We start from the raw sequence: 57,197 nt of genomic DNA on the forward strand, positions 1-57,197 counted from the left end.
GTTTCTCGCATAGCCGAAGGCCAGGGCATAGAAACGCGACAGGGCGTCGTGCTCACCGTTGAGCAGGGGATAGAGCGCCCCCTGGCGGTTACCGGAGGCTCCAGTGGCGGGTTCAGCGTCTGCGCACAGCAGGGTGACGGCCCGGCCCCGCTCCGTGAGGGAGAGGGCCGTCATGGCCGAGGCGATGCCGCCGCCGATGATGAGGGTTTCCCCCTCCCGGCCTGCCGGGCGTGCGTACCAGGGCGCTATGGTGCTGTCCGGGGCCTTCTCTTCCCGCATCCCCGCCAGCATCTCCCGCTTGCTGCCGTGGCCCTTCACCTTCTTCATGGCGAAGCCGGCGTCGATCAGCCCCCGGCGCACGAAGCCGGCGCAGGTAAAGGTGGAGATGGTGGCGGCGGGGCGGGCGAGGCGAGCGAGGCCGTCAAACAGCTGTTGCGTCCACATCTCGGGATTCTTGGCCGGGGAGAAACCGTCCAGATACCAGGCATCCACCAGCCCTTTTGCCGGGTGGGGCACCTGCGGCAGCGTCTCCTTGATGTCACCGAGCCAGAGATCGAGGCGGATCCGGCCGCCGGCAAACGACAGACGGTGACAGCCTTCGACCGGCAAGGGCCATTGGGCGATAAGCTCACTGCTCAAAGGCGCGAGTTCGGGCCAGGCCGCCAGCGCCTTGCAGAGATCGTCCCGGGTGAGGGGGTATTTTTCGAAGCTGATGAAGTGCAGACGCGGGCAGCGGGCGGGATCGACGGCCTGTTCCAGAAACGCAGCCATTGTCGCCAGAAAGTTAAGACCGGTGCCGAAACCTGTTTCACCAATCACGAAACTGTCACTATCGTGGTGCGAAAATCGCTCTGGCAGGCGATTTTGCTGCAAAAAGACGTAGCGGGTTTCACTTAGACCGTTATCATTGGAAAAGTACACATCCCCGAACTCACTGGAGACTGGAGTTCCCGCTTCATTCCAGTCCAATCGGGCATGATGTAAGGATGTTTGACTCACGTTTTCCTCTGCTCGCGTCATAAAATCGCGGGCATTCTACGTGAAAGCAGACCAGTTTGGCAGCCGAAAGCGGGTAGACTCGGTGCCAGTTTTTCCAGACGAGATGAATTAATGAGAAGAGCAGTGATCACCGGTATCGGCGTCATCTCCAGTATCGGCAACAACAAGGAAGAAGTGCTGGCCTCCCTGCAAGCAGGCAAATCCGGCATCACCTATTCCGAGCAGTTTGAACAGTACAACCTGCGTAGCCGTGTCTGGGGTAACATCAAACTCGATCCGTCTGAACTGATCGACCGTAAAGTCATGCGTTTCATGGGTGACGCCGCGGCCTACGCCTATCTCTCCATGCAGCAGGCCATCGAAGATGCGGGTCTGGCAGAGGATCAGGTTTCCAACGAGCGTACCGGTATCGTCACCGGTTCCGGCGGCGCCTCCGGCAAGAATACCTCGGAGTCAGCGGACATCGCCCGTGAGAAGGGCGTCAAGCGTGTGGGCCCCTACATGGTGCCGCGCACCATGTCCTCCACCACCTCCGCCTGTCTCGCGACTCCGTTCAAGATCAAGGGTGTGAACTACACCATCAGCTCTGCCTGCGCGACCTCTGCCCACTGCATCGGCCACGCCTTGGAACTGATCCAGCTCGGCAAGCAGGACATCGTCTTCGCCGGCGGCGGCGAGGAGCTGGACTGGTCTTCCACCATCCAGTTCGACGCCATGGGTGCCCTGTCCACCAAGTACAACGACAACCCGGAAAAAGCCTCCCGTACCTATGATGCGGATCGCGACGGCTTCGTCATCTCCGGCGGCGGCGGCATCCTGGTGGTCGAGGAGCTGGAACACGCCCTGGCCCGTGGCGCTCACATCTACGCCGAGATCACCGGTTACGGTGCCACCTCCGACGGCTACGACATGGTAGCCCCGAGCGGTGAAGGCGCGGTGCGTTGCATGAAGATGGCGATGCAGGGTGTGGGCAAGGTGGATTACATCAACACCCACGGCACCTCCACCCCGGTCGGCGATACCAAGGAGCTGGAAGCGATCCAGACCCTGTTCGGCAGCGACGCTCCCAAGCTCTCCGCCACCAAGGCCATGACAGGGCACGCCCTGGGCGCCGCCGGTGTGCACGAGGCCGTCTACTCCCTGCTGATGCTGAAGCACGGCTTCATCGCCCCCAGCATCAACATCGAGAACCTGGACGAGAAGGCCGTGGGTCTGCCCATAGTACGTGAGTACGAAACCGCCGACCTCAATACCGTCATGTCCAACAGCTTCGGCTTCGGCGGTACCAATGCCTCCCTGGTGTTCAGCAAGTTCAAGGCTTGATGCTCGCATCGGGATAGAAAGTTGAGATAGAAAAAGGCGCCGAAAGGCGCCTTTTTTATGGCTCAGATCATCGTTCAAGGCGCCCCATCAAACGGGCTCGGTCAGCGGCAGCCTCATATAGACGGCCCCTTCACCGTACTCCGCCAGGGACTTGTCCGTGGTGGCGGGCACGAATCCCTGCTTGCGCCAGAAGGCCGGTGCATCCTGCACCGCCACCAGACCCGCGTGTTCAAATCCCTCTTCACTGGCGAAGGCGAGGGCGGTGGCGAGCAGCCGCAGCCCCACCCCTATGCCTCGGGCCTCGCCGGCCACGGCAAGATCGTGCAGATAGAACTCCTCGCTGCCCGCAAGCCCCGGCATGGTGACCGAGAGGGGTGGGGGGCGACGGGCTCGCCAGGGGTGGCAGAGCAGATAGCCGAGCACCTTGCCCTGGTGCTCCGCGACCCAGCAGCACTCCGGGGCCAGTTCGGCCTTGTTGCTCATCACCTCGAGGGGCTCGGGATCGAACTGGTGATAGCACTCGTGCTGGATCTTCATGATGGCGGGCCAGTCGAGAGCCCGGATGGCGCGGATGTTAATCATAACCTTTGAAGCTATCGTAGTGAGTCAATCCATGACGGGAAGCCAGCTTAGCATAAGGTGCTGATTAATTGAACTGATATGGTCTATATGACACCCACTCGACTCAGCGAACGGGGTCCTTGCTCACCACCTTGATCAGCTGGTAACGCACCGAGGAGGCGTCGGCCGGCACATCGGTCAACTGCTCCTTGGTGACTTCCAGCTGATAGTTGTAGCCTGGCTCGAAGGTGAAGCCCTCGATCTGCTGGTAGAAGAAGCTCCAGCTCTCGCCGGGCTGGCTGCGTACCTGCATGCACTTCATGGGGGCGACCCCGATGCAGTCGGCCAGCTGATCCTTGACGTAGAGGGTCTCGGTGGCCGGGGTGTTCTGGCAGGCGCTGAGCAAGAGGGTGGAACAGAGTAGCAGGGGGGCTTTCATCAGGGTCTCTCCTTTGTGCGAAAGGGCGCGATTAAAGCGGCAAATGAAAAGGCGGTCAATGACCGCCTTTGTAACAATTTATATCCGCGATGAATTAACGCTGATCGAGGGGCGTGAATTCACGCTGTGCCAGGCCGGTGTAGAGCTGACGGGGACGGCCGATCTTCTGATCAGGGTCCGAGTGCATCTCGTTCCAGTGGGCGATCCAGCCGATGGTGCGGGAGATGGCGAAGATCACGGTGAACATGGACATGGGGATGCCGATGGCCTTCATGATGATGCCGGAGTAGAAGTCCACGTTCGGGTAGAGCTTCTTCTCGATGAAGTAGGGGTCGGAGAGCGCGATGCGTTCCAGCTCCATGGCCACTTCCAGCAGCGGATCCTTGATCTGCAGCTCTTGCAGCACCTCGTGGCAGGTCTGACGCATGACCTGGGCACGGGGATCGTGGTTCTTGTAGACACGGTGACCGAAGCCCATCAGGCGGAAGGGATCGTTCTTGTCCTTGGCCTTGGCGATGAACTCGGGGATGCGTTCCACAGAGCCGATCTCTTCGAGCATCTTGAGGCAGGCTTCGTTGGCGCCACCGTGGGCCGGACCCCACAGGGAGGCGATCCCCGCGGCGATACAGGCGAACGGGTTGGCACCGGAGGAGCCGGCCAGACGCACGGTAGAGGTGGAGGCGTTCTGCTCATGATCCGCATGCAGGGTGAAGATGCGATCCATGGCCCGCTCGACGATGGGGTTGACCTTGTACTCTTCGGTCGGCACACCAAACATCATGTGCAGGAAGTTGCCTGCATAGGAGAGGGCGTTGCGCGGCTGCATGAAGGGCTGACCGATGGAGTACTTGTAACACATGGCGGCCAGGGTCGGCATCTTGGAGAGCAGACGGAAGGCGCAGATCTCGCGGTGTTCCTCGTTGTTGATGTCGAGGGCATCGTGATAGAAGGCGGACAGGGCGCTGACCACGCCGCACATGACGGCCATGGGGTGCGCATCGCGACGGAAGCCGCGGAAGAAGAAGGCGATCTGCTCGTGCACCATGGTGTGGCGGGTGACCAGGCGTTCAAAGTCCGCATATTGGGTCTTGGTGGGCGCCTCGCCGTAGAGCAGGATGTAACAGACTTCGAGGTAGCTGGCCTGGGTGGCCAACTGGGCGATGGGATAACCACGGTGCAGCAAGACACCCTGATCTCCGTCGATGTAGGTGATGGACGACTTGCAGGATCCGGTGGCCATGAAGCCGGGGTCAAAGGTGAAGTACCCTTGAGCACCCAATTTTCTGACGTCGATGACATCGGGTCCGACAGTACCGGACAGGATCGGCAGTTCTACCGGCTCTTTTCCGGGCAAGTGTAGGGTGGCTATTTTATCAGCCATAGCACGTCTCCTTTGCTCTTTTATAATTTGGTTCCAGTCCTACTCTATTACGACTTTCATAACGCTGGCAAAGGTTCTTACCCGTACCACGGCGGCTGGAGCGCCTTATTTGAACCAGAGATCGATGGCTTTGTCAATTTTACTGGATGATCATTAATGACTTGTTAAAGTCGTTGTGAGATCTGGTTTACGGTTTTGGGTTTTCTATGTAGCTAATTGATTGTCATTGGTTAAGGCCGCCGATATACTGCGCCACGTGGGTGATGGTCGTCGGTGTTTGAAACGCTTTCGCAAAGCCAGATGTGATATTGAAAATGTTATTTTTGGCTTTCCTGAGTTGTTTTGGTAACAAAAACCTAACAAATGCCACTCCTAGCCCTCAAAGCGTGTAAAAACAATAACTAACGTGCTCAATGGAGCTGAGTGGGCAAAGCCGTGAAAAACAAACAGAGACCTGTAAACCTCGACCTACAGACGATCAGCTTTCCTGTCACCGCCATCGCTTCCATCTTGCATCGTGTCTCAGGGGTCATCACCTTTGTGGCGCTTGCCATCTTGCTGTGGATGCTTGGTACTTCACTCGCCTCTCCCGAAGGATTTGAATCGGTCGTTGCCATCATGGACAACTTCCTGGTCAAGTTCGTGTTGTGGGGGATCCTGACTGCGCTGGCTTACCACATAGTGGGCGGTCTGCGTCACCTGGTCATGGACATGGGGCATTGGGAAGAGCTGGAATCCGGTAATCAGAGTGCCCGGGTGGGCTTCGTGATCACAGCGGTTCTGGCGGTATTGGCGGGGGTTCTGGTATGGTAACCAATTCTGCAACTTTCGGGCGCAGCGGTGTTCATGACTACATCCTGATCCGCGCCACCGCCCTCATCATGACGGCCTACGTCCTCTATCTGGTGGGTTTCGTCGCCATCAATGACATCACCTACGAGGTGTGGACCGGCTTCTTCGCCAAAACCTTCACCAAGGTCTTCACCCTGCTGACGCTGGTCTGCGTCCTGATCCACGCCTGGATCGGTCTGTGGCAGGTGCTGACCGACTATATCAAACCGGTGGGACTGCGCGGTGCACTGCAATTTGCACTGGTGGTGGTGCTGTTTGTCTATCTGATGACTGGTTTCGTCGTGCTGTGGGGTGTGTAAGGTGACTATTCCAACTCGTGAATTTGATGCGGTCGTGATCGGTGCCGGTGGCGCCGGCATGCGCGCCGCGCTGCAGATTGCCCAGTCCGGTAAGAGCTGCGCACTGCTTTCCAAGGTTTTCCCGACTCGTTCCCACACCGTATCCGCCCAGGGCGGTATCACGGTCGCCCTGGGCAATGCCCACGACGACAACTGGCAGTGGCACATGTATGACACCGTCAAGGGCTCCGACTACATCGGTGACCAGGAAGCGATCGAATACATGTGCAAGACGGGCCCGGAAGCCGTCTATGAGCTGGAGAACATGGGTCTGCCCTTCTCCCGCTTCGACAACGGCGCCGTCTATCAGCGCCCGTTCGGCGGTCAGTCCAAGAACTTCGGCGGTGAGCAGGCGGCCCGTACCGCGGCCGCGGCCGACCGGACCGGCCATGCCTTGCTGCATACCCTGTATCAGCAGAACGTCAAGAACAAGACCACCGTATTCTCCGAGTGGTACGCGCTGGATCTGGTGAAGAACCAGGACGGCCACGTCGTCGGCTGTACCGCCATCGACATGGAGAGTGGCGAGGTCGTCTACTTCAAGGCCAAGGCCACCGTGCTGGCCACCGGCGGCGCCGGTCGCATCTACCAGTCCACCACCAACGCCCACATCAACACCGGTGACGGCGTCGGCATGGCGCTGCGCGCCGGTGTGGGCGTGCAGGACATGGAGTTCTGGCAGTTCCATCCCACCGGCATCGCCGGGGCAGGGGTGTTGGTGACCGAGGGTTGCCGCGGTGAAGGCGGCTACCTGCTGAACAAAGACGGCGAGCGCTTCATGGAGCGTTATGCGCCGAACGCGAAAGACCTGGCCGGTCGCGACGTGGTGGCCCGCTCCATCATGATCGAGATCCGCGAAGGCCGTGGCTGCGATGGTCCCTGGGGCCCGCACATCAAACTCAAGCTGGATCACCTCGGCAAAGAGGTGCTGGAATCCCGTCTGCCGGGGATCTGCGAGCTGTCTCGCACCTTCGCCCACGTGGATCCGGTCAAGGAACCCATCCCCATTATCCCGACCTGCCACTACATGATGGGCGGCGTGCCGACCAGCGTGAACGGTCAGTGCCTAACCCAGGACAAGGACGGCAAGGACGTGCCCGTGGTCGGTCTGTTCGCGGTGGGCGAGATCGCCTGCGTCTCCGTACACGGCGCCAACCGTCTGGGTGGCAACTCCCTGCTGGATCTGGTGGTGTTCGGTCGTGCCGCCGGCATGCACCTGGTGGAGACCCTGGGTTCTATGGAACACGGCCGCGAGGCCACCGAGGCCGAGGTCGCCAAGGCCCTCGAGCGTTTCAACCGCTGGGAATCCAACCGTGATGGGGAAGATCCGGCCCAGATCCGCAAGGATCTGCAGCGCTGCATGCAGAACAACTTCTCCGTATTTCGGGAAGGGGACGCCATGGCAGAGGGGCTGGCCGAGCTCAAACTCATCCGCGAGCGCCTGAAGAATGCCCGCCTGGACGACACCTCCAGGGAGTTCAACACCCAGCGCATCGAGTGCCTGGAACTGGACAACCTGATGGAGACGGCCTATGCCACCGCGGTGGCGGCGAACTTCCGTACCGAGAGTCGCGGTGCTCACAGCCGTTTCGACTTCCCGGATCGCGACGACGAGCAGTGGCTGTGCCACAGCCTCTACCACCCGGACACCGAGTCCATGACCCGTCGCGCTGTCAACATGTCTCCGAAAACCCGTGAGGCATTCCCACCCAAGGTGCGGACTTACTGATTGCGGAGCCAAATACAATGAACGTCACATTCTCTGTTTACAGATACAACCCGGATGTTGATAACGTCCCGTACATGAAGGATTATCACCTTGATATTCCTGAGGGTTCCGACATGATGGTGCTCGATGCACTGATCCAGCTGAAAGAGCTGGATCCCACCCTCGCCTTCCGCCGCTCCTGCCGCGAAGGGGTCTGTGGATCCGACGGCGTCAACATGAATGGCAAGAACGGTCTTGCCTGCATCACCCCGCTCTCCGATCTCTTGAAGAAGGGCAACAAGGTCGTCATTCGCCCCTTGCCCGGCCTGCCGGTGATCCGAGATCTCGTGATCGACATGACCCAGTTCTACACCCAGTGGGAGAAGGTCAAACCCTTCCTCATCAACGATGAGAAACTGCCGCCCGTGCGTGAGCACCTGCAATCCCCCGAAGAGCGCGCCAAGCTGGATGGTCTGTACGAGTGCATTCTGTGCGCCTGCTGCTCCACATCTTGCCCCTCCTTCTGGTGGAACCCGGACAAGTTCATCGGCCCAGCCGGTCTGCTCGCCGCCTATCGCTGGCTGGCGGACAGCCGCGACACCGCGGCTGCCGAACGTCTGGGTAACCTGGACGACGCGTTCAGCGTGTTCCGCTGCCACGGCATCATGAACTGCGTGAACGTCTGTCCCAAGGGCTTGAACCCGACCAAGGCCATCGGTCAGATCAAGTCGATGCTGCTCAATCGGGCCGTGTAGTACCAGGGCCGGGCGTCACACGCCGGGCCTGACCTCTGGATAGCCATCCAGCCACATGCAGGATGGCTATTTGAACCCTACAAGCTGCGCTGCAGCGAACAAGATGTACAAGGGATAGAAATGCATAACGGCGTGATGAAGGCCTGGTTGGAGTCATCTCACCTGGCTGGTGCGAATGCAAGCTACATTGAGGATTTGTACGAATCCTTCCTGGAAAACCCCGACTCCGTCGCCGACGAGTGGCGCAGCCTGTTTGAACAGCTGCCCCAGGTCAATGGTCATGCGGTCGACCAACCCCATTCCCAGGTTCGCGACTATTTCCGCCGCCTGGCCAAGGACACCTCCCGTTACAGTGCCCCCGTCAGCGATCCCCAGGTGGATGCCAAGCAGGTGCGGGTACTGCAGCTGATCAACGCCTTCCGTTTCCGTGGCCATCAAAACGCCAATCTGGATCCGCTCGGCCTCTGGGATCGTGAAACCGTTGCCGAACTGGATCCCGCCTTCCACGGTCTGCAAGGGGCCGACATGGAAGCCACCTTCAACGTGGGTTCTTACGCCATCGGGCGCGAGACCATGGTGCTCTCGGATCTCTACGCCTCGCTCAAGAAGACCTACTGCAGCAGCATAGGTGCCGACTACATGCACCTCACCTCCACCGAGGAGAAGCGCTGGCTGCAAGACAGGCTCGAATCCATCGAAGCCCACGGCAACTACAACCTGGAGGAGAAGACCCGTTTCCTCGAGAGTCTGACTGCCGCCGAAGGGCTGGAAAAATACCTGGGGGCCAAGTTCCCCGGCGCCAAGCGCTTCTCCCTGGAAGGGGGGGATGCCATGGTGCCCATGCTGAAAGAGTTGATCCGCCGCGCCGGTGAGCAGGGCTGCAAAGAAGCCGTCATCGGCATGGCCCACCGGGGCCGCCTGAACGTGCTGATCAACGTGCTCGGCAAACGCGCCCAGGACCTGTTCGACGAGTTCGCCGGCAAGCACGGCGAGTCCTGGGGCACCGGGGACGTGAAGTACCACATGGGCTTCTCCTCCGACTTCGCCACCCCGGGTGGCAACGTCCACCTGGCGCTCGCCTTCAACCCGTCGCACCTCGAGATCGTCAACCCCGTGGTCATCGGCTCCGTGCGTGCCCGTATGGACCGCCGCGGCGACAAGGATGGCTCCAGCGTCCTGCCCATCACCATCCACGGTGACTCCGCCATGGCGGGGCAGGGTGTGGTGGCCGAGACCTTCAACATGTCCCAGACTCGCGCCTATGGCGTCGGCGGGACTGTGCGCATCGTCATCAACAACCAGGTCGGTTTCACCACCTCCTACATCCGTGACCTGCGCTCCACCGAGTATTGCACCGACATCGCCAAGTCCGTGCAGGCCCCCGTGCTGCACGTCAACGGGGATGACCCGGAAGCCGTGGTACTGGTGACCCAGATCGCCCTGGATTATCGCAACACCTTCAAGCGCGACGTGGTCATCGAGCTGGTCTGCTACCGTCGTCACGGTCACAACGAGGCGGACGAGCCGAGCGCGACCCAGCCCTTGATGTACCAGAAGATCAAGCAGCACCCGACCCCGCGCAAGATCTACGCCGATCAGCTGATCGCCGAGGGCAGCATAGCCCCCGAGCTCGCGACTACCCTGGTCAACGAGTACCGCGACACCCTGGATCGGGGGGAGCGGGTGAGCAAGGAGTGGCGCCCCATGGAGCTGCACTCCGTGGACTGGACGCCCTATCTGGGTCACGACTGGGCCATGCCCTATGACAGCACTGTGCCCATGGATCACCTGAAGTCACTGGGTGAGCGCATCAGCCAGTACCCGGCGACCCATGTGCTGCAGCGCCAGGTCGAGAAGATCTACGAAGACCGCCGCCTGATGGCCGCCGGCGACAAGCTGGTGGACTGGGGCTTTGCCGAGACCCTGGCCTACGCCACCCTGGTGGACAAGGGCTCCCGCATCCGCTTCACCGGGGAAGACTCCGGCCGTGGCACCTTCTTCCACCGCCACGCCGTGCTGCACAGCCAGACCGATGCGAGCACCTATACCCCGCTGTGCAACCTGCACGACGAGCAGGGGCCGTTCGAGGTGTACGACTCCGTACTGACCGAGAACGCGGTACTGGCGTTCGAGTACGGCTACGCCAGCGCCGAGCCGGCCGGCCTCACCATCTGGGAAGCACAGTTCGGCGACTTCGCGAACTGTGCCCAGGTGGTGGTGGATCAGTTCCTCTCCTCCGGCGAGCAGAAGTGGGGCCGGATGTGTGGCCTGACCATGCTGCTGCCGCACGGTTACGAAGGGCAGGGCCCGGAGCACTCCTCCGCCCGCCTCGAGCGCTATCTGCAGATGTGCGCCCAGCACAACATGCAGGTGTGCGTGCCGTCCACCCCGGCCCAGGTGTTCCACATGCTGCGCCGCCAGGTGGTGCGCCCCATGCGCCGTCCGCTCATCGTGATGACGCCCAAATCCCTGCTGCGCCACCCGCTGGCGGTGAGCAAGCTCGACGAGCTGGCCGAAGGGACCTTCCAGAACGCCATCGGCGAGATCGATGCGCTGGATCCCAAGGCGGTCAAGCGCGTGGTCTTCTGCTCCGGCAAGGTCTACTACGACCTGCTCGATGCCCGTCGCAAGGCCGAGCAGCAGGACGTGGCCCTGGTGCGGATCGAGCAGCTCTACCCCTTCCCGGAGGAAGAGGTGCGCGCCATCCTGGCCGACTACGCCCATGTCACCGACTTCGTCTGGTGTCAGGAAGAGCCGCAGAACCAGGGCGCCTGGTACAGCACCCGTCATCACTATGACAGCGTGCTGCCAAGCCATGCCCGCCTGCGCTATGCCGGTCGCCCGGCCTCGGCTTCACCGGCCGTCGGCTACATGTCCGTCCACACCAAGCAGCAGAAAGCCCTGGTGGAAGACGCCCTCACGCTGGAATAAACGAGTCATGGATGAGAGGGGTGCCAAACCCCTCTCTGAGCTGGAACAAGCCTGCTGGCCAAGAAGTAAACAAGGAACTGAATAGATGACTATCGAGATCAAGGTACCGGACCTGCCCGAATCAGTGGCAGATGCCACCATCGCGACCTGGCACAAGAAACCGGGTGATCTGGTTGCCCGTGACGAAGTACTGGTCGACATCGAAACCGACAAGGTCGTGCTGGAAGTCCCGGCGCCGGAAGCCGGCGTCCTGGGGGACATCCTGCAGGCGGAAGGGGCGACCGTGCTCTCCCGTCAGCTGATCGCCATGCTCAAGGCCGCCCCCGTGGCCGGTGAAGAGACCAAGGAGAAGCCGGTGGAAGCCGTGGCCGACGACAGCACCGACGGCATGAGCCCGTCCGTGCGCCGCCTGGTGGCCGAGCACTCCATCGACGTCGCCAAGCTGACCGGCACCGGCAAGGGTGGTCGCGTCACCAAGGAAGACGTGGAAGCCTTCATCAAGAATCTGGGCAAGGCCCCCGTGGCTGCGCCGGTCGCCGCCGCTCCCGTGGTTGCCGCTCCGGTGGCTCCGCTGGCCGGTCGCACCGAGAAGCGTGTGCCCATGACCCGTCTGCGCAAACGCATCGCCGAGCGTCTGCTGGAGGCCAAGAACACCACCGCCATGCTGACCACCTTCAACGAGATCAACATGGCGCCCATCATGAAGCTGCGCAAGCAGTACGGCGAGATCTTCGAGAAGAAGCACGGCATCAAGCTCGGCTTTATGTCCTTCTACGTGAAGGCGGTCGTCGAGTCCCTGAAGCGCTACCCGGAAGTGAACGCCGCGCTGGATGGGGATGACATCGTCTACCACAACTACTTCGACGTCAGCATCGCCGTCTCCACTCCCCGTGGTCTGGTGACCCCTGTGCTGCGCGATTGCGACAACATGAGCCTGGCGGACATCGAGAAGGCCATCAAAGACCTGGCCGGCAAGGGCCGTGACGGCAAGCTGACCGTGGACGAACTGACCGGCGGCAACTTCACCATCACCAACGGCGGCGTGTTCGGCTCCCTGATGTCCACCCCCATCATCAACCCGCCGCAGAGCGCCATCCTGGGGATGCACAAGATCCAGGACAGACCCATGGCGGTGGACGGCAAGGTCGAGATCCTGCCGATGATGTACCTGGCCCTCTCCTACGACCACCGCATCATCGACGGTCGCGAGTCCGTGGGCTTCCTGGTCTCCATCAAGGAGCTGCTGGAAGATCCGACCCGTCTGTTGCTGGATGTCTAAGGGCAGTGGCCGGATGGGCAAGCCCCGGGCTTGGCTAATCCGGCCATGCAACAGGATGTCCGAGGGGCGGGGGAGGTCGGCCCTTGCTGGCAGACGCCCCTGCCTTCGAGTACCCGAGCGAAATCAGAAAGATAACCGGGGCCCCCGAGGCCCTTTCACAGGGGATTGAGAAACACGAGCCCCGGACGGAAATACCTACAACACGGATAGAGCATCTATGAATCTGCATGAATATCAGGCAAAACAGCTGTTTGCCGAGTATGGCCTGCCGGTCTCCGAAGGTTATGCCTGTGCTACCCCGCAGGAAGCGGCCGAAGCGGCCGACAAGATTGGCGGCAACACCTGGGTCGTCAAATGCCAGGTCCACGCCGGTGGCCGCGGCAAGGCGGGCGGCGTCAAGCTGGCCAAGAGCAAGGACGAGATCCGTGCCTTCGCCCAGAACTGGCTCGGCAAGAACCTGGTGACCTATCAGACTGACGCCAACGGTCAGCCGGTCACCAAGATCCTGGTGGAATCTTGCACCGACATCGCCAAGGAACTGTACCTCGGCGCCGTGGTTGACCGTGGCTCCCGCCGCGTGGTCTTCATGGCCTCTACCGAAGGTGGCGTGGACATCGAGAAGATTGCCCACGAGACCCCGGAACTCATTCACAAGGCAGCCATCGATCCGCTGGTAGGCCCGCAGGCTTACCAGGCGCGCGAGCTGGCCTTCAAGCTGGGTCTGGTCGGCGATCAGATCAAGCAGTTCACCAAGATCTTCATGGGCCTGGGCCAGATGTTCCTGGATTGCGACTTCGCACTGCTGGAGATCAACCCCCTGGTCATCACCGACAAGGGCAACCTGCACTGCCTGGACGGCAAGATCAACATCGATGCCAACGCCCTGTACCGTCAGCCCAAGCTGCGTCAGATGCACGATCCCTCCCAGGATGACCCCCGCGAAGCGCACGCCGCCCAGTGGGAGCTGAACTATGTGGCGCTGGATGGCAACATCGGCTGCATGGTCAACGGCGCGGGTCTGGCCATGGGTACCATGGACATCGTCAACCTGCATGGCGGCTCACCGGCCAACTTCTTGGACGTCGGCGGCGGTGCCACCAAGGAGCGCGTGACCGAGGCCTTCAAGATCATCCTGTCTGACAGCAAGGTTCAAGCCGTGCTGGTCAACATCTTCGGCGGTATCGTGCGCTGCGACATGATCGCGGAAGGCATCATAGGTGCCGTCAAAGAAGTCGGGGTGAAAGTGCCCGTGGTGGTGCGTCTGGAAGGCAACAACGCCGAACTGGGTGCCCGTAAACTGGCCGACAGCGGCCTCAACATCATCGCCGCAACGAGTCTGACTGACGCCGCGCAGCAAGTGGTCAAAGCCGCGGAGGCCAAATAATGAGCGTTCTGATCAACAAAGACACCAAGGTGATCTGCCAGGGCTTCACCGGCGGTCAGGGTACCTTCCACTCTGAACAGGCGATTGCCTACGGTACCCAGATGGTCGGCGGCGTGTCCCCGGGCAAGGGTGGCACCACCCACCTGGGCCTGCCGGTGTTCAACACCGTCCGTGACGCCGTGGAAGCCACCGACGCCACCGCCTCCGTCATCTATGTGCCGGCCCCGTTCTGCAAGGACGCCATCCTGGAAGCCATCGATGCCGGCATCAAGCTCATCGTGACCATCACCGAAGGCATCCCGACCCTGGACATGCTGCAGGTCAAGGTGAAGCTGCAGGAAACCGGCGTGCGCATGATTGGTCCGAACTGCCCGGGCGTCATCACCCCGGGTGAGTGCAAGATTGGCATCATGCCAGGTCACATCCACAAGCCGGGCAAGGTAGGCATCGTCTCCCGCTCCGGCACCCTGACCTACGAAGCGGTCAAGCAGACCACGGACGAGGGCTTCGGCCAGTCCACCTGCGTCGGCATCGGTGGCGACCCCATCCCGGGTTCCAACTTCATCGACATCCTGGAGATGTTCCAGAAGGATCCTGCGACCGAAGCCATCGTGATGATCGGCGAGATCGGCGGCAGCGCCGAGGAAGAGGCGGCGGCCTATATCAAGGCTCACGTCACCAAGCCGGTGGTCTCCTACATCGCGGGTGTCACCGCCCCGGCTGGCAAGCGCATGGGTCATGCTGGCGCCATCATCGCCGGTGGTAAAGGCACGGCCGCAGAGAAATTTGCCGCCCTGGAAGATGCCGGCGTGAAAACCGTGCGCTCCCTGGCTGATATCGGCAAGGCCCTGCGGGAAGTAACCGGCTGGTAAGTCAGCCTGTTATCTCTGATAGAAAATGCCGCCTTTTAGGCGGCATTTTTTATGGTGAAGTAGTTTAGTTAGTGATACCCATGTGTAAAAACTATTAAAATAGCTTAACTATTTACAACTACGAACTTGGTTCAATTAACTTTAGGTGCGAATATGATTCAAGGGAAAGTAATGTTAAATACGATGCCAAGTAAACATCGTAAAAACATTCAAGACATTTGTAATGGTTGGATCGAAGCTTTGCAGAGATATGAAAATAGTTATCCTGGATGTGATTCAATACATTGGTATAACGAACGAGCCTGTATCGGTGCGCTCTCGGCAGGGATTTGGATTAAAGGTGGTATAACTCTGGAGGAGTATCAGTCGACAAAGCTCATAGGCAGCAAAAAGGATAGCCTTCCAAAATATGGGCGAGTAGATTTGTATTTTCAAATTAATAGTAAGAGAAACAAAAAACCTTCAACATTAGTAGCAATATGTGAAGCTAAGCTACGTTGGCTATGTACATCCAAAAGAGCAAAAAAACAAGTCATTGTAGATCGAATTAAAAACACTCTTAACAATGCAGCAAAGGATAGTGAAAACTCGTTTAATGGTGGTAATGAACACATAACACTTGCTGTAAGTTTCTTTCCTACATACAGGAAAGGTGATGCTAGTGAGGATATTTTTGTCTTTATTGAGGAAACTCTTGAAAGTCTGGACTCAAAATGGAGTGAGGGTCGAGCTATCGCTAAGTTCACAACTAGTATGGATTTAAAGTCTTCGAACGAAAATATATGCAATGAAATATATATGGTGGTCGACTATAAAAACATGCGAAGATAAATTTATCCTCCATGAAAAATATGTTTTTTGTTATCCGTATAGACTGATAAATGGGTTGTTAAAAGTTGGATGCAAGAGGTAGTTCAAGGTAGGGTAGTTAATCGTAAACATTGTGTTTTATTAGACTGTGAATAATTGTTCTCTCTCTTCTATATGTTAAGAGTAACAGATTGGCGGTCTTGTTTTATTGATGCCTTTGATAAAGGTATCACTATCTGGTGTTGTTTTTCTATTTATAGATTTTTGTGCTTTTGTTTGAAAATATTTTTGTCCGCATCACCATTCTAATTTAGGCTTTACCATGAAAATATGCCTGCTTCCAGGTAGATAATATCCCGTGAATCTGCATTGCCACGTTCGATTATCTCAATCAATCCGCTTACGGATTGCATCGGTGGGGGGGCATTTTGGTGAAGAGTGCCCGGGGGGAACCGAGATCACTTTTATACCCATGTCCTCCAAGTCATCTGTCATGCAGAACTATAGGTTCGATTAGCGAAGCGTAATCGGACGTTCGCGTGACTGGACCTCATAACGAACAAGAAATCCATCTCGCATGTTGGACTGTACAGGCTCAGTCACAACCTACATGAAGTGGTCGGTTGTGACTCTGTAGCGCGAAGTCCAGGTTTGCCACAGACAGCCGCCAACCTTGAAAAATCGGGCCAAAAAGCGTATAACCACGCGCTTGTCAGTGTATTGAGTGAGCCAATTTTTATGCAGCAGAGTGAACCCGTGCAGACAGCCCCCTTTTGGCAGGTAAAGAGCCTGCAGCAGATGACCATGAGTGAGTGGGAGTCCCTGTGCGATGGCTGCGGCAAGTGCTGCCTGAACAAGCTCATCGACGAGGACACCGAGGAGTTGGTGTTCACCAACGTCGCCTGCAACCTGCTCAATACCAAGACCTGTCAATGCTCCGACTATGGCAACCGCTTTAAAAAAGAGCCGGACTGCCTGCAGATCACGGTCGACAAGATAGCCGAGTACGACTGGCTGCCGTCGAGCTGTGCCTATCGCCTGCTGGCGGAAGGGGATACCCTGCCAGCTTGGCATCCGCTGATCACCGGCAGCCGCAGCGCCATGCACCAGGCCGGTCAGTCGGTGCGCGGTAAGGTAGTCCACGAGGCGCAGGCTGGCGATTGGGCCGACCATATCATTACTTGGGCGAGCTAGGCCTCAAACCGCCATTTGTCGCTGACTGAAGGATCAGGGGAGTGAGACTTCGCTGTCCCTGTTGTTTTTGGCATATAAATGATCAGTTTTCTGCGATATAGGCAGTGTAACGTCTTGTTGCGAGACAGACGCAGCGCCGGGTTCTGAGAGGTCGCCTCTAACGCCGCCAGTCCCCGTTCAATTGCATCCGGACACAAGGGGGCAGCAGAGTCATACTCTGCTGCCCTTGTTGCTTTCTGGCCCCTTCTCGCGATGTCTGTGACATCCCTTCACCCTGACCCTCTCCCAAGGGGAGAGGGAAGGGATTCAGGTTCTGATGCAAAGTCCGTGGCGGCCAAGCACGGTTCTGCTCTGCTTGTCTGAGCACCTGAGCACCTGAGCACCTGAGCACCTGAGCACCTGAGCACCTGAGCACCTGAGCACCTGAGCACCTGAGCACCTGAGTGCTTGTGAGCGCATCAGTGCATAACGTGCAGGAGGGGAGTAGAGAGGGGTGTGATGGAGGCCAATGTCTGGCAGAGCCTGCGGGTCAAAGCCAGTGAGCCAGCGGGCCTGGAAGGTGGGAAGCGGCTTGCACAGCGGCAAACAGCCATAAAAAAACCGGCGCCTGGGCGCCGGTTTCTGTTCACCGAGACTCGATTACAGAGAGGCGGTGAAGGTACGGGTGATGACGTCTTGCTGTTGCTCCTTGGTCAAGGAGTTGAAGCGAACGGCATAACCGGATACGCGGATGGTCAACTGCGGATATTTTTCCGGGTTTTCCATGGCGTCCAGCAGCATTTCACGGTTCATCACGTTGACGTTCAGGTGCTGACCACCTTCCAGGTTGGCTTCGTGGTGGAAGTAACCATCCATCAGGCCAGCCAGGTTGGCTTTCTGGGCTTCCATGTCTTTACCCAGGGCGTTCGGTACGATGGAGAAGGTATAGGAGATACCATCTTTGGCGTAGGCGAACGGCAGCTTGGCGACGGAAGTCAGTGAAGCAACGGCACCCTTCTGGTCACGACCGTGCATCGGGTTGGCACCCGGGCCGAACGGTGCACCGGCACGACGGCCATCCGGGGTGTTACCTGTCTTCTTGCCATACACCACGTTGGAGGTGATGGTCAGCACGGACTGGGTCGCCACGGCGCCACGGTAGGTGTTGAGCTTCTGGATCTTCTTCATGAAGCGCTCGACCAGGTCACAGGCGATGTCATCGACGCGAGCGTCGTTGTTACCGAACTGCGGGTACTCGCCGTCGATCTCGAAGTCGATGGAGACGCCATCGGCATCACGTACCGGCTTGACCTTGGCGTACTTGATGGCAGACAGGGAGTCGGCCGCAACAGACAGACCGGCGATGCCGCAAGCCATGGTGCGATAGACGTCACGGTCGTGCAGCGCCATCAGGGAGGCTTCGTAGCTGTACTTGTCGTGCATGTAGTGGATGATGTTCAGGGCGGCGACGTACTGCTTGGCCAGCCAGTCCATGAAGTGATCCAGACGGTCCATCACGTCGTTGTACTCGAGGTACTCGGACTTGACCATTTCGGTCTTAGGACCGACCTGGATCTTCAGCTTCTCGTCCATACCGCCGTTGATTGCATACAGCATGGTCTTGGCCAGGTTGGCACGGGCACCGAAGAACTGCATCTGTTTGCCGACGATCATCGGGGACACACAGCAAGCGATGGCGTAGTCATCGTTGTTGAAGTCCGGACGCATCAGGTCGTCGTTCTCGTACTGAACGGAAGAGGTCTCGATGGATACCTTGGCGCAGTACTTCTTGAAACCGACCGGCAGCTTCTCGGACCACAGGATGGTCAGGTTCGGCTCAGGGGACGGGCCCATGGTGTACAGGGTGTTCAGCATACGGAAGCTGTTCTTGGTGACCAGGGTGCGGCCATCAACGCCCATACCGGCCAGGGTCTCGGTGGCCCACATCGGGTCGCCGGAGAACAGTGAATCGTATTCCGGGGTACGCAGGAAGCGAACCATACGCAGCTTCATGACCATGTGGTCCATCAGCTCCTGGGCTTCTTGCTCGGTGATCAGGCCCTTCTTCAGGTCACGCTCGATGTACACGTCCAGGAAGCTGGAGGTACGACCGAAGGACATGGCGGCACCGTTCTGGGACTTGACCGCCGCCAGGTAGGCGAAGTAGGTCCACTGTACGGCTTCTTTGGCGGTCTTGGCCGGTACTGAGATGTCACAGCCATATTTGGCAGCCATCACCTTCATCTGGGCCAGGGCACGGTGCTGCTCGGAGATCTCTTCGCGCAGACGGATGGTGGCTTCCAGGTTGACACCGTTTTCCAGATCGGCCTGCAGGGACTTGAACTGGGCCAGTTTGTCGGCCATCAGGAAGTCGATACCGTACAGGGCAACACGGCGGTAGTCACCGATGATACGGCCACGGCCGTAGGCATCCGGCAGACCGGTGATGACGCCAGACTTACGGCAGTTCAGGATGTCCTTGGTGTAGACATCGAACACGCCCTGGTTGTGGGTCTTGCGGTATTCGGTGAAGATCTTCTCGACCATGGGGTCAAGTTGACGGCCGTAGACTTCGCAGGAAGTCTTGACCATCTTGATACCGCCGTTGGCGATGATGGCGCGCTTGAGCGGCTTGTCAGTCTGCAGACCGACGATCTGCTCCAGGCTCTGGTCGATATAGCCGGCATCGTGAGCGGTAATGGTGGAGGGCAGGTCGGTATCAAAATCGACCGGCGCGTGAGTGCGGTTCTCGATCTTGATGCCTTCCATGACCTTGTCCCACAGCTTGGTGGTGGCTTCGGTCGCGCCAGCCAGGAAGGACTCGTCACCTTCATAGGGGGTGTAGTTCTTCTGGATGAAATCACGGGTGTTGACAGAGGTCTGCCATTCACCGGCTGCGAAGCCTTCCCATGCTTGTTGGAACTGTTCGTTAAGTTCTGCCATTTTCATTACCTCTCAAGGTATTTATGTGTCTGTCGCCGTCCTTAATGATGGCGACGGAAGATAAACCAGTAAGTCAAACCAACCATAACGCCACCACCGATGATATTGCCAATGGTGACCGGAATGAGGTTGTGTAGAACGAAGTTGGATACGGTCAGGTCGGCGAAGGTTGCCGGATCCTGGCCGATGGCCTGCCAGAATTCCGGACCGGCCACGCTGTGAATCGCGATGCCAACCGGGATCATAAACATGTTTGCGATGCTGTGCTCAAAACCGGAGGCCACGAACATGGCGACGGGGAGCAGCATGACCATCACCTTGTCGGTGGCACTGCGGGCGCCGAACGCCATCCACACGGCGAGACACACCATGAGGTTGCAGAGAATGCCGAGGGCGACGGCTTCGAAGAAGCTGTGGTGGATCTTGTGCTGGGCGACGTTGAGGGCATTGAGGCCCCACTGGCCGTTGTCGGCGGTGTACTCGGCGGACATGATGATGAGTGCCACCATGATGAGGCCGCCGATCAGGTTACCGAAGTAGACCAGGCCCCAGTTCTTGAACAGCTGAGCCCAGCTGATGCGATTGGCCGCCTTGGCCACCAGGGTCAGGGTGGTGGAGGTGAACAGCTCGGCACCGAGCAGCACGCAGAGGATGAGGCCCAGGGAGAAGCAGAGGCCGCCCACCAGCTTGGACATGCCCCAGGACATGCCGCTGCTGCCCGTGGTGACAGTGATGTAGAAGATGAACGCGATGGCGATGAAGGCGCCGGCGGTGATGGCCAGGGGGATGACCTTGTATGCAGGCTTGGTGGCCTTGGCATAAGTAATGTCTTCGGCCAGTGCGGCGATGGCTTCGGGCTTGAGACAATCAAAGGGAGATTCTGCTTTCAATTCTCATGTACCTGCATATTTTGCCTGTGGAAATCATAACAAAGGGCCATTTCGTCAAAATTGACTCGGATCAAGAATTACAGATTGTGAATGTAATTTTACTACAGAAATTTGACCCCGCTGACAGCTTGACTTTACACCCGATTTCATGTGAAACAGAAATGCAATTTACATTAAGTTGATGATTTTATGCGTTTTAATTTTATTTTTTGCAAAAATATATCGCCAATCTATCTTTGCAGCAGCCCCGCACAGAAGCCGCTTGGTTGACAACCCCCTTAGGGGTATTTTTTGTTATTTATTTCATCCCTGAATGACAAACCGCCCAAAGCGTAGACCATAAAACAGAAGGGGCCATCAGGCCCCTTCGTCACACTTCCACATCAGGCCCAGGAATGGGCGCGTTTGGCCTTCTGTAGCTTCTCATAGGCGGCCAGCAGCTTCTGGTGCAGCGGGAACTGGGTGAGAGACAGATCCGCGGCTTCCAGGCCGTGGAAGCGCGCCTCGCCACGGGCGTGGGCCCAAGCCTCGGCCAGGGTCGCTTCCCCGAACATGCGGGCGAACACCGGGCGGTACTGCTCGGGATCGCGCTCCTCGTCCAGGAACAGCTCGACGCAGGCGCGCAGGGCGCGGTAATAGTTGGCGCGATCGCTCGGGAACACCGACTGGTTGAACTCCATGGTCCAGTCGATGAGATCCAGCGCGCTCTCCAGCTCACCCGCGGCCAGCGCCAGCATGGCTTTCAGTTCACCGACCCGCAGGGTGTGCAGGGCCGTGCCCTTGGCGGCGGCGATGCCGAGCAGCTCGCGCACTCGGGTGCGCTCGTCGTGACCCTCTTCATCCAGCTGATCGAACAGCGCCATGTACTGCTCTGCGCCCCACTCCAGGGACGGCAGCGCCAGGATCACCTCCCGCAGGTGCGCGCCCATGGTGTTGTTGGCCAGCAGCAGATCCTCGACCGGGTAGATGTCGGACATGCCGGGCACCAGGATGCGACAGGCATAGACGCCGAGGTGCTCGTAGTCGGCGATGTAGACCGGCTGCTCCAGCTCGTGGAAGATGCCGATCAGGTGATCGAACTCTTCCTGGGAGGTGCCACGGAAGTCCCAGTCGGCGAATTCGAAGTCGCTCTCCTGCTTGAACAGATCCCAGCTGATGAGGCCGGAGGAGTCGATGAAGTGGGTCTCCAGGTTGTGGTGATCCGCCACCTGCTCGTTGTCAAACGAGGGGGGCACGAACACGTCCAGATCCTTGAGGCCACGGCCCTGCAGCAGCTCGGTGACGGTGCGCTCGAACGCCACTTCGAAGCGCGGGTGGGCACCGAAGGAGGCGAAGCAGGTGCCGTTGTTCGGGTTGAGCAGCACCACGCAGATGACGGGGTAACGACCGCCCAGGGAGGCATCAAAGCTGTAGATGGGGAAGCCTTCGGCCTCCAGCGCATCGATGGAGGCCTTGATACCGGGATAGCGGGCGATCACCTCGGCCGGAATTTCCGGCAGGCTGATGGCCTCGGCGATGATCTTGTTCTTCACGTGGCGCTCGAACACCTCGGACAGACCCTGAGTGCGGGCCTCGGTCTTGGTGTTGCCGGCGCTCATGCCGTTGGAAACATAGAGGTTGCCGATGATGTTCATCGGGATGTAGACGGTGTGGTGATCGGACTGACGCTCGAACGGCAGCGCGACGATGCCGCGGCCCTCGTTGCCCGATTGCAGATCCACCAGCATGTCGGCGGTCACTTCCCCGTCCGGGTTGTAGAACTTGCGGGTGAAGCTGTCGAGCAGGCCGGCGGGCAGCTGATCCCCCTCGATGGGGAACCACTTCTCGTTCGGATAGTGAACGAAGTCACCGTTCGCTACCTGCTCGCCCAGATAGAAGTCGGCGAAGAAGTAGTTGGTGGAGAGACGCTCGAAGTACTCGCCGAGGGCGGAGGCGAGCGCCGCCTTCTTGCTGGCACCCTTGCCGTTGGTGAAGCAGAGGGCGCACTCCTTGTCGCGGATATGCACGGACCAGACGTTGGGCACGGGGTTGAGCCAGGAGGCCTCCTCGATATCAAACCCCAGGGCTTGCAGCTTGGTCTGGAAGCGTTCGATGGAGTCTTCCAGCGCCGCGTCCTTGCCGGGAATAAAGGTGTGGTCGGTCATCACAATATCCTGATTTTATTGACTCATGTTAGGCCGCAGATAATAGCATGAGTCGGTGGGGAAGCGGCGAGGACTATCCCATGCCAGGGGTTGAGCAGAGTGCTATATGCGACCGGTATGCCGGCGCTTCATTAGTTTCTCTAAACAACATTAAGAAAAAGTAGTTTTTTTTATGATTCGGCCCCCGTCATGATGGGGCCCTCTTGCTTCGGGAGGCGAGACGCGGCGCGAATTGGTGTGGGTCGCCCTGCATAATTGCCTGCCCAGAGCCCATTTATCGGGAGTTGCTATGCCATTGATGACACCACAGATCGCACCCGGCGTGACCGCCCTGGCTCCAGGGTTTCGGGCCCTGAGCATTCTGGTCGAGGGGGCCCCCATCGTCGATGCCGAGGTCGGCAGCCGGGCGCTGGCGCGGGCCTGCCAGTCGATCGCCGCGGGGGAGGCCCCCTGGGCGCAAGATCACCTCAATGCCTGGGACCAGGTGTTCAAGCGCTTCGGTGCCAAGCCCCAGCGTTTCCCTTGTTCGGCCCAGGCCTTGCGCAAGCGGGTGTTGCGGGACGGCTCGCTGCCCTGTATCGATCCCGTGGTGGATCTCTACAACGCCATCAGCATCGAATACGCCATCCCGGTGGGCGGCGAAGATTTCACCGCCTATGAGGGGGCGCCGCGCCTCATAGTCGCCGACGGCAGCGAGCTGTTCGACACCATGAAGGAGGGCGCACCTGCCCATGAGAGCCCGGAGCCGGGGGAGGTGGTGTGGCGCGATGACAAGGGGGTGACCTGCCGGCGCTGGAACTGGCGCCAGGGGATCAGAACCCGGCTCAGTGCCAAGTCCGGCCAGATGTGGTTCATCCTGGAGAGCCTGCCGCCGATGCCGCTCTCGGCGCTGCAGGAGGCCGGCGATCGGTTGATCGAGGGATTGAAGCAGATGATGCCGGAGGCCCGCATCGAGCATGAGCTGATCGGCTGCCTGACGGAGGCATAAGGCTGCCCCAGGCATAGTGAGCCTAAAGGTGAGAAGAGCAGGGCCACCCAGGGTGGTCCTTTCTATTCGTGCGGATCGCGAATGACGGCTCTGGGTTTGCCGAGCACCGACCCAGGGATAAACGCAGGAACAGGGCAACGAAAGATGCTGCTTTATGCCAACCCTACAGATAAGTCAGGGTGAGACATCGCTACAGGCAGTGATTTATCGGCATGGGGGTCAGTACACAGGTCACGGCGATGAGGCAGGGGATCGGTCAGTCCGATCCCCTTTTTATTGCCTAGCCAATAAGTTTCAACCCAAGGATGCCGCCGATGATCAGCATCAGGCAGAGCACCCGCGCCAGGGTGGCGGGCTCGTTGAACAGCCAGATCCCCATCAGCACGGTGCCGACCGCGCCTATGCCGGTCCAGACCGCGTAGGCGGTGCCAAGGGGCAGCTGTTTGACCGCCATGGCGAGCAAGAACACGCTCACCCCCATGGCAGAGAGGGTCAGCAGGGTGGGGAGGGGGCGGCTGAAGCCGTCTGTGTATTTGAGGCCTATGGCCCAGGCGACCTCGAACAGGCCGGCCAGTAGCAGGAGTAACCAGGGCATGGTGAATTCCAGCGGGGCAGGGTCGTCCCTGCAAGAGGAGGAGCCCCGGGGTCGTCCCCGAGGGGCGGCAGGGCCGCCAAGTCGCGTTTATCATGCCCCAAAGGGGGCCTGGCTGCCAAGGGATGTCAGCGGTGGAGGCGTGGCGGTGGATATTGCGGCAATCGACACAGAATATTGCGCAATTCGACTTGCGCCCGCCGTGACAATCCGTAATGTGGACAGACGCATGCGTGCAACACTCTTCTTGTGATCCATTTGTAAACGGACCCCACGTCCGGCAAGGGGTTGCGACGTTTAATACACAGTTTCTATAGCAGCTATCCAGGGTAGGACATTATGAAAAAAGTAGGTTTGGTCGGTTGGCGTGGCATGGTGGGTTCGGTGCTGATGAGCCGGATGCAGGAAGAGAAGGACTTTGCCCGCATTCAGCCCACCTTCTTCACCACCTCCCAGGCCGGTGAGGCCGCCCCCAACTTCGGCGTCGATGCCGGCACCCTGCAGGATGCCTTCGACATCGACGCGCTGGCGGCCCAGGAGATCATCATCACCGCTCAGGGCGGCGACTACACCAAGGATGTCTATCCACGTCTGCTGGCCGCCGGCTGGAAGGGCTACTGGATCGATGCCGCCTCCTCCCTGCGCATGGACAAGGACGCCGTCATCATCCTGGATCCGGTCAACGGCGACGTCATCGAAGAGGCCCTGGCCAAGGGCATCAAGACCTTCGTCGGCGGCAACTGTACCGTCAGCCTGATGCTGCTGGCCCTGGGCGGCCTGTTCAAGGCCGATCTGGTGGAGTGGGTGAGCGTGGCCACCTATCAGGCCGCCTCCGGTGGCGGTGCCCGCCATATGCGCGAGCTGGTCACCCAGATGGGGCTGCTGCGCGACGAAGTGGCGGTGGAGCTGGCGGATCCCGCCTCCGCCATCCTCGACATCGAGCGCAAGATCACCGAGAAGACCCGCTCTGGTACCCTGCCGGTGGACAACTTCGGGGTGCCGCTGGCCGGTGGCCTCATCCCCTGGATCGACACCAAGCTCGACAACGGCCAGAGCCGTGAGGAGTGGAAGGGCCAGGCGGAAACCAACAAGATCCTCGGCATCGAAGACGCCGCCATCCCGGTGGACGGCCTCTGCGTGCGCATCGGCGCCCTGCGTTGCCACAGCCAGGCCTTCACCATCAAGCTGAAGAAGGATGTACCGCTGGCCGAAATCGAAGCCTTGTTGGCCGCCCACAATGATTGGGTCAAGGTCATTCCGAACGATCGCGACATCACCGCCCGCGAACTGACCCCGGCCGCCGTCACCGGCACCCTCAGCATCCCGGTGGGGCGTCTGCGCAAGCTCAACATGGGGCCGGAGTACCTGGCCGCCTTCACCGTGGGTGATCAGCTGCTGTGGGGGGCCGCCGAGCCCCTGCGCCGCATGCTGAATATCCTGCTGGCGCGCTGATAGGCAACGATGCCGCACATGCAAGAAGGAAGGCCTGGCCTTCCTTTTTCTCAGGGATCCTCCCAATAAAAAACGGCAGCCGCATGGTCTGCCGTTTTTTAATTTATCCAGTTTGACTCTTACATGTTCTGTGCTTCGTTTGGCACGATGACAGAGGCGTGATTTCCTTTCGGCCCCTGCTGCAGTTCAAAGTTGACTGCCTGACCTGCTTTCAAGGTCTTGTAACCTTCCATTTGAATCGTGGAGTAGTGAGCGAAGATATCTTCACCACCGCCTTCCGGACAGATAAACCCAAATCCTTTTGCGTTGTTGAACCACTTGACTGTTCCGGTTGCCATACATCTACATCCTTTTATTGATTACCCTGAAGTCGTTGAGTAACCTGCGCCAGCCTTATATAACTAGAGCATCAGCCCATAGCAGACGGGCGCCGATTAGCAAGTAACCAATCTAGTCCAACTTTTGAGCGAGTCAAGAAGTTGTTAACAACCGATGTGATCTGGTTAACAAGTCTATTGACAATCTTCGACGAGACGGTAGTAATCTAGAGGTACCAAAGCGCAATTATGAGCAAGCAGAAAGAACTCTTTGCTAATGAAGAGATTGCAGAAGCAGAGAAAACGAAGCTGCAACCGCCATCCATGTACAAGGTCGTGTTGAACAACGATGACTACACGCCCATGGAGTTCGTGGTGGAGGTGCTGCAAAGGTTCTTTGGTATGGATCTGGACAAGGCGACTCAGGTCATGCTGAGTGTGCATTATAGTGGTAAGGGAGTCTGCGGCACCTTCACTGCCGAGATTGCCGAGACCAAGGTAGTCCAGGTCAACACCTACGCACGTAACAACGAACATCCACTGCTATGTACCATGGAAAAGGCTTGAATCTGATGACTTGATGGCGATAACGACACCGCATTGTGGCTGTACTGAGGGGAGGTGCCTATGTTGAACAAAGATCTAGAAAAGACGCTGAACGAGGCTTTCAAGCTGGCCCGTGACGAGCGCCACGAATTCATGACCGTCGAGCACCTGTTGTTAGCCCTGCTGGATAACAGCTCAGCCCATGAGGCGCTGAGTTCATGTGGTGCGGACGTGGAGCAGCTGCGCAAGGAAATCCGCGCATTCATCAATCAGACTACCCCGCTCATCCCTCGCGATGACGAAGACCGTGAAACCCAACCCACCCTAGGCTTCCAGCGCGTGCTGCAACGGGCCGTGTTCCATGTCCAGTCCTCCGGCAACACCGAGGTGAGCGGCGCCAACGTGCTGGTCGCCATCTTCAGCGAGCAGGAGTCCCAGGCCGCCTACTTCCTGAAAAAGGCCGAGATAAGCCGGCTGGATGTGGTGAACTTCCTCTCCCATGGGGTGCGCAAGGACAGCAAGCCCGAGAGTGGCGGCAACAGTCCTGAGTCTGACGACGAGGTCTCTTCCGCCCAGATAGAGAGCTTCGCCACCAACCTGAACCAGCTGGTGCTGGAGGGGCGCATCGACCCCCTCATCGGGCGGGATCAGGAGCTCAACCGTACCATTCAGGTGCTCTGCCGCCGCCGCAAGAACAACCCCCTGCTGGTGGGGGAGGCCGGGGTGGGCAAGACCGCCATCGCCGAGGGGCTGGCCTATCGCATCGTCAAGGGTGATGTGCCCGAGGTGATTGCGGGCAGCACAATCTACTCCCTGGACATGGGTTCCCTGCTGGCGGGTACCAAGTATCGCGGTGACTTCGAGAAGCGCCTCAAGGTGCTGCTCAAGCAGATCGAGCGCCAGGAAGGTGCCATCCTTTTCATCGACGAGATCCACACCATCATAGGGGCGGGAGCCGCGTCCGGCGGCCAGCTGGATGCTGCCAACCTCATCAAGCCGCTGCTCTCCAATGGCTTGCTGCGCTGCGTCGGCTCCACCACTTATCAGGAGTATTCCCAGATCTTCGAGAAAGATCGCGCCCTGGCGCGCCGATTCCAGAAGATCGACATCGTCGAACCGAGCGTGGACGACACCACCCGCATCCTGATGGGGCTCAAGAGCCGCTATGAGTCACACCACGGCGTGCGCTACACCGTCAAGGCGATCCGGGCCGCAGTGGAGCTCTCCGCCAAGTACATCAATGATCGTCATCTGCCGGACAAGGCCATCGACGTGATCGATGAGGCGGGGGCGGGCCAGCGTTTGCTGCCAGCCAGCAAACGCAAGAAAGTGATCAATGTGCCGGAGATTGAAGCCATCGTGGCCAAGATCGCCCGCATCCCGGAAAAATCGGTCTCTTCCTCCGACAAGGAGGTGCTGAAGAACCTGGAGCGCAACCTCAAGATGGTGGTGTTCGGGCAGGACAAGGCCATCAGCGTGCTGACCGACGCCATCCGTCTGTCACGCTCCGGTCTTGGCAACGAGCGCAGGCCGGTAGGCTGCTTCCTGTTTGCCGGCCCCACCGGGGTGGGCAAGACAGAGGTCACCCAGCAGCTCGGCAAGGCGCTCGGGGTGGAGGTGCTGCGCTTCGACATGTCCGAATACATGGAGCGCCATACCGTCTCCCGCCTGATCGGGGCGCCTCCCGGTTATGTGGGCTTCGAGCAGGGCGGCCTCTTGACCGATTCCGTGCTCAAACACCCTCACTCCGTGGTGTTGCTGGACGAGATCGAGAAGGCGCATCCGGATGTGTTCAACCTGCTGTTGCAGGTGATGGACAACGGTACTCTGACGGATAACAACGGCCGCAAGGCGGATTTCCGTAACGTGATCTTGGTGATGACCACCAACGCCGGCGTGCAGGAGACCCAGCGCAAGTCCATCGGCTTCCAGCAACAGGACATGAGCCACGACGCCATGGCGGTGATCAACAAGACCTTCAGCCCGGAATTCCGTAACCGGCTCGATCACACCATCTGGTTCAACCATCTGGACATGCAGGTGATCCACCAGGTCGTCGACAAGTTCATTGTCGAACTGCAGGTGCAGCTGGATGCCAAGGGGGTATCCCTCGAGGTATCAGAAGGGGCGCGTCACTGGCTGGCAGAGAAGGGATATGACAGGGCCATGGGGGCCAGACCCATGGGGCGGGTCATTCAGGAACACCTCAAGAAGCCGTTGGCCAACGAGATCCTGTTCGGCTCCCTGGTCGATGGGGGTGTGGTGAAAGTGGAACTGGTGAATGACAGCCTCAGCTTTGATTTTCAGGTCAATGTTGAAGCTGTGTCCCACTAAAGCCGACTAACGACAGAAATAGCAAAAAACCCCAACCGAGAGGCTGGGGTTTTTTGCTGAATTCCTGGCTTAGCGAGAGCGGAAAACAATACGTCCCTTGGAGAGATCGTACGGAGTCAGAGCCACCGTTACTTTGTCCCCAGTCAGGATACGGATGTAGTTTTTGCGCATCTTGCCGGAAATATGAGCGATAACCACGTGACCATTTTCCAGTTCCACACGGAACATGGTATTGGGCAAGGTTTCGAGAATGGTACCCTGCATCTCAATACTGTCTTCTTTAGCCATTGAATCCTCTTGATAAGCCACAACAAAAAACCGCTGGATCATGCCGGATTTAAGGCTATGTGTAAAGTTTACTCGGGCTTGGCATCGATCTTTTTCCATTCCCCCTGTACCAGCAGCTCGTGGGGCAGGTACTGGCGTTTGTAATTCATCTTGCGGCACGCCTCCACCAGATAACCCAGATACAGCCAACTGCGGCCTGTCCGCCGGGCCAGTTCCAACTGACTCAGGATGGCGAAGGTCCCCAGAGAGCGATCGGCATAGTCCGGATCGAAGAAGGTATACATGGCGCTCAGGGAGTGGGGCAGCAGATCCGTGGTGGCGACCCCGATGAGGCGCCCCTCCTTGCGCATCTCCAGATAGAGCGGGGGCATCCAGTCACAGTGCAGGAAGCCCTTGTACTGGGTACGGCTGGGGGGATACATGCTGCCATCGCGGTGACGCTCGCGGATGTAGCGCTCGTAGAGCTGATAATACTCGGGCTTGTCGTCGTAGCTCAGCACCAGTTCGAGATCCCGGTTCTGATGACGCACGCGCTTTTGACCCCGGCTCGGCACGAAGTGTTCACTGTGGATGCGCAGGGACTGGCAGGCGCTGCAGGCCGGGCAGTGAGGGCGATAGATGTCATTGCCGCTGCGCCGAAACCCCGCCGTCAGCAGCCGTTCGTAACCGTTGGCATTGAGCAGGTCGTGATCCATCAGCACCAGCAACTGTTCCTGCTCCTGCCCCAGGTAGCTGCACGGGTGTCTGGGGGTCAGCCCGACTTTCAGGATCACTTCTTCGGTCATAGGCTGATGCTCCTCGGCAGCCAACAGCCTTCCAGCAGGGACTGCTGGGACAGTCTGTTCAGAGCGCTCAAGAATTGCGGCCTCGGCCACTGCTGGATCCCCAGCGTGGCGAGGAAATCGTTCTGCATCTGGCAATCGATGAGGGCGCCGCCATGGCGGCCGAAGTGACGACAGAGCGCGATCATGGCCAGCTTGGCACCATTGTCGATGCGGCTGAACATGGACTCGCCGCAGAAGAGGCGCCCGAGTGAGAGCCCATACAGCCCGGCTTGCAGCTCGCCATCCTGCCAGATCTCGACGGAGTGGGCATGGCCAAGGCGATGGAGTTGTTGATAGGCGTCGATCATGGGCGTGCTTATCCAGGTTCCGCTGGCACTGCGGCGGGGGGCGGCGCAGGCCACTATCACCTCATTAAAGGCACGATTGACGGAAATATCGAATGAGGTTCGGCGGATAAACTTGTGCAGGCTGCGGCCGATGTGCAGTTGCTCGGGTTCGACCACGCCCCTGGGATCCGGTGACCACCAGAGCAGCGGCTGGTGGGGCTCATTCCACGGGAAGATCCCCCTGTGATAAGCTGCCAGCAGACGGTCAGGGGAGAGATCCCCCCCGATGGCCAACAGGCCGTTCGGCTCTTCCAGCGCGTGGCGGGGATCGGGAAACCAGCACAGCTCATCATCCAGTTGGGTGAGATAGCGAGACATAAGACAGAGGTTCACAGATGAAGGCCATTATCCTGATAGTATCCAGCTTGCTCGGCTTTGTCACGGCAACCGCCTGGGCCGCGCCTTATGAGCGCAACACGGCGCGCCCCGTGGATCAGGTGGTGTTTGGTCAGGTGGATACGGTGCGCAACATCACCCAGCGCCAGATAGTGGAATCCGAGCACAGCGGCTGGAAGACCCTGGGCGGCGTCGTGCTGGGAGGCCTGCTTGGCAACCAGTTTGGTGGCGGTCATGGGCGGGAAATAGCGACCGCCGTGGGGGCGCTCGCGGGGGCGGCCGCGGTGCAGCAGTACCAGTCCGGCGGCAGCGTGGTGGAAAACAAGCTGGTGGAGCTGCTCATTCGCAACGAACAGAACGGGCTCATCAACGTGATCCAGGATTACGATCCGGCCATGGTATTCGCGAGCGGTGACAAGGTGCGCATTCTCTATTTCAGCGATGGCGTGCGGGTCGACAAGACCTACTGAGCGGTCAACGGGCGGCAAGGCATAGAGATAAAGAGACAAAGGAAGAGGGGAGGTTTACCCGGCGCTGCCGCAAGAGGGCGGGCCGGGCGGTACTACACGGAGTGCCTTGGCGAGGTGCTCAGGCTTCCTGACACACTATCTTGTCGCGACCTGTGTTCTTCGCCAGATAGAGCTGGCGGTCCGCTTCGGACAGTGCTTCATCCATGGAGAGCCGCCCGACGTTGATGACGCCAAAGCTGGCGCGTACAAAGAGCGGTGTCTCCCGGGAGAGGGGCTGCTGGCGCATCTGCTGGCGTAGACCCTCCAGCCGTTTGATCAGGACAGGCACGGTGCAATGGGGCACCATCAGGGCGAACTCCTCGCCACCGAAGCGGGCGATCATGGCGTCGGGGAAGAACTGGGCGAGCAACCGGGTCAAATGGCAGAGCAGTTGATCGCCGATGGCATGGCCCCAGTGATCGTTGACCTGCTTGAAGTGATCCACATCGAGCACACAGAGGGAGAGCTGTGTCTGCTGCTGTTGATGCTCCTCGAACCACTTCTGACCCTCGTTGAACCAGTAACGCCGGTTGTAGAGCCCGGTCAGGTAGTCGCGGTTGGCGGATTCCTGAATGCTGTTGAACTGCTCGAGGGCTTCCAGGTTGTGGCTGACCCGGCACTGCAGTTCCTCGGGCTCGAACGGCTGGTTGAGAAAGTCGTTCGCCCCCTGCTTGAGGTAGCGCGCCGAGAGGCCGCGCTTGTCCGACACCGAGATCCCTATGATGGCGAGCTGCTGCTTGCTGTAGCGCTCGCGCAGCATGCGCACCAGACTGATGCCGTCGATCTCCGGCATGTAGTAGTCCACCAGCACCAGCCGAATGGCCGGATGCTGCTCCAGCAGGGTCAGGGCATCGCGGGCGCAATTGGCCTCATGGACCAGCAGCAGTTGTTTGCGCAGCTGGGCCATGGTGCGATGGCGGGAGGTGAGGGAGTCATCCACCACCAGTACCTCGATGGCCTGATTGAGGTAGAGGCGATGCACCAGGCTGACGGCGTATTGGAGGGAGTGACGTGAATCCTTCATCACATAATCCAGCACCCCGGCCTCCAGCCAGGCTTCCCGCTTCTCCTCGCTGATATCGGCGGTGAGGATCACCACCGGCAGGCCCTGCGCCAGCAGGACGCTGACCGCCTCTCCGCTCGGGGCGTCAGGCAGGGTGAGATCCACCAGCGCCACCACATACTCTTCCCCCTGACAATGACGGGCCCCCGCCAGGGTATCGAAGGCATCAACCTCCAGCCCGGTCTGCTGGGCGATGGCCTGGATCAACATCCGGCGGATTGTCAGGCTGTCTTCGACTATCAATATTTTTCGCTTCATCCGGCTCCTTAAAAAGAAAAGGGCATGCCTGTTGGCATGCCCTTTATATCCTTGTGCTTATTGCGCGTCTAGATATCGCTCCGCATCCAGCGCCGCCATGCACCCTGTGCCGGCGGAGGTGATGGCCTGGCGATAGACGTGGTCGGCCACGTCACCGGCGGCGAAGACCCCCTCGATGCTGGTCTGGGTGGCGAAACCTTCGAGACCGCCACGGACCTTGAGGTAGCCATTCTCCATCGCCAGCTGGCCGGCGAAGATCTGGGTGTTGGGCTGGTGGCCGATGGCGATGAAGACCCCCATCAGCGGCAGCTCGGTGGTGCTGTCGTCCCGGGTGCTGCGCAGGCGCACGCCGGTCACGCCCATCTCATCCCCCAGCACTTCATCCAGGGTCTGGTGGGTGTGCAGCACTATGTTGCCGCTCGCCACCTTGTCGTGCAGGCGTTTGATCAGGATCTTCTCGGCGCGGAACTCGTCGCGGCGATGAATGAGGTGCACCTTCTTGGCGATGTTGGCCAGATAGAGTGCCTCTTCCACGGCGGTGTTGCCGCCGCCGACCACGGCCACTTCCTGGTTGCGATAGAAGAAGCCGTCACAGGTGGCGCAGGCGGAGACGCCGCGACCCTTGAAGGCCTCTTCCGAGGGCAAGCCTAGATATTTGGCAGAGGCGCCGGTGGCGATGATGAGCGCATCGCAGCTGTATTCACCGTTGTCACCCTTGAGGCGGAACGGACGCTGGGTCAGCTCCACCTCATTGATGTGATCGAACAGGATGCGGGTATCGAATTTTTCGGCATGGGCCTGCATGCGCTCCATCAGGGCCGGGCCGGTCAGCCCTTCCGCATCACCCGGCCAGTTTTCCACTTCGGTGGTGGTGGTCAGCTGACCACCTTGCTGCATGCCGGTGATCAGCAGGGGGTTGAGGTTGGCGCGGGCGGCGTAGACGGCGGCGGTGTAGCCTGCCGGGCCGGATCCCAGGATCAGCAATTTGCTGTGAGTGACTTGGCTCATGATGTGATTTCCGAGACGTGATGAGTTTGCGCGATTGTAGGTAATTCGTGATCCGGGGTCAAAGGTCAGCGCATCGATTGTGGCAATCGTTCGGGAAGGGCGGACGGGGCAGGGAAAATGCCATAAAAAACCGCCCATCGCGGGCGGATTTTCACTCATCGACTCACCCCGGCGGGGGAGGGATCAGTTCAACAGGGTCAGGGGATCTGTATAGGCCAGATGGTGCGCCTCGGCCACTTCCCGGCAGGTGATCTTGCCCGCCATCACGTTCAGGCCGTGCAGCAGGTGGGGATCGCCGAGCAGCGCCTTGCGATAACCCTGATCCGCCAGCCGGATGATGAAGGGCAGGGTGGCATTGTTGAGGGCCACGGTGGAGGTCCGCGCCACGGCGCCCGGCATGTTGGCCACACAGTAGTGCACCACCTCGTCCACAATGAAGGTGGGGTCCTGGTGGGTGGTGGCGTGGGAGGTCTCCACACAGCCGCCCTGATCGATGGCCACGTCGACCACGGCCGAACCGGGCTTCATGCGCGCAATGTGGTCACGGCTGACAAGTTTTGGCGCAGTGGCGCCGGGCACCAGCACGCCGCCGATGACCAGATCCGCCGCCAGTATATGGCGCTCCAGGGTCTCGCGGTTGGAGTAGACCACCTTGGCCGATCCCTGGAACTCGCTGTCGAGGCGGCGCAGTGTGTCGATGTTGTTGTCGAGTATGGTGACGTCCGCGCGCAGGCCGATGGCCATGCGGGCCGCGTTGGAGCCAACCACACCGCCGCCGATGATCACCACCTTGGCCGGTTCGACACCGGGCACGCCGCCGAGCAGCACGCCGCTACCGCCGCGGGATTTTTCCAGCGCCTGGGCACCTGCCTGAATAGACATGCGTCCGGCCACCTCAGACATGGGGGCCAGCAGGGGCAGGCCGCCACGGGCATCGGTGACGGTCTCGTAGGCGATGCAGACGGCGCCGCTGTCCACCAGTTCCCGGGTCTGAGCCAGGTCTGGCGCCAGATGCAGGTAGGTGAACAGGGTCTGGCCCGGGCGCAGCATGGCGCGCTCGACCGCCTGAGGCTCCTTGACCTTGACGATCATCTCCGCCTTGGCGAAAACATCGGCAGCGGAGGCCAATATTTCGGCGCCGGCAGCCAGATAATCTGCGTCAGTGAAGCCAATGCCACTTCCCGCCCCGCTTTGCACGAAAACAGTATGGTTTCGTGCTGTCAGTTCACGTACACTGGCCGGAACCATGCCTACGCGATATTCATGGTTTTTTATTTCCTTAGGTACACCGATAATCATGCTATCCCTCGTCTATCGATTGGTGGTTTATGTTGCCAACATGTTAAGCAACATTTGCGCCTAGTATATTCAGGTATTGACAGGATTTGTGACCATTATTATAAAATGACTGGTGATTCTTACCAAAAAATAGCCAAAGGATGGAATTAAATGATGGAAGCTAAGAGTCGGCTGAAGGATTTGGACAGGATTGACCGCAACATTTTGAACGAACTGCAAAAGGACGGCAGGATCTCGAATGTTGAGTTGTCCAAGCGAGTTGGCCTGAGTCCTACACCGTGTCTGGAACGGGTTCGTCGCCTCGAGCGACAAGGTTATATCGAAGGATATGCCGCCATTCTGAACCCTCATTATCTTGACGCGTCCCTGCTGGTATTCGTGGAAATTACCCTCAATCGTGGTGCTCCCGACGTGTTTGAGCAGTTCAACAAGGCTGTTCAGGTACTCGAAGAGATCCAGGAGTGCCACTTGGTCTCCGGCGATTTCGACTATCTGCTCAAGACCCGCGTTAGCGACATGTCGGCTTACCGCCGCCTGCTCGGGGAGACGCTGCTGCGCCTGCCCGGTGTCAACGACACCCGCACCTACGTGGTGATGGAAGAGGTGAAGCAGAGCAGTCGCCTGGTGATCAGCACCCGCTAAGGTGGGTTGTGCTGTGACTTGCAACTACGATGACGAGTCACGATAGTCAGAAACGAGCGGCTGGTCCGCTCGTTTCTTCTTATCAGCCTGGTTGTGACCAGGGTTCCGCCCGCAGGCACAGGCTGACAATCGGTGGGCTTTTCAGGGATACTAGGCCACCTATCCCCGCATTACATGTTTTCAGAAAGGAGCCGGAGTTTGGCCGATAAAAAGCTGTTTACTCCTTTGTCAGGTACCCAACGGATCTTCGAGGCCGTCTTGATCGCCATCACCCTGATGGCTGCCTACCTTTTACTCGCCTTGTTGTCCTATCACCCCGCCGATCCCGGCTGGTCCCAAACCTCCTGGCAGGGGGATGTGAAAAACCTGGCAGGCAGTGCCGGCGCCTGGCTTGCCGATATCACCATGTTCACCTTCGGTGCCTTCTCCTATCTGGTTCCCCCCCTGGTAGTGCTGCTCGGCTGGAGCCTGTTCTGGCGCCCGAGCAAGCTGCTGGAGGTGGATTACCTCACCCTGTCGGTACGCATCATCGGCTTCGTATTGACGGTGCTCGGCATGTCCGCCATCGCCAGCATGAATTTCAACGATCTGCAGAACTTCTCCGCCGGCGGCCTGGTGGGGGACGTGATCGCCTCCGCCGTGGTGCCGCTGTTTGGCGGCGTTGGTGCCAACCTGATGCTGCTCTGCTTCGTGGCCACCGGCATCACTCTGTTCACCGGCTGGTCCTGGCTCACCATAGTCGAGCGCATCGGTGCGAGCTGCACCGGCAGCGTCAGCGCCATCTACCATTTCCCCACCACGCTCGGTCGCTGGCTGACCGGTGGCTGGCGTCAGCCCCGCATGGAGGGGCCGGATCCCTTGCTGGAAGGGGGCCCGAGTGGCATCGATCTCGATGACGAGGACGAGCCTCACAGCAGTTGGACCCGTCGCCCCAAGGCGGTCGGCAAGGTGCAAAAGACAAGAGCTGACGAATACCTGCCGGAGCTGGACGAAGACACCTTCCAGTTCGATCCGCAGTTTGATGACGACGAGGACGAGGCGCCGGCACCCAAGGCCAAGCGCGCCGTCAAAGCACGCCCGCAGCAGATAATGGCAAGCGAGGACGAAGATGATCTCGACCTGCCCTGGGCGGACGGTGAGGATGAACCCGCCGCACCCGTTGCCGTGGCCCCCAAGGCCAAGCGTCGCCCGCAGCCCAACATGGCGCCCCTGCCTAGCCTGGAGCTGCTGGACCGCCCTCCTGCCAAGACTCAGATGATGAGCAAGGACGAGCTGGACCGCATGGGCCGGCTGGTGGAGGCCAAGCTCGCCGATTACAACGTTCAGGCCAAGGTGGTCGGCGTCTATCCGGGCCCCGTCATCACCCGCTTCGAGCTGGATCTCGCCCCTGGCATGAAGGCGAGCAAGATCACCAACCTCTCCCGGGACCTGGCCCGTTCCCTCTCCGCCAGCAGCGTGCGGGTGGTGGAAGTCATCCCGGGCAAGACCTTCGTCGGCATCGAGCTGCCGAACCGGGTACGCCAGACCGTCTACCTGCGCGAGACCCTGGACTGCGAGGCCTTCACCGGCAGCCACAACCCGCTCACCATGGGACTGGGCCAGGACATCGCCGGCGAACCCGTGGTGGTGAACCTCGCCAAGATGCCGCACCTGCTGGTGGCCGGTACCACGGGCTCGGGCAAGTCGGTGGGGGTGAACACCATGATCATCTCCATGCTCTACAAGTCGTCTCCCGAAGATCTGCGCTTCATCATGATCGACCCCAAGATGCTGGAGCTGTCGGTCTACGAGGGGATCCCTCATCTGCTGACCGAAGTCGTGACCGACATGAAGGACGCCGCCAATGCCCTGCGCTGGTGCGTGGGCGAGATGGAACGCCGCTACAAGCTGATGTCGGCGGTCGGGGTGCGCAACCTCAAGGGTTACAACGACAAGGTGCTGGCGGCCGCCGCCGACGGGGAGCCCCTGCGGGATCCCCTGTGGCGCCCGGGCGACTCCATGGATCAGATGCCGCCGGAGCTCGAGAAGCTGCCCCACATCGTGGTGGTGGTGGACGAATTCGCCGACATGATGATGATCGTCGGCAAGAAGGTGGAAGAGCTCATCGCCCGTATCGCCCAGAAGGCGCGGGCCGCCGGTATTCATCTCATCCTCGCGACCCAGCGTCCGTCTGTGGATGTGATAACCGGCCTCATCAAGGCCAACATCCCGACCCGGATCTCCTTCCAGGTGTCGAGCAAGATAGACTCTCGCACCATATTGGATCAGGGCGGCGCCGAATCCCTGCTCGGCATGGGGGACATGCTCTACATGCCGGCCGGCACCTCCAACCCGACCCGGGTACATGGCGCCTTCGTCGATGACCACGAGGTACACAAGGTGGTGGCGGACTGGAAGCTGCGCGGCGAGCCGGACTACATCGACGAGATCCTCTCCGGCGAATCGGACGGCGAGGGCGGCGGTGGCGATTACGGCGGTGGTGGCGACGAGGAGCTCGACCCCCTGTTCGACGAGGCGGTGGCCTTCGTGGTGGAATCCCGCCGCGGCTCCACCTCCAGCGTGCAGCGCAAGTTCAAGATCGGCTACAACCGGGCGGCCCGTCTCATCGAGCAGATGGAGAACCAGGGCATCGTCAGCTCCCCCGGTGGCAACGGCCAGCGGGACGTGCTGGCACCGCCTCCGGTGCGCGACTAAGCCTTCATATCATCCTGGCCATGTCTGCGGACATGGCCTTTTATCTGACCCTCTTCAACGGGAATCGCGATGAAAAAAGCATTATTGATGGGTTCTGTACTGCTGCTGGCCAGCAGCCAGGTCTGGGCGGACACGGCCGGTGATCTCAAGCAGAAGCTGGCGGGCGTCAGCCTCTTCTCCGCCAAATTCTCCCAGGTGGTCTACGACAGCAAGGGCAAGGAGCTGCAGCGAGCCGGCGGTGACCTGCTGGTGCAGCGGCCAAACCGCTTCAACTGGCACACCACCACCCCGGACGAGAGCCTGATCGTGGCCGATGGCAAGGATGTCTGGATCTATGACCCCTTCGTCGAGCAGGTCACCGCCCTCAAGCTGAAAGACGCCGTGCTCAACACCCCCTTCGTGCTGATCGCCGGCAACGATGACGCCCTCTGGAAGAACTACGACGTGACCCAGCAGGGGGACGTCTACACAGTCACCAGCCGCGATCCGAGCGAGCTGATCGCCTCCTTCCGCATCACCTTCGATCGGACCAACAACATCAGCCGGTTCGACGTGAAAGAGGCCCAGGGGCAGTGGAGCGAATTCACCCTGAGCAACTTCAACCGCAAGCCGGCGCTCAAGGGCAACGAGTTCGTGTTCAAGATCCCCAAGGGTGTCGCGCTGGACGACCAACGCTGATGAGCGGGAGCAGGCCGCCAGACGTTTTGTTGGACGCCTTGGCGGCCTGCTCCCCATTGGACGAGTAACCCTGATGAGCAACTTATCCCTGGATTTTTCGTCGGACTTTCGCCCGCTGGCGGCCCGCATGCGGCCGCAGAACCTGGATCAGTACATCGGCCAGCAGCATATCCTGGGGGCGGACAAGCCCCTGCGAAAGGCCATACTGGCGGGTCACTGCCACTCCATGATCCTGTGGGGGCCCCCCGGCACCGGCAAGACCACCCTCGCAGAACTGATGGCGCACTACTGCCAGGCCGAGGTGGAGCGCCTCTCCGCGGTCACCGCCGGCATCAAGGAGATCCGCGCCGCCATCGACAAGGCGAAGGAGAACAGCTGGCGCGGGGTGCGTACCATCCTCTTCGTGGATGAGGTGCACCGCTTCAACAAGAGCCAGCAGGATGTGTTCCTGCCCCACATCGAAGACGGCACCATCACCTTCATCGGCGCCACCACCGAAAACCCCTCGTTCGAACTCAACAACGCGCTGCTCTCCCGGGCCCGGGTCTATCTGCTCAAACGCCTGGAAGAGGCCGACATCCTCGCCATGATCGATCAGGCGCTCACCGATCCCCGCGGCCTCAATGACCCCAGCCTGTACTTCGCCCCCGGGGTGAAGGAAGCGCTGGCCAAAGCCGTGGACGGGGACGGGCGCAAGTCTCTCAACTACCTGGAACTGCTGGCCGATATGGCCGAGGCGAACGGAGCGGGGGAGCGGATGATCGACAGCGCCCTGCTCGCCGCCGTGGTGGGGGAACACGTGGCCCGCTTCGACAAAGGGGGGGACCACTTCTACGACCTCATCTCGGCGGTGCACAAGTCCATCCGTGGCTCGGCGCCGGATGCGGCCCTCTACTGGTACGCCCGCATGGTGAGCGCGGGCTGCGATCCCCTCTATATCGCGCGCCGGCTGCTGGCCATCGCCTCGGAAGACGTGGGCAATGCGGATCCCCGTGCCATGCAGGTGGCGCTGTCCGCCTGGGACTGCTTCCACCGCATCGGTCCGGCGGAAGGGGAGCGAGCCATCGCCCAGGCCATCGTCTACCTCGCCTGCGCCCCCAAGAGCAATGCGGTCTACACCGCCTGGAAGGCGGCGCTCAATGATGCCAGGAACCTGCCGGACTTCGAGGTGCCGCCCCACCTTCGCAACGCCCCGACCAAGCTGATGAGCGAGCTCGGCTACGGCGCCGAGTACCGCTACGCCCACGACGAGCCCGGCGCCTATGCGGCCGGCGAGAGCTACTTCCCGCCGGAACTTGCCGGCAAGCACTACTATCAGCCGACGGAGCGGGGGCTGGAGAAGCAGATCGGCCAGAAGCTCGATTATCTGCGTGAACTGGATCGCCAGAGCACCAAACAGCGGGACAAATAGGCAATCAGGAGGTGCCTGAGCAGCACAACGCATCTACCGGTTGAGGCAGGTCACGCCGCTCCCCAAAACTTGGTAAAACGACCGCAATAGTCCCTGTTCGGGCGGGGGGGCGGTCTGCTACACTGCCCCTCTGACCCCGTTTGTCTTGGCCTGGTGCCATCTTCTTGATTTTGAAGGCTGGAAAGACCCAACCTTCTTCTTAAAGACGACTGGGGTGCGCCAACCGATGTTAACTTCCGGATCTGTTTTCTCGCCGGGGCGGATGACCCAGGCCCAGATCCCATTTAAAAAAAGTAGGTAAACCATGCTGGATCCCAAATATCTGCGCAGCGATATCGCCGAGGCTGCCGCTCGTCTGGCGACACGTGGCTACGTTCTGGACGTAGCGGCTGTCAACGTTCTGGAAGAGAAACGCAAGGATCTGCAGTCCCGCACCCAGGAGCTGCAGGCCGAGCGCAACGCCCGCTCCAAGTCCATCGGTGAGGCGGCTCGTCGTGGTGAAGATGTGGCCCCGCTCAAGGCGGAAGTGACCAAGATCAACGAAGAGCTCGAGACCAGCAAGGTCGAGCTGGACGCCCTGCTGGCGGACATCAAGGCCATCTCCGACGCCATCCCGAACCTGCCGAGCGACACCACCCCGGTCGGCCGCGACGAGAACGACAACGTGGAAGTGCGCCGCTGGGGTACCCCGCGCGCGTTCGATTTCCCGGTGCGCGATCACATCGATCTCGGTGAAGCGGCCAAGGGCGTGGACTTCAAGAACGGGGTCAAGCTCTCCGGTGCACGCTTCGTGGTGATGAAGGGGCAGATCGCCCGCCTGCACCGCGCCCTGGCGCAGTTCATGCTGGACCTGCACACCCAGCAGCACGGTTACACCGAATGCTACGTGCCCTACCTGGTGAACCCGGACAGCCTGTACGGTACCGGTCAGCTGCCTAAGTTCTCCGAAGATCTCTTCAACACCGGTATCAACGGGGAAGGGGACGAAGAGGGTCATGTGCGCAAGTTCTCCCTGATCCCGACCTCAGAAGTGCCGCTGACCAACATGGCCCGCGACGAGATCTTCGACGAGCAGGACCTGCCCATCAAGATGACCGCCCACAGCCCCTGCTTCCGCTCCGAGGCGGGCTCCTACGGCCGTGACACCCGTGGCCTCATCCGCATGCACCAGTTCGACAAGGTCGAGATGGTTCAGCTGGTTCACCCGGAGAAATCCTGGGAGGCCCTGGAGGAGATGGTCGGTCACGCCGAGAAGGTGCTGCAACTGCTGGAGCTGCCGTATCGCGTGATGGCGCTGGCCACCGGCGACATGGGCTTCTGCGCCGCCAAGACCTACGATCTGGAAGTCTGGCTGCCGGCTCAGGACACCTATCGCGAGATCTCGTCCGTCTCCAACTGTACCGACTTCCAGGCTCGCCGCATGCAGGGCCGGGTACGGATCGACGGCAAGCCCCAGCTGCTGCACACCCTGAATGGCTCCGGCCTCGCGGTGGGTCGCACCCTGGTAGCCGTGATGGAGAACTATCAGCAGGCCGACGGCCGCATCGCCATCCCCAAGGCGCTGCAGTCCTACATGGGTGGCCTGACTCATATCGGCTAAGCCGACAGCGGTAATGACAACGCCATGGCAGTGCCATGGCGTTGTGCATTTGGGCGTCGTTCAATCGTTTTTGGGGGCGAAAATCAGCCTCTATCGGCGCCGCATTGAACCTTTAACACAATTTTATCAAGCATTGCGCAATCGTTTTTGTTAGACTGCGCCGCAATTTCGCAGGACACCCGTTTCTATGGTCTGGATTGATTACGCCATCATCGGCATCATCGGTTTTTCCGCCCTCATCAGCCTGGTGCGCGGCTTCGTCAAGGAGGCCATGTCCCTCGTCACCTGGTTCGTCGCCTTCTTCATCGCCAGCCATTTCTATCCCGATCTCGCCGTCTATTTCACCTCCTTCTCCGACGCCCTGGTGCGCAACGGCCTGGCCATCGCCGCCCTGTTCGTGGCGACCCTGATCCTCGGCAGCGTGGTGAACTACGTGGTGGGGATGCTGGTGGACAAGACGGGCCTGTCCGGCACGGATCGGGTGCTCGGCATCTGTTTTGGCGCCATTCGCGGGGTACTGATCGTCAGTGCCCTGCTGTTTTTCATGGATACCTTCACCAGTCTCTCCCAGAGCGACTGGTGGGCGGCGTCCAAGCTGGTTCCCGAGTTCAAGCCGGTGATCCAGTGGTTTTTTGGGTTCATACAGAGCTCATCGAGTTTCATTCAACCGGTACAGTGACTTCGAGGTAGCAAAGACATGTGTGGTATTGTCGGTATAGTTGGCACCACCCCCGTCAATCAGGCCCTCTACGACGCCTTGACGGTGTTGCAGCACAGGGGACAGGACGCCGCCGGGATCGTGACCATAGACAGTGGAAACTTCCGGCAACGCAAGGCCAACGGCCTGGTGAAGGATGTGTTTGAAGTGCGCCACATGCAGCGACTGAAGGGGAATATCGGCATAGGACATGTCCGTTATCCCACCGCAGGCAGCTCCAGTGCCGCTGAAGCCCAACCCTTTTATGTGAACTCGCCCTACGGCATGGTGCTGGCCCACAACGGCAACCTCACCAACGCCAAGGCGCTCAAGGAGCAACAGTTCAAGGTGGCCCGCCGCCACATCAACACCACTTCCGATTCCGAAGTGCTGCTGAACGTACTGGCCCACGAGCTGGATCTGTGCGACAAGATGGCGTTGGCGCCGGCGGACATCTTCTCCGCGGTGCGCAAGACCCACCAGCAGATCCGCGGCGCCTACGCCGTGGTTACCCTGGTGATCGGCCACGGCCTCATCGGATTCCGCGATCCCAATGGCATCCGTCCGCTGATCCTGGGTCGTCGCACCGACGAGCAGGGCCAGATCGAATACATGCTCGCCTCCGAGAGCGTGGCCCTCGACGCCATCGGCTTCGAGACGGTGCGCGACGTCGCCCCGGGTGAAGCCATCTACATCACGGAGCAGGGCCAGCTGTTCTCCGAGCAGTGCGCCGACAATCCGCAGATGAGCTCCTGCATCTTCGAGTACGTCTACTTCGCTCGTCCCGACTCCTGCATCGACAAGGTCTCCGTCTACGCCGCCCGCCTCAACATGGGCCGCAAGCTCGGCAAGAAGATCGCCCGCGAGTGGGAAGATCTCGACATCGACGTGGTCATCCCCATCCCCGAGACCTCCTGCGACGTGGCGCTGGAAATCGCCCACACCCTGGACCTGCCTTACCGTCAGGGCTTCGTGAAGAACCGCTACATAGGCCGTACCTTCATCATGCCGGGCCAGACCCAGCGCAAGAAGTCCGTGCGCCGCAAACTCAACGCCATCGGCTCAGAGTTCAAGGGCAAGAAGGTATTGCTGGTGGATGACTCCATCGTCCGTGGCACCACCTCGGAGCAGATCATCCAGATGGCGCGGGAAGCGGGGGCCGCCAAGGTCTACTTCGCCTCCGCCGCCCCGGAGATCCGCTTCCCCAACGTCTACGGCATCGACATGCCCACCGCCAACGAGCTGATCGCCCACGGCCGGGAAGTGGAAGAGGTGTGCAAACTCATCGGCGCCGACGGCCTCATCTTCCAGGATCTGGAAGATCTGGAAGAGGCGGTGCGGGAGATCAACCCCGAGCTGCGCCACTTCGAGACCTCGGTGTTCAACGGCCACTACGTCACCTCCGACGTGGATCAGGGTTACCTGGATCACTTGAATGCCATGCGCAGCGACGACAACAAGGCCGTGCGCGAGTGGCAGGAAGGTACCAGCAACCTGGAAATTTTTAACGAAGGCAGTTAAACGTTTTCTCGCCGTCGATAAAATGAGATGAAACGAAGAGGGGGCCAAGGCCCCCTCTGTTTATCGTTATGTCGCAGCGCCTCGTTACGCCAGATCCTCGCCCTTGCTGGCGATGACTTTCTTGTACCACCAGAACGACTTCTTGCGCGTGCGGGCCAGGCTGCCCTTGCCGGCGTCGTCCCTGTCCACATACACGAAGCCGTAGCGCTTGCTCATCTCGCCGGTGGAGGCGGCCACCAGATCGATGCAGCCCCAACTGGTGTAGCCAATCAGGGGAACACCGTCGCCGATGGCATCCCCCATGGCGCGGATGTGCTCGCGCAGGTAGGCGATGCGGTAATCGTCCTCTATCTCGTCCCGCTCGTTCGGCACATCGATGGCTCCGAGACCGTTCTCCACCAGGAACAGTGGCTTCTGGTAGCGGTCGTACAGGGTGTTCATGGTGATACGCAGGCCGAGGGGATCGATACCCCAGCCCCAGTCGCTCACCTGGATATGAGGATTGCGCAGAGACTTGACGACGTTGGCCGCGCTGGTGTTGCCGGCGTTCATGTCGGCGGAGGCGCAGCGGGAGGCGTAGTAGCTGAAGGAGACGAAATCGACCGTGTGCTTGAGGATCTCGTCATCCCCGGCCTCCTTAGCGATCTGAATGCCTTTGTCGCGAAACAGGCTGGCGGCGTAGCTCGGGTAGGCGCCGCGAGCCTGCACGTCGATAAACAGCAGGTTCTCTCGCTCTTTTTGCAGCGCGGCCCACACATCCTCCGGCTTGCAGGAGTAGGGGTAGAAGTTGCCCCCCGCCAGCATGCAGCCTACCTGGTTGTGGGGGTTGATCTCGTGGGCAATCCGGGTCGCCAGCGCACTGGCGATCAGTTCGTGGTGGGCGGCCTGATACTTCACCTGCTCCTGGTCTTCCCCTTCCTCAAACACCAGACCGGCGCCGGAGAAGGGGCTGTGCAGCATGATGTTGATCTCGTTGAAGGTGAGCCAGTACTTCACCAGTCCATCGAACGCCTCGAAACAGGTGCGGGCGTAGCGGGTGAAGAATTCCACCATCTGGCGGTTGCGCCAGGAGCCGTACTCCACCACCAGGTGCAGGGGCACGTCGAAGTGGCACAGGGTCACCAGGGGCTCGATACCGTATTTGCGGCACTCCTCGAATACCGCGCGGTAGAAGGCGATGCCTTCCTGGTTGGGCGCTAGTTCATCCCCTTTCGGATAGAGGCGGGCCCAGGCGATGGAGGTGCGAAACACGGTGAAGCCCATCTGTGCCATCAGGGCGATGTCGTCCTGGTAGTGATGATAAAAACCGATGGCGTCGTGGCTCGGGTAATACTCGTCATCTCGCAGGGTGAAGCGCTTCTCCTGGCCGAGTTTGACCGCCATGCGGTTCGGGCCGTGGGGGATCATGTCCACCGTGGTCAGCCCCTTGCCCCCCTCGCGATAGCCGCCTTCCGCCTGGTTGGCGGCCAGGGCGCCGCCCCAGAGGAAGTCTTGGGGAAATCTGGTTACCGACATCTGTTACCTCTTGTCATGTCAGGCGATGAAAATTCACAGGCTGGCGGCCGTCTTGACCTGCAGCGTCGGTGCGGCCTTCTCGGCGCTGGCCTTGGGGTGCTCCTCTTGCACCGGTATGTCTTCAAATCCCATCAGCAGGGTCAGGATGAAGGAGAGCACCACGGAGAGCGCCATCACGGCGAACACCCAGACGATGGTCATGGGGTTGGCCGGATCGAAGAACTGAACGCTGGTGAAGAGGCCAGGGGCCGCCATGGCGTGGCTGGTAAGCCCCGCCATGCCGGCCACGGCGCCGCAGATGAAGCCGCTGATGAGGCTGGCGATGAGCGGCCGCTTCAGGCGCAGGGCCACGCCGTAGAGGGCGGGCTCGGAGATCCCCGCCATGATGGCGGAGGCCGCCGCCGCGAGCGCGGTCTGACGCAGCTCGGGGTTTTTGGTTTTCCAGGCGACGGCCAGGGAAGAGCCGCCGAGGGAGAGGTTGGCGCCGATCTCGGAGGGCATCACCATGCCTTCTTTGCCGGTTTCGGCGATGGTCTGGATGATGGTGGGGGTGAAGACGCGATGCATGCCTGTCATCACCAGCAGCGGCCACAGGGCCCCCATGATGGCCACCGACAGCCAGCCGAGGTAGTCGTGGACCGTGTAGACCAGGCCCGAGATGGCGGTGCCAATCCAGATGCCGATGGGGCCGATGAGCAGGATGGCGAGCGGCGCGGCGATCAGAACGATGAGCATGGGTTTCAAGAAGTTCTTGGTCACCGCCGGGGTGATCCTGTCCACCCAGCGCTCGATATAGGAGAGGCACCAGGTCATCACCAGGGCCGGAATGACGGTGTAGGTGTATTTCACCGCGGTAACCGGGATATAGGCGAAACTGACCTGCTCCCCCTGGGCGGCCCTGGCCATCAGCTCGATAAAGCTAGGGTGCACCAGCACGCCGGCGATGGCGATGGCCAGCGACACATTGGTCTTGAATTTGACCGCCGCCGAGGCCGCCACCATCAGGGGCAGGAAGAAGAAGGCGCCATCGCCGATGGCGTTGAGGATGATGTAGCTGGGGGAGGTGACCTCCACGGCGCCACTCATGCTGAGCACCATGGCCAGCAGCTTGACCATGGAGCCGCCTATGATGGCCGGGATGAGCGGCGACATGGTGCCGATCAGCGCATCCAGGATGCCGGCCCCGAGGCGCCGCAGGCTGAAACTTGGCTTGGCCGCTGGCATATCCCCTTGCGCCCCTGCGGGCAGCAGGGCGAGCACCTCCCGATAGGCGTGGGAGACCATGTTGCCGATGATCACCTGGCACTGGTTGTCACTGCTGACCACTCCAAGCACCCCGGCGGTGGCCTTGAGCATTGGGCTGTCCACCAGGGTGGGGTCTTGCAGCACGAAGCGCAGGCGCGTCATGCAGTGGGTGACGGCGGCGATGTTGCCGGTTCCACCGAGGGCCCTGATGACCTTGTCGGCCAGGGCCGCATAGTTCTTTGACATCGAGTCGTATCCTTTTTACCAAATGGGTCCTGCTCATCCGGACTCGTTGACGGCGGGATGAAGCGGTATGAAACTGAATTATGGAACCGGTTCCACATAGCATGCGCAGTTTCATATCGGGAGACAAGGTGGTCGCACCGCCATAGTGCAGAATCGTGAAAGGGATCACTGAAAGGGGCGGCCTGCGCCCATTCCCGTTAGCACAAGCGGGTCCCGTGCAGTACACTGCGGCCCGTCGAAGCGAAGGGATGAAACAAGATGACGACCATGCTGGAGGTGGCAAGGCGGGCAGGGGTGTCGAAGGCGACTGTCTCCCGGGTATTGTCGGGCAATGGCTACACCAGCCAGGAGACCCGGGATAGGGTGTTTCAGGCCATCGAGGAGAGCGGTTACCGCCCCAACCTGGTGGCGAGGCAGCTGGCGACCAAGAACACCCAGACCCTGGGACTGGTGGTGACCAACACCCTGTATCACGGCGTCTATTTCAGCGAACTGCTCTCCCATGCGGCGCGGATGACGGAGGCGCGGGGCCGCCAGCTGATCCTGGCGGACGGCAAGCACAGCGCCGAGGAGGAGCGCCAAGCCATCCAGTACCTGCTGGACTCGCGCTGTGACGGCGTCATCATCTATCCCCGTTTCCTCAGCGTCGAGCAGATGGACGAGATCATAGAGCAGCATCCCCAACCCATTATTGTGCTCAACCGCCGGCTGCCGCGCCATCACAGCCACTGCGTCTACTCGGATCAGAGGGTCGCGGCGGCGACCGTGGTGGACAAGCTGGTGGAGATGGGGCACAGGGAGATCGCCTTTATCGCGGGCTCGTCCGACTCGCCGACCGGCATAGAGCGCCTCGCCGGCTACCGCGAGGCCCTGGCCCGTCACGACATCCCGGTGCAAGAGGCGCTGATCGCCCCCGGCAAGTGGACCCCCGCCTGTGGTGCGACCGCCGTCTCGACCCTGCTGGCACGAGGCGTACCCTTCAGCGCCCTGATCGCCAGCAACGATGACATGGCCATCGGCGCCATCAAGCAGTTGCACGCATCCGGTGTGGCGGTGCCAGAGCAGGTCTCGGTGGTGGGATTCGATGACATCGCCCTGGCCCCCTACGTCATTCCTTCGCTGGCCAGCGTCAAGATGCCGGTGACCGAGATGATCCAAGAGACCATCAGCCGGCTGATCTCCATGGTGGAGGAGGGGGCGCCCGAGGTGCTGCCCACCTTCAATGGCAAGCTTATCCGGCGGGGCTCTCTCAAGCGCCTGCTGGAGTGATGGCAGTGGGTAGCGGGGGCGGGATCCGTTAGCATGGGCGCCCTTTGCGAGCCCGCCGCATCAATTTATGCCAATCAATACCAACCAAGAGAGTACAAGAGTTCAAATGGATGACCTGTTAGCCCCCGTTCGCCAGTTCCTGCATTGTGAGACCCCGTATGAGTGGGTGGAGATGGCGCGGGATCCCGCCCAGTTGTCGACCCTGCTCATCGATCACGCCAACTGCGAGAATAAGGCCGCCCTGACCGCCCACAGCCTGGTGCGCCGTTACTGCCTGCCCAAGGGCAAGCGCCACCTGCTGCCCAAGCTCGAGTTCTACCGTGAGCTGGACGCCATCCCGGAGAAGGCGGAGATCCTGGGCAAGCGCACCATGGGCGAATCGGATAGGAGCGTGTTTGCCGAGCTGGAGCGCAACCCCCTGCTGTTTCCCATGGTGCGCCTCATCCAGGAGGAGCTGCATCACTTCGAGCAGGTGCTGGCGCTGATGCAGTCCCGCGGCATTGCCTACGGCCCGGTCAGCGCCTCCCGCTACGCCCGCAGCCTGCTGACCCATGTGCGCACCTACGAACCCGCCGCCGTGGTGGACAAGATGATCATCGGCGCCTACATAGAAGCGCGTTCCTGCGAGCGGTTCGCCAAACTCGCCCCTCATCTGGACGAGGAGCTGGGCCGCTTCTATGTCTCCCTGCTGCGCTCAGAGGCGCGCCACTACCAGGACTATCTGGCCCTGGCCGAGCAGTATGCGGGGGAGGACATCAGCGAGCGGGTGGCCTTCTTCGGCGCCATCGAGGCCGAGCTCATCTGCTCGCCGGATCCGCAGTTCAGGTTCCATAGCGGACTGCCTGTCAGATCTGACAGTTGTTGAGCAAAGGGGGGGCACCTAGTATCTGAGGTGTTCCTACTACGAGCGACGCAATCACTTTTTTGAGCGCAATACCCGGCCCACAAGCCGGGTTTTTTTATGGCTGAAAAATGGTGCGAGGGGAGCCTGAATCCATTTTTGGCACCTGGCGGCGAGATGACTTTTTTGAGGAACATGCCCGGCCTACAAGCCGGTTTTTTTATGGCCGAAAAACGGGGGAGACGGCCCGGTGAACCCGGGCCGGAGGCTTATCTGCGGTATTCGTTGTTGTAGTTCTGGATGAGGCGACGGGTCACCTCGTGCTGGGGGTCGGCGAACACCTTGAGGGTCTTGCCGCGCTCCACCACCCGGCCCTCGTGCATCACCAGCACCTCGTCGCTGATGTGGCTGACGATGCCGAGATCGTTGGCCACCAGCACATAGCTGAGCCCGGTGGTTTCCTGCATCTCCAGCAGCAGGTTGATGATCTGGGAGCGCACCGAGATATCCAGGGTGGACAAGGCTTCATCTGCAACCACTATCTTGGGGTTGAGGATCAGCGCCCGTGCCAGCCCCACCCGCTGCTGCTGACCGGCGGAGAGCATCTGGGGGTAGAAGAGGGCGTGATCCGGCAGCATGCCCACCATGCGCAGGGTCTGGACCACCTTCTCCCGCCGCTCCTCCTCGCTCAACGCCGTGTTGAGACGAAGGGGGGTCTCCAGGATCTGGCCGACCCGGATCTTGCGGTTCAGGGAGGTGTTGGGATCCTGGAAGATCATCCGCAGCAGCTTGCAGCGGGTCTGGTAGTCGCCGTGGACCAGGGGTTGCCCCTCAACCGAGATCTCGCCGCCACTCGGCTCTATCATGCCCGCCAGGATGCGTGCGAGCGTGCTCTTGCCGGAACCCGCCTCACCGACGATGGCCAGGGTCTGACCCGTCTCCAGGCTGAAGGAGAGCGGTTTGATGGCCTCCACCGCCTGGCGCCGGAACAGGCCGGTGCGGTTCTGATAGGTCTTGCACAGGCCCCTGACCTGCAGCAGAGAGGGTTCGATCACGGGCTTGGTTCCTTCATGCATGGCGGTATTCATGATCAGGCTCATTTCTTCGGCTCTTCCATGTTCAACGGGAAGTGGCAGCTGAACTGATGGCCCTTGACCTTGCTCATCAGCGGGGTCTGCACGCACTGCTTCTGGGCATAGGGGCAGCGGGGGCCGAGGCGGCAGCCGATGGGCAGGTGCTGCAACGGCGGGATCACCCCGGGCAGGGTCTCCAGCCGGGACTTGTGGCGTACCAGTTTGTCGAAGTCGGGAATGGATTTGAGCAGGGCGTCCGTATAGGGGTGATGGGGGCTGGTCATGATCTGCTCCCGGGTCCCCACCTCCACCATCTGGCCGCAGTACATGATGTTGATGGTGTCGGTCAGGTTCGCGATGGCGGCCACGTCGTTGCTGATGATGAGGATGGTGGTGTTGCCCAGCTTGTTCATCTTGTCCAGCAGCCGCAGGATCTGGGAGTGGGTGGTGGACTCCATGGCGCTGGTGGGCTCGTCGGCCACCAGGAGGCGCGGCTGATTGGCGATGGCCATGGCGATCATCACCTTCTGGCACATGCCGTCGGAGAGCTCATGAGGGTAGGCCCGCATCACCTTGCGGTGATCCTTGACCCCGACCCGGTGCAAGAGGGCGATGGCCCGCTTCTTGCGCCACTGGAAGCGCTGCCAGAACTTGCCGACGAAGGAGTCGGTAGGGATGGCCTCTTCCAGCTGGGTGCCTATCTCCTCTGAGGGGTCGAGACAGCTGATGGGATCCTGGAAGATCATGGCGATCTCCCGGCCCATGATGCGGCGCCGCTCCTTGGGGGCCATGGTCAGTAAGTCCATGTCGTTGAAGCGCATCCGGTCGGCGCGCACCGTCCAGTTGTCCTTCTGGATGCCGACGATCACCTTGGCCACCAGGCTCTTGCCGGAGCCGGATTCACCCACCAGACCGCGAATTTCCCCCTCGCTCAGGGTCAGACTGACCCTGTCCACCGCCTTGACCTTGCCCTGGGGGGTGTCGATTTCGATGGTCAGGTTGCGTATGTCGAGCAGCGGCATCAGTCATGTCCCCCATTGTGATCGGGTCTCTCTTTCAGCATAGCGCCGGGCATATGGAACAAGGGCTGCATCAGTCATTCCCCTCTTTGAGCGCTTCGCGGATGCCTTCGCCCACCACGTTGGTCACCAGCACGCTGAACAGAATGGCCATGCCGGGCAGGGTCACGGTCCAGGGGGCCAGGTAGATGAGATCGCTCGAATCCGCCAGCATGGCGCCCCACTCCGGCTGGGGAGACTGGGCGCCGAGGCCGAGGAAGCCCACCGCCGAGATATCCAGGATGGCGGCGGAGAGGGTACGGGTAGTCTGGGCCACCAGGGTCTCGACGATGTTCGGCAAGATGGCGAGGCGCATGATGCGTGAGGGGGGAGAGCCGTCGAGACGGCTGGCGATGATGTACTCCTTCTGCATCTCGGTGTGGACCGCGTTGTAGGTCGCCCGGATGAAGGGGGGGATGAGCGCGAGGGTGATGGCGATAAGGGTGTTGAAGAGCCCGGGCCCCAGGATGGCGACCACTATGATGGCCAGCAGCAGGGAGGGGATGGAGAGCAGGGTGTCGAGCAGATGGTGCAGCACGCTCGACTTCACCCCCTTGCTCATGCCGCCGAGGATGCCGATGGCGGAGCCGATGATCAGGGCGATCAGCACCACCAGCAGGGCATTGCCGAAGGTGAGCCGGGCCCCCGCCACCAGGCGGGAGAGGATGTCACGGCCCAGATCGTCGGTACCGAGGAAGTAGTCGATGTTGCCGGTACTGGCCCAGGAGGGGGCCAGCAGCAGGCGGCTGCTGTGTTGATCGTCGATGCCATAGGGCACCACCAGGGGGCCGAAAAGGGTGATTAGCAGCAGCAGGCCGAAACACCAGAGTCCGGCCATGGCCAGGGGGTTGCGGCGATAGGAGGCCCAGGTCTGCTCCAGGGGGGAGAGGATCTTGAGCTCCGGGTAGAGATTCGATTTATCTTGCATGGATCAGGCTCTCCCCAGACCATCGGCGTGTTCAGTGTTGAGGCGCATCCCGTGAACCTGTTCAGTATTGCTTTGCATAGAGCTCTTTACGCCTGGCCGGATACATGATGGTGGTCAGCAGCTCGGTGCTGACGCTGATGAAGATGACGAAGCTCGCGACCACCAGGGAGGCGCCCCGGATGGCGGCATAGTCCTGCAGCGCTATGCTGCTCACCAGCCAGCGGCCGATGCCGGGCCAGTCGAACACCACCTCGGTGATCATGGCGGAGGTGAGCACGCTGCCAAGCTGCAGGCCGAGCAGGGGCAGCACGGGGGGCAGGGCATTCTTGAGACCGTGACGCCAGACGATCTGGCGGCGGGAGAGCCCCCGGCTCGCGGCGGCCTTGATGTAGTTCTGCTTCATCACGTCGATGAGTGAGCTGCGCACATGGCGGATCACCTCTGTGGTGGGCACCACGGCCAGCACCAGGGAGGGCAGCACCAGGTGGCGCAGGGCATCGTGCAGGGCAGCCTCGCGCCAGGGCTCATGGCTCAGCAGCACGTCGATGATGGCGATGCCGCTGATGGAGGGCACGTCGTAGAGCAGGCTGATCTGACCCGAGCTCGGCAGCCAGCCGAGATCCAGGGAGAAGAACATCACCATCAGCAGCCCGAGCCAGAACACGGGCACGGCGTAGCCGATGAGGCCGGCGGTCATGATGGAGAGATCCACGCTGCGCCCCTGATAGAGGGCGGCCAGGGTACCGAGCGGAATACCCACCAGCAAGGAGATGGCGAAGGCCGCGAGGCAGAGAGTCAGGGTCGCCGGGAAGTAGTGACGGATCTCGTCCAGCACCGGCAGACCGGAGACGCTGGAGACGCCGAGATCCCCGGCGAAGATCCGGCGCAGGAAGTCCGGGTAGCCGTGCCAGAAGTCCGGCACCTGGCTGATGAGGCGATATTCCAGCAGATAGGCCCCGATGCTCAGCACCAGCAGGGTGATGAGCAACAGGGTGATGCGGCGCAGAATATAGAAGAACATGGTTACGCCCGCCCTCGCTGACGATGGGATGACAGGGGGTCATCGCTGGAATGAAGGGAAAGGGGCATGCTCACTCCCGATAGGCCTGGTTGAAGGTGGTGCCCCCAAAGGGCATAAGGGTCAGCCCTTCGATGTCGTTGCGGCTCACTTGAGTGCGCAGGGCATGGGCCAGGGGGATCACCGGCAACTGCTCGCCGAGCAGAGTCTGGGCATAGTAGTAATTGCGCAGCCGGAAGGCGAGCTGTGGCGTGGTCACCGCATCGTCCAGCAGCTGATCGAAGGCGGGGCTGCACCAGCGGCTGTAGTTGTTGCCCCGCTCGACGGCGGCGCAGCTCAGCAGCTGGCGGAAGAAGTTGTCAGGATCCGCGTTGTCGGCGACCCAGCCGGAGAGCAGGCTGTCATATTGTCCCTTGGCGAGCCGGGTCTCGATGACCGGCCAGGCCTGCTGCACAATCTTCAGTTTCACCCCTATCTTGGCGAGATCGCTGCGCATCAGCTGGGCGGTCTTGAGGCCGTCCGGGTTGTAGGGACGGGCCCCCGGCTGCACCAGCACCTGCATCTCGAAGCCGTGGGAGAAGCCGGCCTCGGCGAGCAGTTGGCGGGCGAGCTTGAGATCCTGCTTGCGCGGCTGCAGGGAGGGGTTGTAGCCCCAGGAGAGGGGGGGAAGCAGGCTGGCCGCAGGCTGCCCCGTCTCGAAGTAGACCGCCTGCAGCAGGTTCTGCACATTGATGGCGCTGGCGATAGCCTGGCGCACCTTCACCTTGTTGAACGGCGCCTTGCGGGTGTTGAGGGCGAGGAAGGCGACGTTCATGCCGGACTGCACCGACAGATTGAGGTGAGAATCCTTGTCGATCACCGACAGCTGGCTGGCGGAGGGGGTGCTCATCACGTCGCACTCGCCGGTCAGCAGCTTGGCGAGCCGCTTGGAGGACCTGGGGGTGATGTCGTAGATGAGCTGCTCAATCTTGGCCTCACCGCCCCAGTAGCCCGGGTGGCGCAGATAGCGCACGTACTCGTTGTGGCGGTACTCCTTGAAGCTGAAGGGGCCGGTGCCGATGGGGCGGCTGTCGAGCAGCTCCGGGGTGCCGGCTTTTTGCATCTGCTCCCCATACTCCGCCGACAGCACGATGGCGTAGTCGCTGGCCAGGGTGGCGAGGAAGGAAGAGTCCGGCCGGTTCAACTCGAAGACCACCTCATGGGGGCCCTGCTTGTAGACCCGCTTGATGAGGGAGGAGAGGCCTAGGCTCGAGAAATAGGGGTAGTCGCCCCCCGAGATGCGGTGGAAGGGGTGATGCTCATCCAGCAGGCGCTGGTAGGTGAATACAACGTCGTCGGCGTTGAAGGGGCGGGACGGGTTGAACCAGGGGGTACGGTGGAAGCTCACCCCCTTGCGCAGGGTGAGGCGGTACGTCAGACCGTCATCGCTGACGCGCCAGCGGGTGGCGAGGCCCCCTTCGATGCTCAGGGTGTTGGCGTTCACCTCCAGCAGACGATCGTAGAGCGGGCGAGCGCTGGCATCCAGGGTCACCGCCGAGTTGGCGAGCTGCGGGTTGAAGGTCTGGGGTGCCCCCTCGACGCAATAGATGAGCCCCGTCTTGGAGGCCTCGTCCTGTTTCTGACAGCCGGTGACCAGCACCAGCAGCCCGAGCAGCATTGGTTTGAGCATTCTCATTATGGAACCATGTTTTTATACGAAGGTGCCAGCCCCCGGGCTGGCGAGTGGCGAGGACCCGAGCGGCTGCCTTGACGGCCCATCATCCGCATTCTGGCCGCAATCTTGCCACATTCGGTCATAGGGGCGGCATGGCCCTTGGCGAACGACCACTCAGGGGCCGTCGTGCTCTGCATTGCCACTGCCATCATCCCCGTCGAGCAGTTGATATTTTCGCAGCATGCCCCTGAACTGGTGGTAGCTCAGGGCCAGCAATTGGGCCGCTTTGCGCTGATTATACTGGGATTGCAGCATCCCTTGCTTGAGTAAATTAATCTCGAACTCGGCCACAGTGCTCTTGAGATCCAGGGGCAACTGCAGGAGTTGTGTGCCCCCCATGGGTCTCTCTTCCGCTGAGGGGGTGTCCTGTGCGCTGGCGGCGCGAGGGCGCCAGGGGGAGTCGAAGGGATTGAGCACCAGCTCCGCCAGGGGCAGTTGCGGGTTGCCCTGACGGTAGATGCTGCGCTCCACCACGTTTTTCAGCTCCCGCACGTTGCCGGGCCAGGGGTAGTCGAGCATCAGCTGGGTCGCCTTGCGGGAGAAACCCGCAAACAGCGGATAGCCGAGCTCCCGGGTCATGCTGTGGGCAAAGTGCTCCGCCAGCATCAGGATATCGTCACGGCGCTCCCGCAGGGGGGGCAGGGTGATGACATCGAAGGCCAGCCTGTCCAGCAGATCGTGGCGAAACAGCCCCTTGTCGGCCAGGGCCGGCAGATCCTCGTTGGTGGCGCACACCAGGCGCACGTCCACCTTGAGGGCCTTGGCGCCACCCACCCGCTCGAACTCCCCGTATTCGATGACCCGCAGCAGCTTCTCCTGTACCCGGGCGCTGGTGGTGGCCAGCTCGTCGAGGAACAGGGTGCCGCCGTCGGCGCGCTCGAAGCGGCCCTGATGGCGTTTGGCGGCGCCGGTGAAGGAGCCCGCCTCGTGGCCGAACAGCTCGGTCTCCAGCAGGCTCTCGCTCAGGGTGGCACAGTTGATGGTGACAAAGCTTTGATCCCAGCGGGCCGAGAGATAATGTAGGCGGTGGGCGATGAGCTCCTTGCCGGTTCCCCGCTCGCCGATGATGAGCACGGGTTTACGCAGGGGGGCGAGTCGTGACGTCTGTTCGATGATCTCGAGAAATGCGTTGGACTCACCCAACAGGCTCTCCGTGGTTGTGCTCATCTTGCTCCCTGCTCGTTGAAAAATCTGGTCAATCTTACCAAGAGTTGGTGATTTTTATCACCCCTTGAGACGGCGGCCTTGAATTTCGTTCTAGGCACCCATATAAATCAATAAGTTAAAATTTGTTCCAGATTGGCACACAAGTTGCCATTGTCAATGGAGAAACAACCCAATGCCCATCACAGGAGTACAATCATGAGTATTTTTTCCCGCCTGGCCGACATCATCAACTCCAACCTGACGGCCCTGCTCGACAAGGCAGAAGATCCCCAGAAGATGGTGCGCCTGATCATCCAGGAGATGGAAGATGAACTGGTGAAGGAGCGCTCCAACCTGGCCCGCTTCCTCGCCAACCAGAAAGAGATAGGCCGCCAGGTCAGCCGCCATCAGGAGCGGGTGGACGAGTGGCAGGCCAAGGCCGAGCTGGCGCTGACCAAGGGCCGCGAAGATCTGGCCAGGGCCGCCCTCATCGAGAAGAAGAAGCAGGTCGAACTGGCCGAGGTGCTCCAGCGGGAGCAGCAGGCGGTGGACAGCGGCATCGACAAGCTGGGGGATGAAATTCGCCAGCTGGAAGCCAAACTCGAAGACGCCCGTGCCCGCCAGAAGGCGATGGCCATTCGCAGCGAGGCGGCCAGCAGCCGTCTGAACGTGCAGAGCCAGGTGGCCCGTGGCGACAGCCAGGCCGTGGTCAGCAAGTTCGAGCGCATGGAGCGCCGCATCGACGAGATGGAAGCCCGCGCCGACCTCGGCCAGTCCGACAAGGCCCTGGCCCAGCAGTTTGCCGAGCTGGAAGTGGACGATCAGATCAGTCGCGAGCTCGAGGCCATGCGTCAGAAGCTGGGCCAGGGCGATACATCCTCCAAGCAGGGAGAATAATGAATGGAAGACATCATTGGCATCCTGGCGACGCCGCTCATCGTCTTCATGGTGATCGTCG

The 57,197-nt window shown here is 60.6% G+C and carries 50 protein-coding genes (2 of these 50 cut by a window edge); 27 read left to right on the forward strand and 23 right to left on the reverse strand.

Annotation, left to right across the window (positions count from 1 at the left end):
• Positions 1 to 1,020 carry the 5' portion of a bifunctional tRNA (5-methylaminomethyl-2-thiouridine)(34)-methyltransferase MnmC2/FAD-dependent 5-carboxymethylaminomethyl-2-thiouridine(34) oxidoreductase MnmC1 gene (gene mnmC, locus ACT5M9_RS21470; RefSeq protein WP_457979010.1) on the reverse strand. 999 nt of this gene lie to the left of the window's left edge, so 1,020 of the gene's 2,019 nt are visible here — the first part of the coding sequence; it begins with the start codon at positions 1,018 to 1,020; its stop codon lies off the left edge, out of view.
• A gap of 90 nt (positions 1,021 to 1,110) precedes the next feature.
• On the opposite strand from mnmC, the gene fabB reads away from it, so the two are divergent.
• Complete coding sequence (gene fabB, locus ACT5M9_RS21475; protein WP_457979009.1) at positions 1,111 to 2,322, forward strand: beta-ketoacyl-ACP synthase I; 1,212 nt, start codon at positions 1,111 to 1,113, stop codon at positions 2,320 to 2,322.
• Positions 2,323 to 2,409: 87 nt separating this feature from the next.
• On the opposite strand, the gene ACT5M9_RS21480 is transcribed toward fabB, so the two are convergent.
• The 3 genes from ACT5M9_RS21480 to ACT5M9_RS21490 all read right to left on the reverse strand — a co-directional run bounded on the left by ACT5M9_RS21480 (position 2,410) and on the right by ACT5M9_RS21490 (position 4,703).
• On the reverse strand, positions 2,410 to 2,904 hold the full coding sequence (locus ACT5M9_RS21480) for a GNAT family N-acetyltransferase (RefSeq protein WP_457979007.1): 495 nt from the start codon (positions 2,902 to 2,904) through the stop codon (positions 2,410 to 2,412).
• A 103-nt stretch (positions 2,905 to 3,007) separates the two neighbouring features.
• The gene (locus ACT5M9_RS21485; protein ID WP_457979005.1) at positions 3,008 to 3,322 is read right to left on the reverse strand and encodes a DUF4377 domain-containing protein; all 315 of its coding nucleotides are present in this window, start codon (positions 3,320 to 3,322) and stop codon (positions 3,008 to 3,010) included.
• Between the two features lie 94 nt (positions 3,323 to 3,416).
• A complete protein-coding gene (locus tag ACT5M9_RS21490) occupies positions 3,417 to 4,703 on the reverse strand; it encodes a citrate synthase (RefSeq protein WP_438549472.1) in 1,287 nt (428 codons plus the stop codon).
• Positions 4,704 to 5,126: 423 nt separating this feature from the next.
• Between ACT5M9_RS21490 and sdhC the strand changes: the two genes are divergently transcribed.
• The 10 genes from sdhC (at position 5,127) to ACT5M9_RS21540 (ending at position 16,826) form a co-directional block, all read left to right on the forward strand.
• Positions 5,127 to 5,516 carry a succinate dehydrogenase cytochrome b556 subunit gene (sdhC, locus tag ACT5M9_RS21495; RefSeq protein ID WP_438549471.1) on the forward strand — a complete coding sequence of 130 codons (390 nt, stop codon included), beginning with the start codon at positions 5,127 to 5,129 and terminating at the stop codon, positions 5,514 to 5,516.
• Positions 5,510 to 5,854, forward strand: coding sequence for a succinate dehydrogenase, hydrophobic membrane anchor protein (gene sdhD / locus ACT5M9_RS21500; RefSeq protein ID WP_438549470.1), 345 nt, complete (start codon positions 5,510 to 5,512; stop codon positions 5,852 to 5,854). The genes sdhC and sdhD overlap by 7 nt, the downstream gene beginning before the upstream one ends.
• A gap of 1 nt (position 5,855) precedes the next feature.
• Positions 5,856 to 7,622 (forward strand): succinate dehydrogenase flavoprotein subunit, encoded by a 1,767-nt coding sequence (gene sdhA / locus ACT5M9_RS21505; RefSeq protein ID WP_457979003.1) that lies wholly within the window; start codon positions 5,856 to 5,858, stop codon positions 7,620 to 7,622.
• Positions 7,623 to 7,639: 17 nt separating this feature from the next.
• Complete coding sequence (locus ACT5M9_RS21510; protein WP_457979001.1) at positions 7,640 to 8,356, forward strand: succinate dehydrogenase iron-sulfur subunit; 717 nt, start codon at positions 7,640 to 7,642, stop codon at positions 8,354 to 8,356.
• Positions 8,357 to 8,476: 120 nt separating this feature from the next.
• The gene (gene sucA, locus ACT5M9_RS21515) at positions 8,477 to 11,287 is read left to right on the forward strand and encodes a 2-oxoglutarate dehydrogenase E1 component (protein ID WP_438549467.1); all 2,811 of its coding nucleotides are present in this window, start codon (positions 8,477 to 8,479) and stop codon (positions 11,285 to 11,287) included.
• An 85-nt stretch (positions 11,288 to 11,372) separates the two neighbouring features.
• Entirely contained in the window at positions 11,373 to 12,566 is a 1,194-nt protein-coding gene (odhB, locus tag ACT5M9_RS21520; protein ID WP_457978999.1) for a 2-oxoglutarate dehydrogenase complex dihydrolipoyllysine-residue succinyltransferase, read from the forward strand.
• Positions 12,567 to 12,783: 217 nt separating this feature from the next.
• Positions 12,784 to 13,950, forward strand: coding sequence for an ADP-forming succinate--CoA ligase subunit beta (gene sucC, locus ACT5M9_RS21525; protein WP_106886993.1), 1,167 nt, complete (start codon positions 12,784 to 12,786; stop codon positions 13,948 to 13,950).
• The gene (gene sucD, locus ACT5M9_RS21530; protein WP_457978996.1) at positions 13,950 to 14,822 is read left to right on the forward strand and encodes a succinate--CoA ligase subunit alpha; all 873 of its coding nucleotides are present in this window, start codon (positions 13,950 to 13,952) and stop codon (positions 14,820 to 14,822) included. Before sucC ends, sucD begins: the two co-directional genes overlap by 1 nt.
• Positions 14,823 to 14,975: 153 nt before the next feature.
• Positions 14,976 to 15,653, forward strand: a complete 678-nt coding sequence (locus ACT5M9_RS21535; protein ID WP_457978994.1) for a hypothetical protein — start codon at positions 14,976 to 14,978, stop codon at positions 15,651 to 15,653.
• A 717-nt stretch (positions 15,654 to 16,370) separates the two neighbouring features.
• Positions 16,371 to 16,826 carry a YcgN family cysteine cluster protein gene (locus ACT5M9_RS21540; protein ID WP_457978992.1) on the forward strand — a complete coding sequence of 152 codons (456 nt, stop codon included), beginning with the start codon at positions 16,371 to 16,373 and terminating at the stop codon, positions 16,824 to 16,826.
• A 639-nt stretch (positions 16,827 to 17,465) separates the two neighbouring features.
• Here the strand turns inward: ACT5M9_RS21540 and pflB are convergent.
• From pflB to ycaO, 3 genes are all read right to left on the reverse strand, one after another.
• Positions 17,466 to 19,748 carry a formate C-acetyltransferase gene (gene pflB / locus ACT5M9_RS21545; RefSeq protein ID WP_457978990.1) on the reverse strand — a complete coding sequence of 761 codons (2,283 nt, stop codon included), beginning with the start codon at positions 19,746 to 19,748 and terminating at the stop codon, positions 17,466 to 17,468.
• A 41-nt stretch (positions 19,749 to 19,789) separates the two neighbouring features.
• On the reverse strand, positions 19,790 to 20,638 hold the full coding sequence (gene focA, locus ACT5M9_RS21550) for a formate transporter FocA (protein ID WP_457978988.1): 849 nt from the start codon (positions 20,636 to 20,638) through the stop codon (positions 19,790 to 19,792).
• Positions 20,639 to 21,021: 383 nt separating this feature from the next.
• Positions 21,022 to 22,782 carry a 30S ribosomal protein S12 methylthiotransferase accessory factor YcaO gene (gene ycaO / locus ACT5M9_RS21555; RefSeq protein ID WP_457978986.1) on the reverse strand — a complete coding sequence of 587 codons (1,761 nt, stop codon included), beginning with the start codon at positions 22,780 to 22,782 and terminating at the stop codon, positions 21,022 to 21,024.
• 289 nt (positions 22,783 to 23,071) lie between these two features.
• Here ycaO and ACT5M9_RS21560 point away from each other — a divergent pair, with 289 nt between their 5' ends.
• A complete protein-coding gene (locus tag ACT5M9_RS21560) occupies positions 23,072 to 23,770 on the forward strand; it encodes a B3/B4 domain-containing protein (RefSeq protein ID WP_457978984.1) in 699 nt (232 codons plus the stop codon).
• Between the two features lie 280 nt (positions 23,771 to 24,050).
• Here the strand turns inward: ACT5M9_RS21560 and sugE are convergent, their stop codons facing one another.
• The gene (gene sugE / locus ACT5M9_RS21565; protein WP_457978982.1) at positions 24,051 to 24,365 is read right to left on the reverse strand and encodes a quaternary ammonium compound efflux SMR transporter SugE; all 315 of its coding nucleotides are present in this window, start codon (positions 24,363 to 24,365) and stop codon (positions 24,051 to 24,053) included.
• Positions 24,366 to 24,701: 336 nt separating this feature from the next.
• On the opposite strand from sugE, the gene asd reads away from it, so the two are divergent.
• Positions 24,702 to 25,814 carry an aspartate-semialdehyde dehydrogenase gene (gene asd / locus ACT5M9_RS21570; RefSeq protein ID WP_457978980.1) on the forward strand — a complete coding sequence of 371 codons (1,113 nt, stop codon included), beginning with the start codon at positions 24,702 to 24,704 and terminating at the stop codon, positions 25,812 to 25,814.
• A gap of 119 nt (positions 25,815 to 25,933) precedes the next feature.
• Here the strand turns inward: asd and cspD are convergent, their stop codons facing one another.
• The gene (gene cspD, locus ACT5M9_RS21575; protein ID WP_005300025.1) at positions 25,934 to 26,152 is read right to left on the reverse strand and encodes a cold shock-like protein CspD; all 219 of its coding nucleotides are present in this window, start codon (positions 26,150 to 26,152) and stop codon (positions 25,934 to 25,936) included.
• Between the two features lie 228 nt (positions 26,153 to 26,380).
• Between cspD and clpS the strand changes: the two genes are divergently transcribed.
• Together clpS and clpA are read left to right on the forward strand one after the other, a co-directional pair.
• Positions 26,381 to 26,698, forward strand: a complete 318-nt coding sequence (gene clpS / locus ACT5M9_RS21580; RefSeq protein ID WP_438551304.1) for an ATP-dependent Clp protease adapter ClpS — start codon at positions 26,381 to 26,383, stop codon at positions 26,696 to 26,698.
• Between the two features lie 60 nt (positions 26,699 to 26,758).
• On the forward strand, positions 26,759 to 29,011 hold the full coding sequence (gene clpA / locus ACT5M9_RS21585) for an ATP-dependent Clp protease ATP-binding subunit ClpA (protein ID WP_457978978.1): 2,253 nt from the start codon (positions 26,759 to 26,761) through the stop codon (positions 29,009 to 29,011).
• A 69-nt stretch (positions 29,012 to 29,080) separates the two neighbouring features.
• Here the strand turns inward: clpA and infA are convergent, their stop codons facing one another.
• From infA to aat, 3 genes are all read right to left on the reverse strand, one after another.
• The gene (gene infA, locus ACT5M9_RS21590) at positions 29,081 to 29,299 is read right to left on the reverse strand and encodes a translation initiation factor IF-1 (protein WP_005300033.1); all 219 of its coding nucleotides are present in this window, start codon (positions 29,297 to 29,299) and stop codon (positions 29,081 to 29,083) included.
• A 68-nt stretch (positions 29,300 to 29,367) separates the two neighbouring features.
• Entirely contained in the window at positions 29,368 to 30,084 is a 717-nt protein-coding gene (locus ACT5M9_RS21595) for an arginyltransferase (protein ID WP_438551302.1), read from the reverse strand.
• Positions 30,081 to 30,788 carry a leucyl/phenylalanyl-tRNA--protein transferase gene (gene aat / locus ACT5M9_RS21600; RefSeq protein WP_457978976.1) on the reverse strand — a complete coding sequence of 236 codons (708 nt, stop codon included), beginning with the start codon at positions 30,786 to 30,788 and terminating at the stop codon, positions 30,081 to 30,083. Before aat ends, ACT5M9_RS21595 begins: the two co-directional genes overlap by 4 nt.
• A 17-nt stretch (positions 30,789 to 30,805) precedes the next feature.
• Between aat and ACT5M9_RS21605 the strand changes: the two genes are divergently transcribed.
• The gene (locus ACT5M9_RS21605) at positions 30,806 to 31,276 is read left to right on the forward strand and encodes an outer membrane lipoprotein (RefSeq protein ID WP_457978974.1); all 471 of its coding nucleotides are present in this window, start codon (positions 30,806 to 30,808) and stop codon (positions 31,274 to 31,276) included.
• Between the two features lie 118 nt (positions 31,277 to 31,394).
• Here the strand turns inward: ACT5M9_RS21605 and ACT5M9_RS21610 are convergent, their stop codons facing one another.
• The 3 genes from ACT5M9_RS21610 to ald form a co-directional block, all read right to left on the reverse strand.
• A complete protein-coding gene (locus ACT5M9_RS21610) occupies positions 31,395 to 32,636 on the reverse strand; it encodes a diguanylate cyclase (RefSeq protein WP_457978972.1) in 1,242 nt (413 codons plus the stop codon).
• A 57-nt stretch (positions 32,637 to 32,693) separates the two neighbouring features.
• Positions 32,694 to 33,644 (reverse strand): thioredoxin-disulfide reductase, encoded by a 951-nt coding sequence (gene trxB, locus ACT5M9_RS21615; protein ID WP_457978970.1) that lies wholly within the window; start codon positions 33,642 to 33,644, stop codon positions 32,694 to 32,696.
• Positions 33,645 to 33,827: 183 nt separating this feature from the next.
• Positions 33,828 to 34,943, reverse strand: a complete 1,116-nt coding sequence (gene ald / locus ACT5M9_RS21620) for an alanine dehydrogenase (protein WP_438551297.1) — start codon at positions 34,941 to 34,943, stop codon at positions 33,828 to 33,830.
• Between the two features lie 150 nt (positions 34,944 to 35,093).
• Between ald and lrp the strand changes: the two genes are divergently transcribed.
• The 7 genes from lrp to purF all read left to right on the forward strand — a co-directional run bounded on the left by lrp (position 35,094) and on the right by purF (position 44,186).
• Entirely contained in the window at positions 35,094 to 35,585 is a 492-nt protein-coding gene (gene lrp, locus ACT5M9_RS21625; protein WP_005300047.1) for a leucine-responsive transcriptional regulator Lrp, read from the forward strand.
• A gap of 198 nt (positions 35,586 to 35,783) precedes the next feature.
• Positions 35,784 to 38,279 carry a DNA translocase FtsK gene (locus ACT5M9_RS21630; protein ID WP_457978968.1) on the forward strand — a complete coding sequence of 832 codons (2,496 nt, stop codon included), beginning with the start codon at positions 35,784 to 35,786 and terminating at the stop codon, positions 38,277 to 38,279.
• A gap of 69 nt (positions 38,280 to 38,348) precedes the next feature.
• Complete coding sequence (gene lolA, locus ACT5M9_RS21635) at positions 38,349 to 38,957, forward strand: outer membrane lipoprotein periplasmic chaperone LolA (RefSeq protein ID WP_438551295.1); 609 nt, start codon at positions 38,349 to 38,351, stop codon at positions 38,955 to 38,957.
• 73 nt (positions 38,958 to 39,030) lie between these two features.
• On the forward strand, positions 39,031 to 40,368 hold the full coding sequence (locus ACT5M9_RS21640) for a replication-associated recombination protein A (protein ID WP_457978966.1): 1,338 nt from the start codon (positions 39,031 to 39,033) through the stop codon (positions 40,366 to 40,368).
• A gap of 304 nt (positions 40,369 to 40,672) precedes the next feature.
• Positions 40,673 to 41,968: a serine--tRNA ligase gene (serS, locus tag ACT5M9_RS21645; protein WP_457978965.1), complete on the forward strand. Its 1,296-nt coding sequence runs from the start codon at positions 40,673 to 40,675 to the stop codon at positions 41,966 to 41,968.
• 187 nt (positions 41,969 to 42,155) lie between these two features.
• On the forward strand, positions 42,156 to 42,647 hold the full coding sequence (gene cvpA / locus ACT5M9_RS21650; protein WP_438551292.1) for a colicin V production protein: 492 nt from the start codon (positions 42,156 to 42,158) through the stop codon (positions 42,645 to 42,647).
• Between the two features lie 18 nt (positions 42,648 to 42,665).
• Positions 42,666 to 44,186: an amidophosphoribosyltransferase gene (gene purF, locus ACT5M9_RS21655; RefSeq protein ID WP_438551291.1), complete on the forward strand. Its 1,521-nt coding sequence runs from the start codon at positions 42,666 to 42,668 to the stop codon at positions 44,184 to 44,186.
• Positions 44,187 to 44,270: 84 nt separating this feature from the next.
• Here purF and ACT5M9_RS21660 read toward each other — a convergent pair whose 3' ends face one another.
• Positions 44,271 to 45,701, reverse strand: coding sequence for a 6-phospho-beta-glucosidase (locus ACT5M9_RS21660; RefSeq protein ID WP_457978963.1), 1,431 nt, complete (start codon positions 45,699 to 45,701; stop codon positions 44,271 to 44,273).
• Between the two features lie 33 nt (positions 45,702 to 45,734).
• Positions 45,735 to 47,192, reverse strand: a complete 1,458-nt coding sequence (gene ascF, locus ACT5M9_RS21665) for a PTS cellobiose/arbutin/salicin transporter subunit IIBC (RefSeq protein ID WP_457978961.1) — start codon at positions 47,190 to 47,192, stop codon at positions 45,735 to 45,737.
• Positions 47,193 to 47,450: 258 nt separating this feature from the next.
• Here ascF and ACT5M9_RS21670 point away from each other — a divergent pair, with 258 nt between their 5' ends.
• Together ACT5M9_RS21670 and miaE are read left to right on the forward strand one after the other, a co-directional pair.
• The gene (locus tag ACT5M9_RS21670) at positions 47,451 to 48,461 is read left to right on the forward strand and encodes a LacI family DNA-binding transcriptional regulator (protein WP_457978959.1); all 1,011 of its coding nucleotides are present in this window, start codon (positions 47,451 to 47,453) and stop codon (positions 48,459 to 48,461) included.
• A 106-nt stretch (positions 48,462 to 48,567) separates the two neighbouring features.
• Entirely contained in the window at positions 48,568 to 49,326 is a 759-nt protein-coding gene (miaE, locus tag ACT5M9_RS21675) for a tRNA isopentenyl-2-thiomethyl-A-37 hydroxylase MiaE (RefSeq protein ID WP_457978957.1), read from the forward strand.
• A gap of 245 nt (positions 49,327 to 49,571) precedes the next feature.
• On the opposite strand, the gene ACT5M9_RS21680 is transcribed toward miaE, so the two are convergent.
• The 6 genes from ACT5M9_RS21680 to pspF all read right to left on the reverse strand — a co-directional run bounded on the left by ACT5M9_RS21680 (position 49,572) and on the right by pspF (position 56,260).
• A complete protein-coding gene (locus ACT5M9_RS21680) occupies positions 49,572 to 50,357 on the reverse strand; it encodes a peptide ABC transporter ATP-binding protein (protein WP_438551318.1) in 786 nt (261 codons plus the stop codon).
• A 41-nt stretch (positions 50,358 to 50,398) separates the two neighbouring features.
• Positions 50,399 to 51,397, reverse strand: a complete 999-nt coding sequence (locus ACT5M9_RS21685; RefSeq protein ID WP_438551285.1) for a peptide ABC transporter ATP-binding protein — start codon at positions 51,395 to 51,397, stop codon at positions 50,399 to 50,401.
• 70 nt (positions 51,398 to 51,467) lie between these two features.
• On the reverse strand, positions 51,468 to 52,361 hold the full coding sequence (locus ACT5M9_RS21690; RefSeq protein WP_457978955.1) for an ABC transporter permease subunit: 894 nt from the start codon (positions 52,359 to 52,361) through the stop codon (positions 51,468 to 51,470).
• Positions 52,362 to 52,422: 61 nt separating this feature from the next.
• Entirely contained in the window at positions 52,423 to 53,382 is a 960-nt protein-coding gene (locus ACT5M9_RS21695) for an ABC transporter permease (RefSeq protein ID WP_438551283.1), read from the reverse strand.
• A gap of 70 nt (positions 53,383 to 53,452) precedes the next feature.
• Positions 53,453 to 55,048: an ABC transporter substrate-binding protein SapA gene (gene sapA, locus ACT5M9_RS21700; RefSeq protein WP_457978952.1), complete on the reverse strand. Its 1,596-nt coding sequence runs from the start codon at positions 55,046 to 55,048 to the stop codon at positions 53,453 to 53,455.
• Between the two features lie 159 nt (positions 55,049 to 55,207).
• Positions 55,208 to 56,260 carry a phage shock protein operon transcriptional activator gene (gene pspF / locus ACT5M9_RS21705; RefSeq protein ID WP_457978950.1) on the reverse strand — a complete coding sequence of 351 codons (1,053 nt, stop codon included), beginning with the start codon at positions 56,258 to 56,260 and terminating at the stop codon, positions 55,208 to 55,210.
• Between the two features lie 195 nt (positions 56,261 to 56,455).
• On the opposite strand from pspF, the gene pspA reads away from it, so the two are divergent.
• Entirely contained in the window at positions 56,456 to 57,136 is a 681-nt protein-coding gene (gene pspA / locus ACT5M9_RS21710; protein ID WP_457978948.1) for a phage shock protein PspA, read from the forward strand.
• A 3-nt stretch (positions 57,137 to 57,139) separates the two neighbouring features.
• Positions 57,140 to 57,197 carry the start of an envelope stress response membrane protein PspB gene (gene pspB, locus ACT5M9_RS21715; RefSeq protein WP_349922051.1) on the forward strand. It continues 179 nt past the right edge of the window, so the window shows 58 of its 237 coding nt (coding positions 1-58); it begins with the start codon at positions 57,140 to 57,142; its stop codon lies off the right edge, out of view.

The organism is Aeromonas sp. AE23HZ002T15, from assembly GCF_054165525.2.

What these genes read in the sequence shown, in the direction of transcription:
- fabB (WP_457979009.1), top strand. Translation starts at nt 1,111, where the DNA reads ATGAGAAGAGCAGTGATCACCGGTATCGGCGTCATCTCCAGTATCGGC.
- ACT5M9_RS21480 (WP_457979007.1), bottom strand. Translation starts at nt 2,904, where the DNA reads ATGATTAACATCCGCGCCATCCGGGCTCTCGACTGGCCCGCCATCATG.
- ACT5M9_RS21485 (WP_457979005.1), bottom strand. Translation starts at nt 3,322, where the DNA reads ATGAAAGCCCCCCTGCTACTCTGTTCCACCCTCTTGCTCAGCGCCTGC.
- ACT5M9_RS21490 (WP_438549472.1), bottom strand. Translation starts at nt 4,703, where the DNA reads ATGGCTGATAAAATAGCCACCCTACACTTGCCCGGAAAAGAGCCGGTA.
- sdhD (WP_438549470.1), top strand. Translation starts at nt 5,510, where the DNA reads ATGGTAACCAATTCTGCAACTTTCGGGCGCAGCGGTGTTCATGACTAC.
- ACT5M9_RS21510 (WP_457979001.1), top strand. Translation starts at nt 7,640, where the DNA reads ATGAACGTCACATTCTCTGTTTACAGATACAACCCGGATGTTGATAAC.
- sucA (WP_438549467.1), top strand. Translation starts at nt 8,477, where the DNA reads ATGCATAACGGCGTGATGAAGGCCTGGTTGGAGTCATCTCACCTGGCT.
- odhB (WP_457978999.1), top strand. Translation starts at nt 11,373, where the DNA reads ATGACTATCGAGATCAAGGTACCGGACCTGCCCGAATCAGTGGCAGAT.
- sucC (WP_106886993.1), top strand. Translation starts at nt 12,784, where the DNA reads ATGAATCTGCATGAATATCAGGCAAAACAGCTGTTTGCCGAGTATGGC.
- sucD (WP_457978996.1), top strand. Translation starts at nt 13,950, where the DNA reads ATGAGCGTTCTGATCAACAAAGACACCAAGGTGATCTGCCAGGGCTTC.
- ACT5M9_RS21535 (WP_457978994.1), top strand. Translation starts at nt 14,976, where the DNA reads ATGATTCAAGGGAAAGTAATGTTAAATACGATGCCAAGTAAACATCGT.
- ACT5M9_RS21540 (WP_457978992.1), top strand. Translation starts at nt 16,371, where the DNA reads ATGCAGCAGAGTGAACCCGTGCAGACAGCCCCCTTTTGGCAGGTAAAG.
- pflB (WP_457978990.1), bottom strand. Translation starts at nt 19,748, where the DNA reads ATGGCAGAACTTAACGAACAGTTCCAACAAGCATGGGAAGGCTTCGCA.
- ycaO (WP_457978986.1), bottom strand. Translation starts at nt 22,782, where the DNA reads ATGACCGACCACACCTTTATTCCCGGCAAGGACGCGGCGCTGGAAGAC.
- ACT5M9_RS21560 (WP_457978984.1), top strand. Translation starts at nt 23,072, where the DNA reads ATGCCATTGATGACACCACAGATCGCACCCGGCGTGACCGCCCTGGCT.
- sugE (WP_457978982.1), bottom strand. Translation starts at nt 24,365, where the DNA reads ATGCCCTGGTTACTCCTGCTACTGGCCGGCCTGTTCGAGGTCGCCTGG.
- asd (WP_457978980.1), top strand. Translation starts at nt 24,702, where the DNA reads ATGAAAAAAGTAGGTTTGGTCGGTTGGCGTGGCATGGTGGGTTCGGTG.
- cspD (WP_005300025.1), bottom strand. Translation starts at nt 26,152, where the DNA reads ATGGCAACCGGAACAGTCAAGTGGTTCAACAACGCAAAAGGATTTGGG.
- clpS (WP_438551304.1), top strand. Translation starts at nt 26,381, where the DNA reads ATGAGCAAGCAGAAAGAACTCTTTGCTAATGAAGAGATTGCAGAAGCA.
- clpA (WP_457978978.1), top strand. Translation starts at nt 26,759, where the DNA reads ATGTTGAACAAAGATCTAGAAAAGACGCTGAACGAGGCTTTCAAGCTG.
- infA (WP_005300033.1), bottom strand. Translation starts at nt 29,299, where the DNA reads ATGGCTAAAGAAGACAGTATTGAGATGCAGGGTACCATTCTCGAAACC.
- ACT5M9_RS21595 (WP_438551302.1), bottom strand. Translation starts at nt 30,084, where the DNA reads ATGACCGAAGAAGTGATCCTGAAAGTCGGGCTGACCCCCAGACACCCG.
- aat (WP_457978976.1), bottom strand. Translation starts at nt 30,788, where the DNA reads ATGTCTCGCTATCTCACCCAACTGGATGATGAGCTGTGCTGGTTTCCC.
- ACT5M9_RS21605 (WP_457978974.1), top strand. Translation starts at nt 30,806, where the DNA reads ATGAAGGCCATTATCCTGATAGTATCCAGCTTGCTCGGCTTTGTCACG.
- ACT5M9_RS21610 (WP_457978972.1), bottom strand. Translation starts at nt 32,636, where the DNA reads ATGAAGCGAAAAATATTGATAGTCGAAGACAGCCTGACAATCCGCCGG.
- trxB (WP_457978970.1), bottom strand. Translation starts at nt 33,644, where the DNA reads ATGAGCCAAGTCACTCACAGCAAATTGCTGATCCTGGGATCCGGCCCG.
- ald (WP_438551297.1), bottom strand. Translation starts at nt 34,943, where the DNA reads ATGATTATCGGTGTACCTAAGGAAATAAAAAACCATGAATATCGCGTA.
- lrp (WP_005300047.1), top strand. Translation starts at nt 35,094, where the DNA reads ATGATGGAAGCTAAGAGTCGGCTGAAGGATTTGGACAGGATTGACCGC.
- lolA (WP_438551295.1), top strand. Translation starts at nt 38,349, where the DNA reads ATGAAAAAAGCATTATTGATGGGTTCTGTACTGCTGCTGGCCAGCAGC.
- ACT5M9_RS21640 (WP_457978966.1), top strand. Translation starts at nt 39,031, where the DNA reads ATGAGCAACTTATCCCTGGATTTTTCGTCGGACTTTCGCCCGCTGGCG.
- serS (WP_457978965.1), top strand. Translation starts at nt 40,673, where the DNA reads ATGCTGGATCCCAAATATCTGCGCAGCGATATCGCCGAGGCTGCCGCT.
- cvpA (WP_438551292.1), top strand. Translation starts at nt 42,156, where the DNA reads ATGGTCTGGATTGATTACGCCATCATCGGCATCATCGGTTTTTCCGCC.
- purF (WP_438551291.1), top strand. Translation starts at nt 42,666, where the DNA reads ATGTGTGGTATTGTCGGTATAGTTGGCACCACCCCCGTCAATCAGGCC.
- ACT5M9_RS21660 (WP_457978963.1), bottom strand. Translation starts at nt 45,701, where the DNA reads ATGTCGGTAACCAGATTTCCCCAAGACTTCCTCTGGGGCGGCGCCCTG.
- ascF (WP_457978961.1), bottom strand. Translation starts at nt 47,192, where the DNA reads ATGTCAAAGAACTATGCGGCCCTGGCCGACAAGGTCATCAGGGCCCTC.
- ACT5M9_RS21670 (WP_457978959.1), top strand. Translation starts at nt 47,451, where the DNA reads ATGACGACCATGCTGGAGGTGGCAAGGCGGGCAGGGGTGTCGAAGGCG.
- miaE (WP_457978957.1), top strand. Translation starts at nt 48,568, where the DNA reads ATGGATGACCTGTTAGCCCCCGTTCGCCAGTTCCTGCATTGTGAGACC.
- ACT5M9_RS21685 (WP_438551285.1), bottom strand. Translation starts at nt 51,397, where the DNA reads ATGCCGCTGCTCGACATACGCAACCTGACCATCGAAATCGACACCCCC.
- ACT5M9_RS21690 (WP_457978955.1), bottom strand. Translation starts at nt 52,361, where the DNA reads ATGCAAGATAAATCGAATCTCTACCCGGAGCTCAAGATCCTCTCCCCC.
- ACT5M9_RS21695 (WP_438551283.1), bottom strand. Translation starts at nt 53,382, where the DNA reads ATGTTCTTCTATATTCTGCGCCGCATCACCCTGTTGCTCATCACCCTG.
- sapA (WP_457978952.1), bottom strand. Translation starts at nt 55,048, where the DNA reads ATGCTCAAACCAATGCTGCTCGGGCTGCTGGTGCTGGTCACCGGCTGT.
- pspF (WP_457978950.1), bottom strand. Translation starts at nt 56,260, where the DNA reads ATGAGCACAACCACGGAGAGCCTGTTGGGTGAGTCCAACGCATTTCTC.
- pspA (WP_457978948.1), top strand. Translation starts at nt 56,456, where the DNA reads ATGAGTATTTTTTCCCGCCTGGCCGACATCATCAACTCCAACCTGACG.